Annotated in this window: 51 protein-coding genes and 2 tRNA genes (1 of these 53 running past the window's edge); 29 read left to right on the top strand and 24 right to left on the bottom strand. The window is 60.3% G+C overall.

The genetic code is table 11. From position 1 onward, the window contains the following. Positions 1-663 carry the 5' portion of a diguanylate cyclase gene (locus tag F1002_RS17015; protein WP_150430243.1) on the bottom strand. The gene continues 279 nt to the left of window position 1, outside the view, so only the first 663 of its 942 coding nucleotides appear in the window; the start codon lies at positions 661-663; its stop codon lies beyond the left edge, outside the window. Between the two features lie 29 nt (positions 664-692). Beyond that, positions 693-1091 carry a hypothetical protein gene (locus F1002_RS17010; RefSeq protein WP_150430242.1) on the bottom strand — a complete coding sequence of 133 codons (399 nt, stop codon included), beginning with the start codon at positions 1089-1091 and terminating at the stop codon, positions 693-695. A gap of 257 nt (positions 1092-1348) precedes the next feature. Here F1002_RS17010 and F1002_RS17005 point away from each other — a divergent pair, with 257 nt between their 5' ends. From F1002_RS17005 to F1002_RS16990, 4 genes are read left to right on the top strand one after another with little or no spacing between them, the layout of a single operon-like run. Further along, on the top strand, positions 1349-4534 hold the full coding sequence (locus F1002_RS17005) for a DUF748 domain-containing protein (RefSeq protein WP_191090453.1): 3186 nt from the start codon (positions 1349-1351) through the stop codon (positions 4532-4534). Between the two features lie 7 nt (positions 4535-4541). Continuing rightward, positions 4542-5867 carry a DNA recombination protein RmuC gene (gene rmuC, locus F1002_RS17000; protein WP_191090452.1) on the top strand — a complete coding sequence of 442 codons (1326 nt, stop codon included), beginning with the start codon at positions 4542-4544 and terminating at the stop codon, positions 5865-5867. Further along, the gene (locus F1002_RS16995) at positions 5851-6282 is read left to right on the top strand and encodes a DUF3293 domain-containing protein (protein ID WP_150430240.1); all 432 of its coding nucleotides are present in this window, start codon (positions 5851-5853) and stop codon (positions 6280-6282) included. The genes rmuC and F1002_RS16995 overlap by 17 nt, the downstream gene beginning before the upstream one ends. Next, positions 6279-8657 carry a serine/threonine protein kinase gene (locus F1002_RS16990; RefSeq protein ID WP_150430239.1) on the top strand — a complete coding sequence of 793 codons (2379 nt, stop codon included), beginning with the start codon at positions 6279-6281 and terminating at the stop codon, positions 8655-8657. Before F1002_RS16995 ends, F1002_RS16990 begins: the two co-directional genes overlap by 4 nt. 173 nt (positions 8658-8830) lie before the next feature. Here the strand turns inward: F1002_RS16990 and F1002_RS16985 are convergent, their stop codons facing one another. After that, a complete protein-coding gene (locus F1002_RS16985; RefSeq protein ID WP_150430238.1) occupies positions 8831-9652 on the bottom strand; it encodes an outer membrane protein assembly factor BamD in 822 nt (273 codons plus the stop codon). 2 nt (positions 9653-9654) lie between these two features. Here F1002_RS16985 and rluD point away from each other — a divergent pair, with 2 nt between their 5' ends. The 3 genes from rluD to F1002_RS16970 are packed head-to-tail and all read left to right on the top strand — an operon-like array spanning position 9655 to position 12140. After that, positions 9655-10611 carry a 23S rRNA pseudouridine(1911/1915/1917) synthase RluD gene (rluD, locus tag F1002_RS16980; protein WP_150430237.1) on the top strand — a complete coding sequence of 319 codons (957 nt, stop codon included), beginning with the start codon at positions 9655-9657 and terminating at the stop codon, positions 10609-10611. Between the two features lie 43 nt (positions 10612-10654). Continuing rightward, positions 10655-11344, top strand: coding sequence for a peptidoglycan editing factor PgeF (gene pgeF, locus F1002_RS16975; protein WP_370452171.1), 690 nt, complete (start codon positions 10655-10657; stop codon positions 11342-11344). A 28-nt stretch (positions 11345-11372) separates the two neighbouring features. Next, positions 11373-12140: a ZIP family metal transporter gene (locus F1002_RS16970; RefSeq protein ID WP_150430235.1), complete on the top strand. Its 768-nt coding sequence runs from the start codon at positions 11373-11375 to the stop codon at positions 12138-12140. 27 nt (positions 12141-12167) lie between these two features. Here the strand turns inward: F1002_RS16970 and F1002_RS16965 are convergent, their stop codons facing one another. After that, the gene (locus F1002_RS16965) at positions 12168-12386 is read right to left on the bottom strand and encodes a hypothetical protein (RefSeq protein WP_150430234.1); all 219 of its coding nucleotides are present in this window, start codon (positions 12384-12386) and stop codon (positions 12168-12170) included. Positions 12387-12564: 178 nt separating this feature from the next. Here F1002_RS16965 and phaC point away from each other — a divergent pair, with 178 nt between their 5' ends. The 4 genes from phaC to phaR all read left to right on the top strand — a co-directional run bounded on the left by phaC (position 12565) and on the right by phaR (position 16522). Further along, positions 12565-14295: a class I poly(R)-hydroxyalkanoic acid synthase gene (phaC, locus tag F1002_RS16960; RefSeq protein ID WP_150430233.1), complete on the top strand. Its 1731-nt coding sequence runs from the start codon at positions 12565-12567 to the stop codon at positions 14293-14295. Between the two features lie 20 nt (positions 14296-14315). After that, on the top strand, positions 14316-15056 hold the full coding sequence (phbB, locus tag F1002_RS16955) for an acetoacetyl-CoA reductase (RefSeq protein WP_150430232.1): 741 nt from the start codon (positions 14316-14318) through the stop codon (positions 15054-15056). A gap of 47 nt (positions 15057-15103) precedes the next feature. After that, positions 15104-15847, top strand: a complete 744-nt coding sequence (gene phbB, locus F1002_RS16950) for an acetoacetyl-CoA reductase (protein ID WP_150430231.1) — start codon at positions 15104-15106, stop codon at positions 15845-15847. Positions 15848-15976: 129 nt separating this feature from the next. Then, complete coding sequence (gene phaR, locus F1002_RS16945) at positions 15977-16522, top strand: polyhydroxyalkanoate synthesis repressor PhaR (protein ID WP_150430230.1); 546 nt, start codon at positions 15977-15979, stop codon at positions 16520-16522. Positions 16523-16632: 110 nt separating this feature from the next. Here the strand turns inward: phaR and F1002_RS16940 are convergent, their stop codons facing one another. From F1002_RS16940 to F1002_RS16930, 3 genes are read right to left on the bottom strand one after another with little or no spacing between them, the layout of a single operon-like run. Continuing rightward, positions 16633-18060 (bottom strand): efflux transporter outer membrane subunit, encoded by a 1428-nt coding sequence (locus F1002_RS16940; protein WP_150430229.1) that lies wholly within the window; start codon positions 18058-18060, stop codon positions 16633-16635. After that, positions 18057-21179 (bottom strand): efflux RND transporter permease subunit, encoded by a 3123-nt coding sequence (locus F1002_RS16935; RefSeq protein WP_150430228.1) that lies wholly within the window; start codon positions 21177-21179, stop codon positions 18057-18059. The genes F1002_RS16940 and F1002_RS16935 overlap by 4 nt, the downstream gene beginning before the upstream one ends. Positions 21180-21188: 9 nt before the next feature. Beyond that, positions 21189-22331, bottom strand: coding sequence for an efflux RND transporter periplasmic adaptor subunit (locus tag F1002_RS16930; RefSeq protein ID WP_223879651.1), 1143 nt, complete (start codon positions 22329-22331; stop codon positions 21189-21191). Between the two features lie 124 nt (positions 22332-22455). Here F1002_RS16930 and F1002_RS21285 point away from each other — a divergent pair, with 124 nt between their 5' ends. Beyond that, complete coding sequence (locus tag F1002_RS21285; protein ID WP_150430227.1) at positions 22456-23082, top strand: TetR family transcriptional regulator; 627 nt, start codon at positions 22456-22458, stop codon at positions 23080-23082. A gap of 2 nt (positions 23083-23084) precedes the next feature. Here F1002_RS21285 and F1002_RS16920 read toward each other — a convergent pair whose 3' ends face one another. From F1002_RS16920 to F1002_RS16910, 3 genes are all read right to left on the bottom strand, one after another. Next, positions 23085-24074 (bottom strand): o-succinylbenzoate synthase, encoded by a 990-nt coding sequence (locus tag F1002_RS16920; protein WP_150430226.1) that lies wholly within the window; start codon positions 24072-24074, stop codon positions 23085-23087. Beyond that, entirely contained in the window at positions 24071-24895 is an 825-nt protein-coding gene (menB, locus tag F1002_RS16915) for a 1,4-dihydroxy-2-naphthoyl-CoA synthase (protein WP_150430225.1), read from the bottom strand. Before menB ends, F1002_RS16920 begins: the two co-directional genes overlap by 4 nt. Before the next feature lie 131 nt (positions 24896-25026). Then, positions 25027-25509: a bacteriohemerythrin gene (locus F1002_RS16910; RefSeq protein WP_150430224.1), complete on the bottom strand. Its 483-nt coding sequence runs from the start codon at positions 25507-25509 to the stop codon at positions 25027-25029. Between the two features lie 340 nt (positions 25510-25849). Here F1002_RS16910 and F1002_RS16905 point away from each other — a divergent pair, with 340 nt between their 5' ends. Continuing rightward, positions 25850-26197 (top strand): PilZ domain-containing protein, encoded by a 348-nt coding sequence (locus F1002_RS16905; protein ID WP_191090449.1) that lies wholly within the window; start codon positions 25850-25852, stop codon positions 26195-26197. A gap of 8 nt (positions 26198-26205) precedes the next feature. Here F1002_RS16905 and ilvN read toward each other — a convergent pair whose 3' ends face one another. From ilvN to F1002_RS16890, 3 genes are all read right to left on the bottom strand, one after another. Further along, a complete protein-coding gene (ilvN, locus tag F1002_RS16900; RefSeq protein ID WP_150430222.1) occupies positions 26206-26517 on the bottom strand; it encodes an acetolactate synthase small subunit in 312 nt (103 codons plus the stop codon). A gap of 2 nt (positions 26518-26519) precedes the next feature. Further along, the gene (ilvB, locus tag F1002_RS16895; protein ID WP_150430221.1) at positions 26520-28190 is read right to left on the bottom strand and encodes an acetolactate synthase large subunit; all 1671 of its coding nucleotides are present in this window, start codon (positions 28188-28190) and stop codon (positions 26520-26522) included. Positions 28191-28517: 327 nt separating this feature from the next. Beyond that, the gene (locus tag F1002_RS16890; RefSeq protein ID WP_150430220.1) at positions 28518-28778 is read right to left on the bottom strand and encodes a hypothetical protein; all 261 of its coding nucleotides are present in this window, start codon (positions 28776-28778) and stop codon (positions 28518-28520) included. A 279-nt stretch (positions 28779-29057) separates the two neighbouring features. On the opposite strand from F1002_RS16890, the gene F1002_RS16885 reads away from it, so the two are divergent. Then, entirely contained in the window at positions 29058-30338 is a 1281-nt protein-coding gene (locus F1002_RS16885; RefSeq protein ID WP_191090448.1) for a diguanylate cyclase, read from the top strand. Between the two features lie 52 nt (positions 30339-30390). On the opposite strand, the gene F1002_RS16880 is transcribed toward F1002_RS16885, so the two are convergent. The 3 genes from F1002_RS16880 to F1002_RS16870 form a co-directional block, all read right to left on the bottom strand. After that, entirely contained in the window at positions 30391-31167 is a 777-nt protein-coding gene (locus F1002_RS16880; protein WP_150430218.1) for a hypothetical protein, read from the bottom strand. An 85-nt stretch (positions 31168-31252) separates the two neighbouring features. After that, positions 31253-32785: a fumarate hydratase gene (locus F1002_RS16875; RefSeq protein ID WP_150430217.1), complete on the bottom strand. Its 1533-nt coding sequence runs from the start codon at positions 32783-32785 to the stop codon at positions 31253-31255. A 13-nt stretch (positions 32786-32798) separates the two neighbouring features. Further along, positions 32799-33338, bottom strand: coding sequence for a TIGR00645 family protein (locus F1002_RS16870; RefSeq protein ID WP_223879650.1), 540 nt, complete (start codon positions 33336-33338; stop codon positions 32799-32801). A gap of 271 nt (positions 33339-33609) precedes the next feature. Here F1002_RS16870 and acs point away from each other — a divergent pair, with 271 nt between their 5' ends. The 12 genes from acs to F1002_RS16810 all read left to right on the top strand — a co-directional run bounded on the left by acs (position 33610) and on the right by F1002_RS16810 (position 47749). Beyond that, positions 33610-35571, top strand: coding sequence for an acetate--CoA ligase (gene acs / locus F1002_RS16865; RefSeq protein ID WP_150430216.1), 1962 nt, complete (start codon positions 33610-33612; stop codon positions 35569-35571). Between the two features lie 240 nt (positions 35572-35811). Continuing rightward, positions 35812-36006 carry a hypothetical protein gene (locus tag F1002_RS16860; RefSeq protein WP_150430215.1) on the top strand — a complete coding sequence of 65 codons (195 nt, stop codon included), beginning with the start codon at positions 35812-35814 and terminating at the stop codon, positions 36004-36006. 3 nt (positions 36007-36009) lie between these two features. Then, complete coding sequence (locus tag F1002_RS16855) at positions 36010-38721, top strand: sensor histidine kinase (protein WP_150430316.1); 2712 nt, start codon at positions 36010-36012, stop codon at positions 38719-38721. Between the two features lie 18 nt (positions 38722-38739). Beyond that, positions 38740-39111 (top strand): response regulator transcription factor, encoded by a 372-nt coding sequence (locus tag F1002_RS16850; protein ID WP_150430214.1) that lies wholly within the window; start codon positions 38740-38742, stop codon positions 39109-39111. 67 nt (positions 39112-39178) lie between these two features. After that, complete coding sequence (locus F1002_RS16845; RefSeq protein WP_150430213.1) at positions 39179-41338, top strand: exonuclease domain-containing protein; 2160 nt, start codon at positions 39179-39181, stop codon at positions 41336-41338. Positions 41339-41343: 5 nt separating this feature from the next. Further along, positions 41344-42399 (top strand): DUF294 nucleotidyltransferase-like domain-containing protein, encoded by a 1056-nt coding sequence (locus tag F1002_RS16840; RefSeq protein WP_150430212.1) that lies wholly within the window; start codon positions 41344-41346, stop codon positions 42397-42399. A 49-nt stretch (positions 42400-42448) separates the two neighbouring features. Further along, positions 42449-44389 (top strand): DUF294 nucleotidyltransferase-like domain-containing protein, encoded by a 1941-nt coding sequence (locus tag F1002_RS16835; protein ID WP_370452174.1) that lies wholly within the window; start codon positions 42449-42451, stop codon positions 44387-44389. Positions 44390-44391: 2 nt separating this feature from the next. After that, positions 44392-45057, top strand: a complete 666-nt coding sequence (locus F1002_RS16830; RefSeq protein ID WP_150430211.1) for a hypothetical protein — start codon at positions 44392-44394, stop codon at positions 45055-45057. Between the two features lie 8 nt (positions 45058-45065). Further along, positions 45066-47102, top strand: coding sequence for a sodium:solute symporter family protein (locus F1002_RS16825; protein WP_150430210.1), 2037 nt, complete (start codon positions 45066-45068; stop codon positions 47100-47102). Then, positions 47099-47350 carry a DUF4212 domain-containing protein gene (locus F1002_RS16820; RefSeq protein ID WP_150430209.1) on the top strand — a complete coding sequence of 84 codons (252 nt, stop codon included), beginning with the start codon at positions 47099-47101 and terminating at the stop codon, positions 47348-47350. Before F1002_RS16825 ends, F1002_RS16820 begins: the two co-directional genes overlap by 4 nt. Before the next feature lie 5 nt (positions 47351-47355). Then, complete coding sequence (locus F1002_RS16815; protein ID WP_150430208.1) at positions 47356-47622, top strand: hypothetical protein; 267 nt, start codon at positions 47356-47358, stop codon at positions 47620-47622. Between the two features lie 36 nt (positions 47623-47658). Then, positions 47659-47749: transfer RNA gene (locus F1002_RS16810), tRNA-Ser, on the top strand. A gap of 603 nt (positions 47750-48352) precedes the next feature. Here F1002_RS16810 and F1002_RS16805 read toward each other — a convergent pair. The 3 genes from F1002_RS16805 to F1002_RS16795 form a co-directional block, all read right to left on the bottom strand. After that, the gene (locus F1002_RS16805) at positions 48353-48682 is read right to left on the bottom strand and encodes a hypothetical protein (protein WP_150430207.1); all 330 of its coding nucleotides are present in this window, start codon (positions 48680-48682) and stop codon (positions 48353-48355) included. Further along, positions 48669-49598: a hypothetical protein gene (locus F1002_RS16800; protein ID WP_150430206.1), complete on the bottom strand. Its 930-nt coding sequence runs from the start codon at positions 49596-49598 to the stop codon at positions 48669-48671. The genes F1002_RS16805 and F1002_RS16800 overlap by 14 nt, the downstream gene beginning before the upstream one ends. Positions 49599-49749: 151 nt before the next feature. Then, the gene (locus tag F1002_RS16795; RefSeq protein ID WP_150430205.1) at positions 49750-51144 is read right to left on the bottom strand and encodes a tyrosine-type recombinase/integrase; all 1395 of its coding nucleotides are present in this window, start codon (positions 51142-51144) and stop codon (positions 49750-49752) included. A gap of 217 nt (positions 51145-51361) precedes the next feature. On the opposite strand from F1002_RS16795, the gene F1002_RS16790 reads away from it, so the two are divergent. After that, complete coding sequence (locus tag F1002_RS16790; RefSeq protein WP_150430204.1) at positions 51362-51592, top strand: hypothetical protein; 231 nt, start codon at positions 51362-51364, stop codon at positions 51590-51592. A 671-nt stretch (positions 51593-52263) separates the two neighbouring features. On the opposite strand, the gene F1002_RS16785 is transcribed toward F1002_RS16790, so the two are convergent. Continuing rightward, positions 52264-53067 carry an inositol monophosphatase family protein gene (locus F1002_RS16785; RefSeq protein ID WP_150430203.1) on the bottom strand — a complete coding sequence of 268 codons (804 nt, stop codon included), beginning with the start codon at positions 53065-53067 and terminating at the stop codon, positions 52264-52266. Positions 53068-53132: 65 nt separating this feature from the next. Here F1002_RS16785 and F1002_RS16780 point away from each other — a divergent pair, with 65 nt between their 5' ends. Continuing rightward, a complete protein-coding gene (locus F1002_RS16780; RefSeq protein WP_150430202.1) occupies positions 53133-53894 on the top strand; it encodes an RNA methyltransferase in 762 nt (253 codons plus the stop codon). 6 nt (positions 53895-53900) lie between these two features. Here the strand turns inward: F1002_RS16780 and F1002_RS16775 are convergent, their stop codons facing one another. The 4 genes from F1002_RS16775 to F1002_RS16760 form a co-directional block, all read right to left on the bottom strand. After that, positions 53901-54779 carry an HDOD domain-containing protein gene (locus tag F1002_RS16775; RefSeq protein ID WP_150430201.1) on the bottom strand — a complete coding sequence of 293 codons (879 nt, stop codon included), beginning with the start codon at positions 54777-54779 and terminating at the stop codon, positions 53901-53903. Positions 54780-54985: 206 nt separating this feature from the next. Next, positions 54986-55834 (bottom strand): NADPH-dependent 7-cyano-7-deazaguanine reductase QueF, encoded by an 849-nt coding sequence (queF, locus tag F1002_RS16770; protein WP_150430200.1) that lies wholly within the window; start codon positions 55832-55834, stop codon positions 54986-54988. 33 nt (positions 55835-55867) lie between these two features. Next, positions 55868-57106: a 2-succinyl-5-enolpyruvyl-6-hydroxy-3-cyclohexene-1-carboxylate synthase gene (gene menD, locus F1002_RS16765; RefSeq protein ID WP_255584492.1), complete on the bottom strand. Its 1239-nt coding sequence runs from the start codon at positions 57104-57106 to the stop codon at positions 55868-55870. 22 nt (positions 57107-57128) lie between these two features. Further along, a complete protein-coding gene (locus tag F1002_RS16760; RefSeq protein WP_191090447.1) occupies positions 57129-57482 on the bottom strand; it encodes a thiamine pyrophosphate-binding protein in 354 nt (117 codons plus the stop codon). Positions 57483-57596: 114 nt separating this feature from the next. On the opposite strand from F1002_RS16760, the gene F1002_RS16755 reads away from it, so the two are divergent. Continuing rightward, positions 57597-57670 (top strand) — tRNA-Asp (locus F1002_RS16755). Position 57671 lies beyond the last annotated feature (1 nt).

Raw genomic sequence — 57671 nt, 5'->3', positions numbered from 1 at the left:
GGTATCGGAAGGACGCTCCGAGTGCCGGCTGATGATTGCCGCGAGCTTGCGCAGGCAGGCATCACCGGCCGTGCGGCCGTAGGTGTCGTTGTAGAGCTTGAGATAGTCGACGTCGCATATCAGCAGGGCCACCGGGTTGGAGTGGCGACGGGCGCGCCGCCATTCAACCGACAGGGCTTCCTCGAAATAGCGCCGGTTGGCAATGCCGGTCAGGCTGTCGCTGGATGAGATGCGGATCAGTTCCTGATTCGCGGCATCGAGCTTGCGCGTCAGCGAAAGGAGTGAGGTGCGCATCAGGACCAGGCGTTGCATGGCGCGAATCTTCGCGCCCAGGGCAATCTCGCTGATCGGACTCAGCAGGTAGTCATCGCCGCCGGCGGCAATGCCTTTCTCGATGTTGTCGTCCTGTTCGGCTGGCGACAGGAAAATGATGGGTGTCCAGTCGCCCGGTTTTTCCGTGGCCCGTATCTGACGCGTCAGCGCAAGGCCTTCGATGGAGGGCGAGGCAATGTCGAGCAGGATGAGATCGGGTGCCTCGCTTGCGAATGATTCAAGCGCGGCTTCGCTGCTTTCGGCGCCGATGGCAAGCGCGCCACAACGTTCGACGTACTGCTTGAGCAGGGATGGGGTGGATCGGCTGTCTTCGACAATGAGTATTTTCATGGAGAGGCCGCGAACACGATTGTCTCAGTCTAACGGCAATACTGGCTGAAGAAAACCAGTGCGCCTATTGCAATACTCACCGCGACCGCGCCCCACGCGATCCCCCAAATCAGGGACTGCCGGGTTTGATGATGGGCGGAACGCTGTTTGTATTGAAGATAGCGCTGAACTTCACCGAGAGTCAGGATGGCCGAAAAGGCAAAAAAGATCATGCCGACGAACATGGCGATAATGCTGCCGTTGGTCATTTCCTGGCAGGAAGCGCCCGTGCGGCGCATGAAGACAAGAATGGCGTCGGTTTTGAAGGCAAAGGTCGCCACCAGGTAGGCAAGCCCGGCAAACGTGCCAATCAATCCGATGCCCAGCCAGGTTTGCCAGCGCTTGAGTTGGCTCAATGCGCCACCGATTTCGTCAATCAACCACTTCATATGTTTGTGCTTATACGGGTGTGTGTTACTGGTATGCTAGATTCAGTGATCCAGAGCAATAGAGGCAGAATATCATGGTGGAGCGGGGGGCGAATCATTCAGTAGCATTGTTACGACTTTCTGCTGCGCTCAAATCCCGGCGTAGCCTGAATGTCGGGAAATGGCTGCTTATATTTCTGCTTGTTTTCGGCGCTTTTGGTTATTTTGCCGCGCCACCGCTTGTAAAGAGCATTTTACTCAAGCAACTCTCGCAGCAGTTGCACCGCGAAGTCAGTATCGAACGGATCGCCATCCATCCTTACGCGCTTTCCGCCCGGGTGAACGGGCTGTCGATCAAGGCCGAGGGCGGCCGGGAGGTGGCCGGTTTCGACGAGCTTTTCGTCAACCTGTCCTCGGCATCGCTGTTCAAGCTGGCTGCCGTCGTCGATGAGATCCGTCTTGAAGGTTTGCGCGTTGCCGTAACCCGAGTGGCCGATGGCCGTTACGACATTTCGGATCTGCTCGACGAGTGGATGAAGCCCAAGGACGAGCCGGATACCGGCACGCCGCGTTTTTCCCTGAACAACATCCAGTTGATCAACGGCAAGATCGTGTTCGACGACCAGCCGAAAGGCAAGGTGCATACGATCAGCGACATCAATCTGTCGCTGCCCTTCGTGTCGAGCCTGCCGTACCAGGCCGAGGTGCTGCTCAATCCGTCGTTTTTCGCCAGCATCAACGGCGCGCCGCTGGCACTGACCGGAAGCAGCAAGCCGTTTTCGGCGACGCATGAAAGCCACCTGAATCTCGACCTGGATCGCTTCGATTTGGCCGTCCTGCAGCCCTATCTGCCCGAGTCGCTGCCGTTCAGGCTGGCGGCCGGAACGCTCGACACGGAAATGAAGGCCATGTTCAAGGAGGTTTCCGACAAGGTTTATTCCGTTTCGATTGTCGGGGCCGCCCATGTTTCGGGGCTGAATCTGACCGAGACCAATGCGGCACCGTTGCTTGCCTGGAAGCGGCTCGATGTCGAACTCGACAATGTCGATCCGATCAATCGCATTGCGGCAGTCAAGCGCATCGGACTCGACGGCCCGGTGTTCAGCCTGGCGGTGACCAAGCAGGGCGAATTCAACGTTTTCCGGGTACTGGAAAAAATGGCTGCCAAGGCGCCGGAAAAAGCGGAACCGCCGGCTGCACCTGGAAAGCCGTTCGCCTGGACGCTGGGTGAGTTCGCGCTGACCAACGGCCTGTTGCGCTGGCAGGATGAGTCGAACGCTGTGCCGGTGGCGGGTGAAGTACGAAATCTCCACGTAGCGGTCGGCAAGGTCGACCACAAACTGGTCGAACCGATAGAGATTGCCGAGGTGGCTTATCAGGTCGATCTCGGCGAGCGTTTCCGTGTTGAGAAAATGTCGGTCAAAGGCATCAAGATCGATTTGCCCGGGCATCGTATCGATATCGCCGAGGTAATCAATGCGGGGGCGCGTGCCCGCATGTTGCGCAACAAGTCGGGCAAGATCGAATGGGTCAGTTCGCCGGTGTTGAAGACCATCCGTGCCAGCGATGCCAAGCTAGAGGCCAAAGCCAAGGAAGAAAAGCCGTGGATCGGCAAGGTCGGCAAGCTCGCCATAGAGGGTCTGGGCTTCAGGTTCGAGGATCAGACGACCCAACCGGTTGCCGTTCAGGAAATCGACGGGTTCAACCTGCACGGCGAGGGGCTGACCAACGAACCGAACCAGAAGGGCAGGATTGCCCTGAAGACCACGATCAACAAGAAGGGCAGCCTGAACGTCGATGGCAGTCTGCAGGTCTATCCGCTGGATGTGGCGGTCAAGGTCGAGACGCTGGCTGTTCCGCTGCTGCCGCTCGAACCGTATCTCGGCCAGTTCCTGAATGTCTCGGTGAATCGTGGGCAGGTTTCGAACAAGGGTGAGGCCACGGCCAAGCTCGACACCGCAGGCCTGAAGGCGGGTTACAAGGGCAATTTCACACTGGGGGATTTCGTCGCTGTCGACAAGGCGAACAGTGCCGATTTCCTCAAATGGAAGTCGCTTTACTTCGGTGGCATCGACTTCAGGCTGGAGCCGATGGCCATCAATATCGGCGAGATCGCGCTGACCGATTTTTACTCGCGCCTGATCCTGAACAAGGACGGCAAGCTGAACGTGGCCGATATCGTCAGGAAACCGGATACAGACGCCGCCGCGAAGCCGGAGAGCAAACCGGATGCGACCAAGATGGCTGACAAGGCCCCCGCCAAGGCCCCCGCCAAGGCCCCGGTGCCGATCAAGATCGCCAAGATCACGCTGCAGAACGGTACGGTGAATTTCTCGGACTTTTTTGTCAAACCGAACTACACGGTGAATCTGACCAAACTGGGCGGTCGGGTCAGCGGCCTGTCGTCGGCGGCCGATACCGTCGCTGACATGGAGGTGCGCGGCAAGTACGCCAATTCGGCACCGGTACAGATACTGGCCAAGCTGAACCCGCTGGCCGCCAAGTCCTATCTGGATTTGAAAGCCGATATCACGGGTATCGATCTGACCGGGTTCTCACCCTATTCAGGCAAGTACGCCGGCTACGCCATCGAGAAGGGCAAGCTGTCTCTCAATGTTGCCTACAAGCTGGAAAACAACCAGCTGGCTGCAGAGAATCGCCTGTTCATCGATCAGTTCACCTTTGGCGACAAGGTCGAAAGTCCGGATGCCACGAAGCTGCCGGTCAATCTGGCCATTTCGCTGCTCAAGAACAATCGCGGCGAAATCGACCTCAATCTGCCGATATCCGGTTCGCTGGATGATCCGCAGTTTTCCGTCGGTGGCCTGATCGTCAAGGTGATCGTGAACCTGATCGTCAAGGCTGCAACCTCGCCATTTGCCTTGCTGGGTTCGATGTTCGGTGGTGGCGAAGAGCTTTCCAACGTCGAGTTTGCCGCCGGCCGGGCGGGGTTCGATGCTGCCGCGACAAAGAAGCTGGAGACTCTGGCCAAGGCGTTGGTCGAGCGCAATTCACTGAAACTGGAGATTGCCGGCCGTGCCGATCCGGAAAGCGACAAGGAGGGGGTCAAGCGGGTTGCCATCGAGCGCGCCATGAAGGCCGAGAAGCTGAAGGATCTTAAGAAGGCGGGTGAAGGCAAGTCGCTGGACGATATCGAGATTGCCCCCGAGGAATACAAGACCTACCTGACCCGTGCCTACAAGGAAGCAAAATTCCCGAAGCCGCGTAACGTTGTCGGGTTGCAGAAGGACCTGCCGGTCGAGGAAATGGAAAAGCTAATGCTGACCAACCTGCCGGCCAGCGACGACGACATCAGGACCCTGGCTGACCGTCGGGCCGAGGCCGTGCAGAGTTGGCTGGTCGAGCAGGGCAAGGTGCCGCCCGAACGGGTTTTCCTGTTGCCGCCGAAGGTCGAGCATGACGACAAGGGCAAGGGTAGCCGCGCCGATTTTTCCTTGAGATAAGCAGTCGATGAGTGAAACGATGGGGCTGGCTGTCATGGCCGGCATGATGGTGGTCATCCTGTTGCAGGTGGCGGTGTTGTTGCGGGGCAACCGCAGGCAGGACGACGAGCAGCGTTTCCGCGTCCTGCAGGAGACGCAGGAAAAAGGCTTGATGCGCCTGGAGCGGGAGTTGCGCGAGGAGTTGGCGCGCGGTCGCCGCGAAGATGCGGAAGAAGCGTTTCGTGATCGCGAGGAGCGCGCCCAGTCCTCCACCTTGCTCAGTCAGGCGGTGACCACGCAGGTCGGTCAGTTCGGGGCGCTGCAGGCCGAGCGCCTGGAAGCCTTCGCCCGCGAACTGAACCGCTTTTCGCTGGGGCTCGACGAACGTTTCGAGCGCCTGAAGCTGACCGTCGAGGGCCGCCTGACGGCGATGCAGGCCGACAATGCCAACAAGCTCGAGGAGATGCGCCGAACCGTCGATGAAAAGCTGCACGCCACGCTGGAGCAGCGCCTGGGCGAATCGTTCAAGCTGGTCAGCGACCGTCTGGAGCAGGTGCATCGCGGTCTCGGTGAAATGCAGACCCTGGCTGCCGGGGTGGGCGACCTCAAGCGCGTGCTGACCAACGTCAAGACGCGTGGTACCTGGGGCGAGGTACAACTCTCGGCCTTGCTCGAACAATTGCTCACCGCCGATCAATTCGCCGCCAATGTGGCGACCAAGCCGGGGAGCGGCGAGCGTGTCGATTTCGCCATCCGCCTGCCGGGTAAGGAAGACGGGGCCGAGGTCTGGTTGCCGCTCGATGCCAAATTCCCCATCGAGGATTACCAGCGCCTGATCGATGCGCAGGAGCCGGCCGCCATCGAGGAGGCGGCCAAGGCCATCGAGGTGCGCCTGAAGAACGAGGCGAAGAGCATCCGCGAAAAATACGTCGCGCCGCCGCATACCACGGACTTTGCCATCCTTTACCTGCCTATCGAGGGGCTGTATGCCGAGGCGCTGCGCCGCCCCGGCTTGGCCGAGGTGCTGCAGCGCAACTATCGTGTCAGCCTAGCTGGCCCGACCACGCTGGCAGCGATGTTGAACAGCCTGCAAATGGGCTTCCGCACGCTGGCCATCGAGCAACGCTCGGCCGAGGTGTGGGCCGTGCTGGGGGCGGTGAAGACCGAGTTTGGCAAGTTCGGTGAAGCGCTGGCGCACACGCGGAAGAAGCTCGACGAAGCGAGCAACAGCATCGCCAAGGCCGAGACGCGGACGCGACAGCTGTCGCGCAAGCTGAAGGAAGTCGAGGCCTTGCCGGTGGCGGATTCGGAACAACTGATCGGGGGGGCGGATTTCGATGGCGAAGACGAGTGAGCTTGATGCGGCCTACAGGGCAACGACCTACCGGGTATTCCTGCCCGGCGGCCTGTGCGACCTGAGGGTCGGCCAAGCCAGCGAGGCATTGCGGTGTTGGCTGGAGACCGCCGGTTGTACCCGGTTTGCGGTGATAACCGCTTACAACCCGGGCTCCGTCGCGACTGACGAGTCGGTCAATGCCGAGCGGCAGGCTGCGCTTGAGTGCGATCTGCTGGAGGGGAACTACGAGCCTTATGCGGCCCAGAACCTGCCGGATGCGCCTGATGCACCGCAGGAAGAAAGCTGTTTCGTTCCCGATCTGGCCGAGGAGGATGCCTGTGCATTGGCCGGGGATTACGGGCAGAATGCGCTTATCAGCGGGGGGGCCGACGGCGTGCCGCATCTGGTCTGGATTGAAGAAATCGAAAAATGAGCCGAAAGATTGGGCGTTTCGAAGTCAAAAGAGAGTTGGGGCGGGGGGCGCAGAGCGTCGTCTATCTGGGATTCGATCCCCAGTTGCAACGCGAAATTGCCATCAAGACCCTGCATTTCGCGCGTCCCGATCCGCTTCATAACCAGAGTCTGCTAGCCGAAGCGCGGGCTGTCGGGCGCATGCGCCATCCCGGTATCGTGCCGATTTTCGAGGCAGGCGAGGAGGGAGGGGATCTCTACCTCGTGTTCGAATACGTGCCAGGCAAGAACCTCGCGGAATTCCTGGCGCAGAGTGGGGCCTTGCCACCGGTCAAGGCCGTCAGCATCATGCGCCCCATTCTCGATGCGGTGTCCCACGCCCATGCCCAGGGAATCATCCACCGCGACCTGAAGCCATCGAACATTCTGCTCGACGACGACGGTACGCCACGGGTCATGGATTTCGGCATTGCTGCGCGCCTCGATGCGACGGGTGACGAGGCTGAGCAGATTATCGGGACGCCGGCGTACATGGCGCCCGAGTACATCCTGAATCGCGAGATCAGCGAACGTTCCGATGTTTTCTCGGCGGGCGCGATATTGTTCGAAATGCTTGTCGGCCAGCGTGCCTTTGTCGGCGACAGTCTACAGGCGGTGCTCAAGCGCATTACGAGTGTCGATCTGACGCTGCCCGAGGGAACGGGGGTCGATGATCGCCTGCGCCCCATCCTGTTGAAAGCGGTCGCGCGGGACCCGGCGCTGCGCTTCCAGACGGCGGCCCAGTTTGCCGAGGCGCTCGACAACTACCTTGAGCCGGAGGACGACCTGCCGGCGACGGGGAGCCGGCAATCGACCATCGACTTCCTGCTCCGCCGGATGCGTCACAAGAGCGATTTTCCCGCGCTCTCCGAATCGGTCACCGCCATCAACCGGATCGCCAATAGCGAAACCGAGAGTATCGACAAGCTATCGAACACCATCCTCAAGGATTTCGCGCTGACCAACAAACTGCTGCGCCTGGTGAACTCGGCCTACTTCAGGCCGGCTGGCGGCGGGAGCGTCAGTACGGTGTCGCGGGCAGTGGTGGTTCTCGGTTTCGAAGCGGTCCGCAACATCGCGATTACCGTATTGCTGTTCGAGCACCTCCAGAACAAGGGGAATGCCAACCAGCTGAAGGAAGATTTCCTGCGCGCGAACCTGGCTGGCGTACTGTCCAAGGATATCGGGGCCGCTGCGCAGATGCGCGACCTCGAGCAGTCGTTCATCTGCTCGCTTTTCCACAGCCTGGGGCGCTTGCTGTCGCAATACTATTTTCCCGAGGAGTCCGACGAAATTCGCCGGATCATCGCGCAAAAGACATGTTCCGAGGAACTCGCCGCCCGCCAGGTTCTGGGCATTTCGTTCGAGGAACTGGGTGTCGCCATCGCACGCCAGTGGGGCTTCCCGCCGCTGATCGTCAGTACCATACGGAGCTTGCCGGCCGGTCCGGTCCGCACTCCGGTGCAGCAGGAAGATCGTCTGCGCGTCCTTGCCGGATTCTCCAACGAATTGTGCGACGTCATCGCCCAGGCCACACCCGAGGCGCGTGACCGTGAGTTGAAGCGGACCATGGCGCGCTATGCCGAGGCCGTCGCCCTGGACCAGACGGACATACTCCGAACGGTTCAGCGTGCCGTCGAGGAGGTGGCCGATTTTGCCCGCGTCGTTCATCTCAACCTGCAGCAGACGACGTTCGGCAAACAGATGCGTCTTTTTGCCAAGGGAGCGGCAGTCGATTCGCCCGCCGGAGCGGAGGGGCATGATACGAACTATGCAGACAGCACCGTGTTGCTGGAGCCCGACCCGCTGGCCGGCGGCGGAGGCGGCAATGGCGAACCGCAGGTCGATGCCCAGGCGGTTCTGACGGCCGGAATTCAGGATATCAGCAATACGCTGATCGACGGTTTTCAGCTCAACGACATCTTGCGCATCATTCTCGAAACCATGTATCGGGCCATGGGGTTTCGACGCGTCGTGCTGTGCATTCGCGATGCCAAGGCCGGGGTCATGCAGGGACGTTTCGGTTTCGGCCCGGATGCCAATGAGGTGGCACGTGCCTTTCGTTTCACGCTGAGTTTCACTCCGGACATTTTTCACGCGGCCACGTCGAAGGGAGTCGATATCCTGATCAGCGACATCGACGATCCGAAGATCGCCAGCCGGATTCCGGACTGGTATCGCAAGGCGGTGCCCGCGCATTCCTTCGTTCTGTTTCCGCTCAACATCAAGAACAATCCGGTGGCGCTGATCTATGCCGATCGCGACGAGCCGGGCGGTATCGCGATTCCTGAAAAGGAACTGCAATTGCTGCGTACCTTGCGCAATCAGGCGATTTTGGCGATCAAGCAGGGGAGTTGACGTCCTCGGCCGGACTGCAGGTCGTTGTGGCCCGGGGCGTGCCGGCGTGATAAAGCGGGGTTGCTTGCCGGTCCGTTTGCGGGCCGGTCGTCAGGTAGAGCTTGCGCAAGGCAATGCCCCACAAAAAAATGCCCGCGTTGTGCGGGCATTTTTCTTTGATCAGCTTCGTTGGCTTACCAGAGCTTCCACCAGGCGGTCTTGCGTTCCAGGCCATCCTTGTAGAAACGGCTGTTCGGGAAGTTCTTCTTCATCACGCGGTCCGCGTCGTCACGCAAATCGGTCATGCCCAGTTTGTCGTAGGCGGTGAGCATGATGAACATCGCTTCTTCGATGGCCGGTGCCTGCGGATAGGTCTTGATTGCGTACTGGGCGCGGTTGGCCGCGGCAATGTATGCACCCCGCTTCACGTAGTAGCGCGCAACGTGGACTTCAAGCGATGCCATGGCGTTGACCAGGTAGTTCATGCGCAGCGTCGCATCCGGCGTGTATTTGCTGTTCGGGAAGCGGGTTACCAGTTCCTTGAAGGCTTCGAACGATTCACGGGCGGCTTTCGGGTCACGCTCGGTGGGATCCTGCGAACTGACGTATGCCGTCAGGCCGAGATCTTCGTTGAAGTTGATCAGGCCCTTCAGGTAATAGACGTAGTCGACCGCCGGATGGCTGGGGTGCAGCTTGATGAAGCGGTCGCAGGCAGCGAGGGCGGAACCGGACTCGTTCGCCTTCCAGTACACGTAGCCCAGTTCGAGCTGCGCCTGCTGGGCGTAGCGGCCGTAAGGAAAACGGGCCTCCAGCTTTTCCAGATACTTGGCCGATTTGTCCCATGCGCCTTCGCCCTGGGCATCCTTTGCCTCGGAGTAAAGTTTGCTGGCAGACCAGCCGCTGGTCTCGTCGTATTTTTCCGAGGTGCCGCAGCCCGCAATGAGGGTCGCCACAAATAGTGCCAGCAATGTGCGGATGAGGGCAGGGAAAGACGGGAATGCGGGTAAACTTCGCATCTATGAATGATCCTATTGAAGATTCCGGCGATTATAGCCGAACTGAACCGCTCCGCCTGACCGTTCCCGAGGCATCCACCGGCCGTCGGCTCGATCAGGTGCTGGCCGACCTGTTGCCCCAGCATTCGCGCAATCGTTTGCAGGGCTGGGTCAAGGATGGCTGCGTGCTGGTCGATGACAAGTTGGAAACCGAGACCAAGCGGAAACTGCTGGGCGGCCAGGTGCTGCTGATTGAAGAGCCGGAAGAGGCCCGCAATCAGGTTGACCAGCCTGAAGACATTCCGCTCGACGTCGTTTACGAGGATGAGACGCTGCTGGTGATCAACAAGCCTGCCGGCCTGGTCGTCCATCCCGGCAGCGGCAACTGGAGCGGAACGCTGATGAACGCCCTGCTGCACCATGTGCCGGGCATCGACCTGATTCCTCGAGCCGGTATCGTCCACCGGCTGGACAAGGACACCAGCGGATTGATGGTGGTCGCCAAGACCCTGGAGGCGCAGACCGATCTGGTTCGCCAGTTGCAGGCGCGGACCGTCAAGCGTATTTACCTGGCCTTTGCGGCGGGCGTGATCAAGAAGGACGGCGGAGTCGATTCGCCTATCGGCCGGCACCCGACGCAGCGCATCAAGATGGCGGTCGTTCCGGAGAACCGTGGCGGAAAGCCGGCCTTGACCTGGTATCGCGTTCTCGATTCCTTCCCCTACTGCACCTTCGTCGAGTGTTCGCTGGAAACCGGGCGAACCCACCAGATTCGTGTCCATCTCGCTTCGATCAACCATCCCCTGGTCGGCGATCCGGTATATGGCAAGAACAACCCCAAGCTGCCGGCGTTCCCGCGTCAGGCGCTGCATGCCACGCGGCTCGGCCTCGTTCATCCGCTGACCGGCCTCAAGATGCAATGGGAGGTGCCGATGCCCGAGGATATGCGGAACCTGCTCGATACCCTGCGCTATGGATGAGTGGGTGCTTCCCGATTGGCCGGCTCCGGCCACGGTGCGCGCCATGCAAACGACGCGCCGTGGTGGCTGCAGTGCTGCGCCGTGGGATAGTCTGAATCTCGGCGATCACGTCGGCGATGATCCGGCCTGCGTCCTGGTAAATCGTGCACGCTTGCGCAGCCGCTTGCCGGGTGAGCCGGCCTGGCTCAAACAGGTGCATGGTACGCAGGTGGTTGAGGCGATGCCGGACGTTTCCCCGGTCATCGAGGCGGATGCCGCTTTTGCCCGCCAATCAGGGGCAGTCTGTGTGGTCATGACGGCCGATTGCCTGCCGGTGCTATTCTGCAACCGTGCCGGGACGGTCGTGGCAGCGGCCCATGCCGGCTGGCGCGGCCTTCAGGCAGGCGTGCTGGAGGCGACCATCGCCGCCATGGCCGTAGCGCCGGGCGAGTTGCTGACCTGGCTGGGGCCGGCGATCGGGCCGGCCCGCTTCGAGGTGGGTGACGAGGTTCGGGCAGCATTCATTGGTAGCAATCCTGGCGCTGCGGAGGCATTTGTACCCTCGTCTCCGGGCAAGTGGCTGGCCGATATCTATCTGCTGGCGAAGCACCGCCTGCGTGCAGCCGGTCTGACATCGATTCACGGCGGGGGGCTGTGTACGGTCAGCGACGGCGAACGATATTTCTCCTACCGTCGCGACGGCGTGACCGGTCGCATGGCGACGCTGATCTGGCTGGCTGCCGACGGCGTATAATCCGGCGCTTTGCATCAGGCCGACATTCGTGAGCACATTATCCTGGATCATTGCCGTATCTCTGGCCGGCGGCGCGCTGAGCGTTGCTGCCGCGGCGGCACTGAGCCTCTCGGTCGGGGTCCATCGGGTCAATATCCTGATCTCGTACGCTATCGGTGCCTTGCTTGGCGCGGCATTCCTGGAAATTCTGCCGCATGCGCTCGAGCATGGCGATCCGCACAAGATGGCGGCCACCGTGCTCTTCGGGATCATGGTCTTTTTCGTTCTTGAAAAACTGGTGCTCTGGCGGCATTGCCACCACGATCACTGCGAGGCGCACGAAGCCCATGCCCCGGCTCACGACCATGGGCGCTCGGGTCTCCTGATCCTTGTCGGCGATACATTCCACAACTTCGTAGACGGCATCCTCATCGCCGCGGCTTTTCTGGAAAACACCGAACTCGGGATTGTTACGGCGCTCGCCATCATTGCCCACGAAATTCCGCAGGAAGTCGGCGATTACCTGATTCTCCTGCATTCCGGCTACAGCAAGCTCAAGGCGCTGGCCTTCAACCTGTTGTCCAGCCTGGCGACACTGGCCGGTGCAATGCTGGCCTATTTCGCCCTGTCGGAACTGACCGAATGGATTCCGACCCTGCTCGGCCTGGCTGCGGCCAGCATGATCTACGTCGCGGTTGCCGACCTGATACCGGGGCTGCACAAACGCACGGAACTGAAGGCGACACTGCAGCAGGTTCTGCTCATCGGGTCTGGCATCGCTTCCATCGTCCTGGTCAGGGCATTGGTCGGCGAATAGGCACGACCCGGGGGCAGCGAGACTGTCCTAAGGGTTCGTATCCTGGCGGTTCTTCTCCGCCATTATTTCCTTGAAGCGCTGGCGTTCCCTGCGTACCCGCGATCCCGCGAAGTAGAGCAGGAGGCCGCAGGGCAGGGCGCCATAGAACAAAAAGGAAATGATCCCGGATATGACGGTCGGCTCGTTGGCGGCGACCAGAACGGTGACGTAAAGCCACCCGATGACGATGATCAGTACAAGCGACATGGCATGGCGTCGCAGCGAGGCGAGTAAATCATTTCAAGAGCCTGGTTGATTGCAACAATGTACGGAGCGAGGGTGTCCCCGGCGCCAGAATTATGCATGCAAATGCATTGACAGCGTGAAAGCGGGTATGCAGAATCCAAAAGCTCAAGCCCCCGAAACTACAGATACGAGATTTCCCATGGCGCAGGGATCGAACAACAACGACGCTTTCATGGGTTCTGCCGCGCAGTTCATGCAGGCAGGGCAAAACATGATGCAGCAGTTCATGGATTATCTCGGCAAGTCGGGCGGTCAGTCCGCTGCCATGCCGCCGCCGGTTGCCGACCCGCAGGCCCTGAGTGCGCTGCAGAAACAGTTCATGGATCAGCAAATGTCGCTGTGGCAGTCAGTCCTTGCCAAGCAGCAGGGCCAGGAACCTGCTTTCAAGGTAGCGCCGGAGCCGGGTGACCGACGTTTTTCCGCGCCGGAGTGGAAGGAAAGCCCGATCTACGATTACCTGCATCAGGCTTACCTGCTCAATACCCAGTATCTGAAGCAGATGGTCGAGGTGATTCCGGCCCAGGATGACAAGGCCAGGGAGCGCATGCGTTTCCTGGCGCGCCAGATGGCCGATGCCATGGCGCCATCGAATTTTGCCGCGACCAATCCCGAGTTCATCAAACTGGCCATCGAGACCAAGGGGCAGAGCATCACCGACGGCATCAACAATCTGATCAAGGACTTCGAAAAAGGCCGTATTTCGATGACCGACGAGTCGGTGTTTGAGGTGGGCAGGAATATCGCCACCACGGCCGGCGCGGTGGTCTTTGAAAACGACGTGATGCAACTGATCCAGTATGCGCCGCTGACTCCCAAGGTGGGGACGCGTCCGCTGCTCATGGTGCCGCCGTGCATCAACAAGTTCTACATCATGGACCTGCAACCGGACAATTCGCTGATCCGCTACGCCGTTGAGCAGGGCAACACGGTTTTTCTCATTTCCTGGCGTAACCCGACGGAAGCGCAGGGCCATCTCGGCTGGGACGATTATCTCGAAAACGGCCCGATCGCCGCATTGCAGGTAGTTCGTGAGATCACCAAGGTCAAGCAGGTCAACGCGCTGGGCTTCTGCGTTGGCGGCACCATCCTGACCTCTGCGCTGGCGGTACTCAAGGCGCGTGGCGAAAGCCTGGTGGCCTCGCTGACCTTGCTGACCACGCTGCTCGACTTTTCCGATACCGGCGAAATCGGCCTGTTCATCGACGAACAAGGCGTGGCAACCCGCGAGTCGACGATCGGCCAGGGCGGCCTGCTGCCTGCCCGCGACCTGCAGAACACCTTCTCCTTCCTGCGCGCCAACGATCTGGTCTGGAACTACGTCACCGGCAATTACCTGAAGGGGCAGAAGCCGCAGGCTTTCGACCTGCTGTACTGGAACTCGGATTCGACCAATCTGCCGGGGCCGTTCGCCGCCTGGTACATGCGCAACATGTATCTGGAAAACAACCTGCGCGTACCGGGCAAGCTGACCATGTGCGGTGAGCAGGTCGATCTGGGCAAGCTCGACATGCCGGTCTATCTGCTGGCCACCCGCGAGGATCACATCGTGCCGTGGCAGTCGGCCTACCAGAGCACCCGCTTGCTGGGCGGCCAAGTTCGCTTCGTGCTGGGCGCTTCCGGCCATATCGCCGGCGTGATCAACCCGGTCAGCAAGAACAAGCGCAGCTATTGGATCAACGATGATGTGAAAACCGATGCCGACGGCTGGCTGGTGGCGGCAGAGGAAAGGAAGGGCAGCTGGTGGGCTGATTGGGCCGCTTGGCTGAAACCGTTGTCAGGAGAACAGCGGGCACCGCGCAAACCGGGAAATACCAAGTACAAGGCCATCGAGCCGGCACCCGGGAGATACGTCAAGGAACGCGCGGTATAAAACTTCCCGAGGAGATCACAATGTCCCGAGTTGCATTGATTACCGGCGGTATGGGGGGGCTTGGCGAGGCTATCTGCATCAAGATGGCAGCGCTGGGCTACAAGGTGGTGACGACCTATTCGCCAGGCAATACCAAGGTGGATGGCTGGCTGAAGAGCATGAACAACATGGGCTACGGCTTCAAGGCCTATCCCTGCGACGTGACCGATTTCGATTCGGCCAAGGCCTGTGTCGATACCGTGACCCGGGAAGTCGGACCGGTCGATGTACTGGTCAATAATGCCGGTATCACGCGCGACATGACCTTCAAGAAGATGACCAAGGCCGATTGGGATGCGGTCATGAATACCAATCTCGATTCGGTCTTCAACATGACCAAGCAGGTCATGGACGGCATGATCGAGCGCAAGTGGGGGCGCGTGGTCAACGTCTCCTCCGTCAACGGCCAGAAGGGCGCCTTCGGCCAGACCAACTATTCCGCGGCCAAGGCCGGCATGCATGGTTTCACCAAGGCGCTGGCCCTGGAAGTGGCCAAGCAGGGCGTAACCGTCAACACCATTTCGCCCGGGTATATCGGGACCAAGATGGTGACGGCCATTCCGCAGGAAATTCTTGATTCCAAAATTCTGCCGCAGATCCCGGTCAATCGCCTGGGCAAACCGGAAGAAATCGCCGGCCTGGTGGCTTATCTCGCTTCCGACGAAGCGGCGTTCGTGACCGGTGCCAACATTTCCATCAACGGTGGTCAACACATGTTCTGACCGACGTACTTTTTACCCCGCTCTATTTAATCAAGGAAGGAAAAATTATGACGCAACGCGTTGCTCTCGTTACCGGTGCCATGGGTGGTCTCGGAACCGCAATCTGCCAGGAACTGGCCAAGGCCGGCCACAAGGTTGTCGCCTCCTATCACCCGCAGTTCGACAACAAGGATGCCTGGCTGGCCGATATGGCTGCTGCCGGCTTCAAGGATTTCGTCTGCGTTGCCGGTGACGTTTCCGTTCTGGAAGATTGCCAGAAGATGGTTGCCGAAGCCGAAGCCGCCTGCGGCCAGGTCGACATCCTGATCAACAATGCCGGTATCACCCGTGACCGCATGTTCGCCAAGATGGAAAAGGATGGTTGGGATGCCGTCATCGCCACCAACCTGACCTCGCTGTTCAACATGACCAAGCAAGTCTCCGCCAAGATGGCCGAGCGTGGCTGGGGTCGTATCGTGAACATCTCCTCGGTCAATGGCGTCAAGGGTCAGGCTGGCCAGACCAACTACTCCGCTGCCAAGGCCGGCGTCATCGGCTTCACCAAGGCACTGGCCGCCGAACTGGCTGCCAAGGGCGTGACCGTCAATGCCATCGCCCCGGGCTACGTGGCCACCAAGATGGTCATGGCGATCAAGCCGGAAGTTCTGCAAACCATCGTTGATTCCGTTCCGATGAAGCGCCTGGCCAAGCCGGAAGAAATCGGCTACGCCTGTGCCTACCTGTCGAACGACCTGTCCGGTTTCACCACCGGCGCCACCATCAACATCAACGGCGGCCTGTACTACCAGTAATCCGATGTGGATTTCAGCATGAAACATTGCTGAAATTTTGCATTGCAACAGCAAATGGGCGCCTTCGGGCGCCCATTTTTTTCGTATAATGTTGCGCTGCACACAAACAATCGTTTTGAGGATCGCAGCATGTCGGAACCGGTACGCCTGATCAAGAAATACCCCAACCGTCGTCTTTACGATACCAAGACGAGCGCGTACATCACCCTTGGTGACGTCAAGGACCTGGTGCTCAAATTTGAGGTCTTCAAGGTGGTCGATGCCAAGACCGGCGACGACCTGACGCGCAGCATCCTGCTCCAGATCATCCTCGAAGAGGAAACCGGTGGCGTGCCGATGTTCTCCAGCGAACTGCTGTCCGGCTTCATCCGCTTCTACGGCAGCACCATGCAGGGCATGCTCGGCAAGTACCTGGAAAACAACATGAAGACCTTCGTCGATTTCCAGCAGAAGCTGCAGGATCAGTCGCGCACCATTTATGGTGCGGGCGACAGCACCCATCTGCAGACGGATTTCTGGAACCAGTTCCTGAACTTCCAGCAGCCGGCCATGCAGAGCATGATGACGGCCTACATGGATCAATCCAAGAAGATGTTCCAGTCGATGCAGGATCAGTTGCAGAGCCAGACGCGCAATATGTTTACCGGCTTCCAGGCGGACAAGCCCGAAAAGTAGGATTCCGCGCCGGCGCGTCCGTCGCCGATGAGTCAATAAAAATGGCCGTTTCGACGGCCATTTTTTTATTGCCGGGCTGCTGGAAGTCGCAGGCCGTATTGTCCGGTGACTCAGCTCTGGCCGTCGGCCTTCCAGCCACCTCCCAGAGCCTTGAACAGATCGACCGAGGTACTCAGGCGAGCCTGTCGTGCGTTGATCGCGGATAGCTGCGCCTCGTTCAACGTACGCTGGGCATCGAGCACTTCCAGGTAGCCGGCATGGCCGGCTTCGTAGCGCAGGCGCGAGATGCCCATCGCCTTTTCGGCGCGGTCCACCCGTATGCCTTGCGATTTTTCCTCTTCACCGTACTCGCGCAGGCTGACCAGCGCATCGCGGACTTCCTTGTAGGCGGTCTGCAGGCTGTTCTGCCAGGCAACCAGCGATTGCTGGTTGATGGCCTTGGCCTGATCGACGCGGGCCGAGGTGCGGCCGAAATCGAGAACGGGCATCAGCGCGGCCAGGCCAAGCGACCAGGTATTGGAGCCGGCACTGAACAGGTCGGACAGCGTCTTGCTTTCGCTGCCCAGGCTCCCGGTGAGCGTGAATTTCGGGAAATAACCGGCCTTGGCGACGCCGATGTTGGCATTGGCGGCAATCAGTTCCTGCTCGGCCTGACGTACATCCGGGCGGCCTTCGATCAAGTCGGAGGGCAGGCCGGCCGGCGGTTCTGGGAGGAGTGGCAGCTGCTTGAGATCGCCCGCGGCAATCTTCAATCCCGGATTGCCGGTGAGCAGGGCAAGTTGGTGCTCGGCCAGGCTGCGCTGACGACGTTGCTCGGCCAGCTGGGCCTGAGCAGCTGCCAGGGAGCCTTCTGCCTGGTAGCTGTCGAGTGGTGAGGCCAGACCGGCGTCGACGCGCGTCTTCACCAGCTTGAGTCCTTCCTCGCGCGTTTTCACCGTTTCGGTGGTGACGGCGAGTTGGGCGTCATAGGCGCGCAAGGCCAGATAGGTATCGGCAACCAGGCCGGCAACGCTCAGGCGAATGGAGTCGCGGGAGTACTGGGTGGCCAGAATGCTGGCGCGGGCAGCCTCGTTGGTACGCCGGATGCGGCCCCAGACATCGAGCTCGAACGACGTGCTCAGCCCGGCGCTGCGCGCCCGGCGTATCTGGGGTTGCGTGGCGATATAGGTGGCCGTTTTGGTGCTGGCCTTGGTGTTGCTGATACCGGCCGATCCGTCGATTTGCGGGAAGAAGGAGGCGCCTGCTTCGCGGGCGACGGCATCGGCCTGCTCGACACGGGCGATGGCCTGGCGCAGGCTGGCGTTGCCGGTCAGCGCCTGATCGACCAGGTCGTTCAATATCGCATCGTTGAACAGTGTCCACCACGCCGGGTTGATGGCCGGATTGTTCGCAACGGCAACATTTTCGGCCGGCTTGGCTTCACTGAAGACGGCCGGCAGCAGGGATGCGGGGCGCAGGTAATCCGGGCCGATGGCGCAGCCGCTCAGGGCAAACGCCAGTGCGAGCGGGGTCAGACGGATGAGTGTTTGGGAATTCATGCCTTTTCCTCCTCGTTGTACTCGAGGTGTGAAGGGTCGATCTGCTTGCCGCGCTCCAGCCACTTGAAGAAGAGCGGGATGAATAGCGTGGCGATGAAGGTAGCGGCGAGCATGCCGCCGAAGACGCCGGTGCCCATCGACTGGCGGGCTGCCGCCCCGGCGCCGGTGGCCTTGACCAGCGGGAAGACGCCGAGCACGAAGGCGAGCGAGGTCATGATGATCGGCCGCAGACGCAGGCGGGCCGCTTCGACGGCTGCCTGGGCCGCACTCATGCCCTCAGCGTACTTCTGGGCGGCGAACTCGACGATCAGGATCGCGTTTTTCGACGCCAGTCCGATGAGCACGACGAGGCCGATCTGGAAGTAGATGTCGTTCGGCATGCCGCGCAGCCAGATGGCGGTCAGCGCACCCATCAGCGCGAACGGCACGGCCATCACGACGGCGACCGGCAAGGACCATTTCTCGTACTGGGCCGCGAGGATCAGGAAGACCATGATGATGGCGAAGCCGAATGCCTGCAGCGACGAGCCGGAGCTGCGCTTCTCCTGGAAGGCCTGGCCGGTCCACGCGATGCCGTAGCCATCGGGCAGGGTGGCAGCGGCCACCTGCTCGACGATCTTGATCGCGTCGCCCGAGCTGATGCCAGGCTTCGAGTCGCCCATCACCTTGGCGGCAATGAAGCCGTTGAAACGTTCGACCTGTTCGGGGCCCACGACATTCCTGACCTTGCTGACCGCCGATAGCGGGATCATGGCGTTGCTCGTCGCGCTGCGCACATAGACCTTGCCGATGTCGTCAGCCTTCATGCGGTAGTTGGCCTCGGCCTGCAATTGCACGCGATAGACGCGGCCGGCCTTGTTGAAGTCGTTGACGTAAAGGGCACCCATCGTGCTTTGCAGCGTCGAGTAGATGTCGGCGACGGGAATACCCAGGGCGAGCGCCTTCTGTTCGTCGACTTCAACATACAACTGGGGCACGGTCGGACGGAAGAAGGTCGAGACGCGGGTGAATTCCGGATGCTTCTGCAACTCGGCCATGAATGCCTGCGTGACTTCGTTGAGCTTGCGCGCATCGCCATCGACGCGGTTCTGCACGTAGACCTCGAAGCCGCCGGCGGTTCCCAGACCCATGATGGGGGGCGGGTTGAAGACGAGGCCCATGCCGTCCGGCTGCATCATGCCGAAGCCCATGAACTTGCCAGCCAGGTCCTGCGCCTTGCCTTGCCGCTCGGACCAGTCTTTGAGCGGAATGAACATGGTGCCGGCATTCGGCTTGTTGCCGCCACCGATCAGGTCGAAGCCGGAAACGATGAAGGTGTGCTTCACCGCCTCGTCTTTGGCGATCATCTGGCGCACGCCTTCACCGGTCTTCTCCGTGCGCTTCAGCGTGGCGCCGTCCGGCAGTATCAGTGCCGAGATCAGGTAGCCCTGGTCCTCGGCCGGCACGAAACTGCCCGGAATGACGCGGAAGAACAGGGCGGTTCCGCCGATGATCAGCGCGAAGACCAATGCCCCGACGATGCCATGCTTGAGCGTGAAACTGACCGTCCGGGTGTAGGCGCCGGTCAGGCGCTCGAAGGCGCGGTTGAACGGTGCGAACAGCTTGTTTTCGGTGTGCTGGGCCTTGAGCAGCAGGGCGCAAAGGGCCGGTGTCAGCGTCAGTGCGACGACGCCGGAGAGCACCACGGCAACAGCCACGGTAACGGCAAACTGCTTGTACAACTGGCCGGCAATGCCGCCCAGGAAGGCAACCGGCACGAATACCGCGCACAGCACCAGCACGATGGCGATCAGCGCGCCGGTGACCTGGTGCATGGCCTTGATCGCGGCCTGCTTGGGCGGCAGTTTTTCCTCGGCCATCAGGCGCTCGACGTTTTCCAGCACGACGATGGCGTCATCCACGACGATACCGATGGCCAGAACCATGGCGAACAGGGTCAGCGTGTTGATCGAGAAGCCGAACAGCCACAGGCCGGCAAAGGTGCCAATCAGCGAGATCGGCACGGCGACCATCGGGATCAGCGTGGCGCGCCAGCTCTGCAGGAAAATGAAGACTACCGCCAACACCAGGATCATGGCTTCGATCAGGGTTTTTATCACCTCGTTGATTGATGCCGATACGAAAAGCGTGGTGTCGAACGGAATGACGTAATCCATTGCCTCCGGGAACTTGCCCTTCAATTCGACCATCTTGGTCTTGACCAGCTCGGCGACCTCCAGTGCGTTGGCGCCGGTCTGCAGGAAAATACCCATGGCGATGGTCGGCTGGCCGTCCAGCGTCACACGCTGGTCATAGCTGTAGGCGCCGAGCTCGATGCGGGCGATGTCCTTCAGGCGCAACAGGCCACCCGGGCCGCTGGCACGGATGACGATGTTGCCGAATTCCTCCTCGCTCAGCAGGCGCCCCTTGGCAGTCACCGTGTAGATCAGTTGCTGATCGTTCGGTGCCGGCTCCTGGCCGATTTTGCCAGCCGCATTCTGAGCGTTCTGGGCTGCGATGGCGCTCGCCACCTCGCTGGTTGTCAGTCCCAGCTGGGCCATGCGGTCCGGCTTCAGCCAGACGCGCATCGAATAATCCTGCGCACCGAAAATGGTCACGTCGCCGACGCCCCGGACCCGCTTGAGTTCATCGACGATGTTCAGGCTGGCATAGTTCGAGAGATAGAGCGTGTTGTACTTTCCGCCCTCCGACTTGAGCGCGATGACCTGCAGGATGTCGTTGGAACGCTTCTGGACGATCACGCCATTGCGCCGTACGGCTTCCGGCAGGCGCGGTTCGGCCGCCTTGACGCGGTTATTGACGTTCACCGCAGCCATGTCGACGTTGGTGCCGACCTCGAAGGTTGCGGTAATGGTGACCGCCCCGTTGGCACTGGCCGACGAGGTGAAATACACCATATTCTCGACGCCGTTGAGCTGCTCCTCGATCGGCGCGGCGACTGTCTTGGCCAGGGTTTCGGCCGAAGCACCCGGGTAGGTGGCGGTGATCAGCACGGTCGGCGGAGCGATCTGCGGGTATTGCGCAATGGGCAAAACCCGCGAGGCGACCAGCCCGGCAATGACGATGATGATCGAGATGACCGACGCGAAGATCGGCCGGTTGATGAAGAATTTGGCCATGGCGGTTCCTTACTGCTTGGCCGGGGCGCTGCCCGCCATACCCGCCATTCCTGCCGGTGCCTCGTTAGCTCCCTTGGGGGCGACCGGTGCGCCGGGCCGCAGCTTGATCAGGTTATCCACGATCACCTTGTCGCCGGCATTGAGACCGCCCAGGATGACCCAATCCTTGCCGTACCACTCGCCGGCCTTGACCGGGCGCGGCGCGACCTTGTTTTCAGGGCCAGCGGTCATGAGCAGCGTGCCCTGTTCAGTCTGCAGAACAGCCGATTGCGGGACCAGGAAGACGCCATCGCGCTCGCCGGTCAGGATGCGGACGCGGACGAACTGACCGGGCAGCAACTGGCCGCCGGCATTGTCGAATTCGGCGCGCAACTGCTGCGTGCCCAGCGTAGTGTCAATGTTGGTGGCGAGGAAATTCAGCTTGCCGCGCTTTTCGTAGACCTGTCCGTTCGGCATGACCAGTTCGACGCCCTTGATGTCCTTTTGCGTCATGCGCCCGTTAGGGAACTTGGCGAGGTCGCTTTCGCCCAGGCTGAAGCGTACCCAGATCGGGTTGGTCTGGTAGATCGAGGTGAGCAGGCTGTCGGCAGTCGAAATCAGGTTACCGTCCGACTTGACGGCGCGACCGGTGGTGCCGGCCACCGGGGCGGTGACGGTGGTCCACGACAGGTTCAGTTCGGCCTGGCGCAGCGCGGCCTGAGCCATCGCATTGGCCGAAACGGCGTCGTCGTAATCCTTCTGGGCAATGGCCTTCGCTTCGGCCAGCCCCTTCAGACGACCCGCCTCGCGTGCCGTTTGCTCGGCCTTGGCCTTGGCTTCGGCCAGGGCGATCTCATAGGGCGCACGGTCAATCTGGAACAGCGGCTGGCCGGCTTTCACGGTATCGCCTTCCTGATACAGTCGCTTGACCAGGATGCCTCCGACCCGGGCGCGTACCTCGGTTTCGCGAGCCCCTTCGGTTTGCGCCATGATTTCGATGCTGGTCGGTACTTTCTGTGGCTGCATTTCGATGACGGTGACCGGCATCGGTCCTTGCGGTGGCGGGCCCCCCGCCTGCTTGTCGCCGGAGCAGCCGGCTGCGCCAAGGGCGCCAATCAACGCCGTAATGACAAAAGGCAGCGCCTTGCGCTGAAAAATGGCGGTCGGGGTCACGCGGATTCTCCTTGATTATTTTCGCTGCGATGATTATAAACATTCATGAATGTATGTAAATAAATTTGTGTAAAATCGAATGGTCAGATGTGGCTGACGGTAAATGGTTCGCCGGAGGAAGAGCGTGGTCAGAAAAACAAAGGAAGAAGCGGAGCAGACGCGCAAGGAGATCATCCACGCCGCACGCCGCGTATTCCATGAGTGCGGTGTCAGTCGTTCGACGCTGGAAAAGATAGCCAAGGCGGCAGGGGTGACGCGTGGCGCGGTGTATTGGCATTTTCAGGATAAGGCGGAGTTGTTCTTCGCCATGCGCGAGGACGTTTTTGCTCCGATGGTCGAGCGTACCGATGCCTATTTGTTGTCGGAGCGCTTCGACAATCCGCTGGACGCCATCGAAGCTTCAATAACCGAGTTTTTCCGGGTGCTTGAGGACAGTGCGGTGGTACGCGAAGTCTTCGAGATCATGATTTCACGTTGCGAATACGTTGGCGAATTCACTTCAGTGGAAGAGGAGATCGGCCGTCCGGCATACGATTTCCTGGCCAAGATCGAGCGGGTCTACCGGCAGGCGGCGGACAAGGGTATGTTGCGTCCGGGCATCGATCCCATGGATGCAGCACGCGATACCTGGGCCTTCACCAGCGGTTTGCTGCATTTGCTGTTGAGTTGCCAGCGCGGTTCCGATCTTTCACAGAAGGTATCGGCCATGATCAGCGTCCATATGGCGATGCGGCGCATCCCCTCTGCCTGACGTCAGCGTCGTTTCTCGTTGCCGGGTGGCGTGACAGCGAATATGTCATGCGGCGTAAACCCGATGCCGTTGCTGGCAGGGAGTTGCATCCGGGCTTTGAGAATGGGGTTGGACATTCCGGTGTCGGCGGCAAGCCAGTCGGCAGTCATCAGCCCGTGTACGCTTTCAGGGGCGATGGCTGCGGCCAGTTGGGCGCAGGCTGCGAGGCCGCAGGCGCTTTCCAGCCCGGAGGTGACGACCGTTTCGATACCGGCAGCCCGGGCCCGCAGCGCCAGTTCGACGCTGCCGAGCAGGCCGTGCCGTGCGGGTTTGATGACAAGGCGCCGGACGAACGGATGCCGAAAAAAAGCATCGTCGACCAGTTGTGTCGACTCGTCGAGGGCGATTGGCCAGGGCGCCAGCGATTGCAGGCGACCCAACGCCGTGCGATCGGGATTGGCCAGCGGCTCCTCAAGTCCTTCGATGGGAAGATCGACGCAGCCTGATATGAAAGCCTGCGCATCGGCGAGATTCCAGGCGCAGTTGGCGTCGAGTCGCCATGAGACTTCAGGAGCGGACGACGAGGCCAATTGATGCAGTCGGGCGATTTCCTCACGCACCGGGTTGATGCCGACTTTGATCTTGACGACCGAAAAGCCTTGCGCCGCCGCCGGTGCGAGCATGGCCGGCGTGCTGTCCGACAAGGTGCCGAGATTGCCATTGACCGCCAGATCGGCAACCGGCGCATCGCCGGACAACCATTGACACAGAGGCTGGCTAGCCTGTCTGGCGACAAGATCGAGATGGGCGCTTTCTTCGGCGAAGGCGTTGGCCGCCGACTCGGAAATCCCGAACTCGGGAAGCGGGGCCGAATCCCCCCAGCCGTACCGACCGTCGCTGGTTCGCAGCCGTAGCAGGCGGCCCTGGCGCTCGGTGATTTTGCCCTTGCTGGTGAGCCAGGGGCGTTTCAGGGGGAGCGTGTAGGGCAACCAGTCGGCGGCAGCGATGTTCACGGGCGTTTGCGATATTTCCCGAAGTCGGGGGGGCGGCGTTCGAGCCACGCGTTGCGGCCCTCCTGGCCTTCGTCGGTCATGTAGAACAGGCCTGTGGCGTTGCCGGCCAGTTCCTGGATGCCTGCCAGGCCGTCGGTGTCGGCATTGAAACCGGCCTTGATCATGCGCAGCGCCATCGGCGACAGTTTCAGCATGTCGCGACACCAGTTCACCGTTTCCTCTTCCAGCTTGTCGACCGGTACGACCGTATTGACCAACCCCCAATCGAGTGCCGTGGCGGCATCATACTGGCGGCAGAGCAGCCAGATCTCCTTGGCGCGTTTCATGCCGATGGTGCGCGCCATGAGTCCGGCGCCCAAGCCGGCGTCGAAGCTGCCGACGCGCGGTCCGGTTTGCCCGAAGCGGGCGTTGTCGGCTGCAATGGAGAGGTCGCAGACCAGGTGCAAGACATGGCCGCCGCCGATGGCAAAGCCCGCAACCATCGCAATGACGGGTTTGGGCAAGCGACGAATCTGCATCTGCAGGTCGAGCACGTTGAGGTGAGGTGTTCCGCCTTCGTCGATGTAACCTTCATCGCCCCGCACCTTCTGGTCACCACCCGAACAGAACGCTTCGGTTCCGGCACCGGTCAGGATAATGGCGCCGATGGCATTGTCGTGGTGGGCGCGATGGAAGGCATCGATCAACTGCTTGACGGTTTCCGGGCGAAAGGCGTTGCGTCGCTCGGGCCGGTTGATGGATATCTTGGCGATACCCTCGGCAGTTTCGTAAAGAATGTCGGAGTAAGTGTGGGCGCTTTGCCAGCGGATGCTTGTCGTCATGATTCGGCTGTTGGTTGCAATGAGCCGAAGTATAGCGTCGGCAGGCTGTTGCCGACTTGATGTGCCGCGTGGGTATCCGTGCGGGAGAGCGTGCCTGCCGAAGGCCTGGCATGCTTTCCCGTTGTTTGCGCTTAGCGGAAGAAGCGGCCCAGCAAACCCGAAATGAAGCCGGAACGCGCTTCTGCCTTGGCGGTGACGACGTCATGATGGGCCGCTGCGGGGCCGACCATTTGCTTCACCGAGTCGGCGTAGTCGCGGTCTTCGTTGGCAATGTGGTTCAGCAGCCACTTGGCCAGCATGGAATGCAGTTCGTCGACGATATCTTCGCCCTTGGCGGCGCGCATCGTGAATTCGGTGACCCGCTTGATGAACAGTTCATGGACTTTCTTGTGCGGCTTGATGAACTTGTAGCCGGCCTCTTCCATCATCGACTCTTCGAAACCGAAGTGGGATTGCGTGTAGTCGATCAATTGTTCGATGACGTCGGTGACCATCGCCTTGTCACCCTTCATCTTGGCAATTTCGAGGTCATTGATGTAGTCGACGATACGCCGGTGCTGGGAATCGATGACGTCGATTCCAGTGTCCAGCTTGCTTTCCCAAATGATAGGCATGTCCGTTCTCCCGTAGTCGCAATTCTGGTGCCCTTGGTGCCTTGCGAAAGGCTGTTTTCAGGTGAGCCAACAGTGAAGCGACGGCCAAGTGAGCGGTGCTTTGAAACGATGTTGGCAAAATTGTGGCAACACTTTCTGCTATTTTCGGGGGGGTATTATTGACGTGGATCAATTTGTAGCGAGTTCGCAGATACATCCGAAGGATGTTATATGCCTTTGAAATATTTGGGAATTTGATTGTTCGACCGGAGTGTCCGCATTGTCGTGGCATGGCATGCCTGTACGTCGCGGTGCTGCTCGTGTGAGAATGCATCTTCATCTATTAGATTGGAATGCCTCCGTGAAAGAACGTCGCCGCTCTCCCCGTGTTCGCCTCCAGGGAGAAATTCACCTCAGCCTGGGTGGGCAAAACCTTCAGTTGCCGGCCTCCGATATTTCGGTATCCGGCGTGGGGGTGCTGATCGAGGAGCGCGTTCTGGGGGCTAAGCCCAGCGGTGAGGTGGGGGTATGCCGCATCGAGTCGCCGGATTTGGGCGGCGTCATCGAGGCGTATGTCAGCGTGATGCGGATACGCCGCGTCGGGGGCCTTCGATTAGTGGGCTTGCGCTTTGAGTCGATCAGCGATGAGGAGCTCGAGCTGATCAGCGAATACAAGCGGAAGTGCCGGCTTGAGCCGGCAACTTCCTGACTCTTTTCTCAGCCCCGGAAAAAATTCTCCAGGTTCTGGAAGACGGCATGGTCGGCGTTATGACGCCGAATTCCGATGACGTCTTCGAGCTTGCCCACCTGTTTCATCATTTGCGGCAGGCGTTGGTCTTCGTTGACCAATAGCCAGATCCGGCTGCGGCTGCCGTCATCCAGCGGCAGGCAGAGAATGCCTTCGACGTTGTAGGCCCGGCGGGAGAACAGGCCGACGACGTGGGACATGACGCCAGGGTGGTTGTTGACGTCGATTTCCAGCACGGCACGGGACAGCGCATTTTGTTCGTGGCGGTTGATGGCATTCATGTTCAGGCTCCGATCATGTCGCGGTTGGCAGCGCCCGGTGGCACCATGGGATAGACTTTTTGCTCGGCATCGATGCTGGCATGAATGAGGCATGGGCCGGGGCGGTTGATGGCTTCCATCAGTGCGGCGCACGGGTTGGCGGCCTGATCGAGATCGACGGCTGCAATGCCGAAGCCTTGGGCTACCTTGACGAAGTCGGGTGTGGACTTGAATTGCGAGGCGAACAGGCGCTCCCCGTAGAACAATGTCTGCTGCTGATGCACCAGACCGAGGGTTGCGTTGTTCATCAGCACGATCTTGACGTTCGCACCTTCTTCGGCGGCCGTGACCAGTTCCTGGATATTCATCAGGATCGAACCGTCGCCGGTGAAGCACACCACGGTCCTCTCCGGTTCGGCCAGCGCTGCCCCGATCGCAGCGGGAACGCCAAAGCCCATGGTGCCCAGACCGCCGGAGGTCAGCCACTGCCGGGGACGGCGCAGGGGGTAGGCCTGGGCAACCCACATCTGGTGCTGGCCGACATCGGTGGCGATGGTGGCTTCGTCGTCAAGGCAGGCCGCGACGGTGCGAATCAGGCCGAAGTGCGACAGCGGGTTGTCCTGCTCGGGCATCACCAGGGGATACTCGGATTTGAGATCGGCGATACGCTGCAGCCACTGGGTGCGCCTGTTTTCTGCCACCGCCGGTGTCAGTCGAAGCAGTGCCGCGTCGACATCGGCGGTGATCCCGATGTGGGCTGTCTTGATCTTGTCCAGTTCCGCCGGGTCAATGTCGATGTGAATGATTTTCGCCTGCGGGCAGAAGGCGGCAACCTTGCCCGTGGCGCGATCGTCAAAACGGGCACCGACGGCGATCAGCAGGTCGCACTCGTCCAGCGCCAGATTCGTGTAGCGGGCGGCATGCATGCCGAGCATGCCCAGCGACAAGGCATGATCGACCGGCATGGCGCCCAGTCCCATCAAGGTCATCACGGTCGGCAAACCGGCCTTCTCGGCCAGCCGGACAGCCTGTCCGGACGCACCCGAGTGCACGACACCACCGCCCAGGTAGAGAATCGGGCGCTTGGCGGCGTTGATCATGGCCGCCGCTTCGGACAGTGCCCAGCCATCGGGTTCCGGCGGCGGCTGGCGCCGGCCGGGTGCCGGCCACTCGCCAATGTCGATCACTTGCATCTGCACATCCTTCGGAATGTCGACCAACACGGGACCGGGGCGACCCGAGGCGGCAAGCTCGAAGGCGCGAGGGATCACTTCCAGCAGTTCCTCGGCCGAAGACACAAGGAAATTGTGCTTGGTGATCGGGATCGATAAACCGTAGGTGTCGACTTCCTGGAAAGCGTCAGTGCCGATCATGGCCTTGGGCACCTGACCGGTGATCGCGACCAGCGGGATCGAGTCGAGCTTGGCATCGGCGATGGCGGTCAGCAGGTTGGTCGCACCGGGGCCGGAGGAGGCCAGGCAGACGGCTGTCTGGCCGCTGGCGCGGGCCATGCCCTGAGCCATGAAGCCGGCGCCCTGTTCGTGCCGGGCCAGCACGTGATGAATGATGGATGACTGCCCGAGGGCATCGTAGATCGGCAGGATGGCACCGCCGGGAATGCCGGCGACGGTGCGGATGCCTTGGCGTTCAAGCAGCCGTATGGTGATCTGGGCGCCGTTCAGTGTGTCTGTCATGGAGGTTCCTTTGGGGTTGTCGGCTCAACCGGCAGGCTCCAAAACAAAACCCCCGCCGGTTTGTGCCGGCGGGGGTTGGTGAATTCCGGATGTTTCGGTTTACCTGACCCGCGACGGCACGCGCGTTACGACGCCTACCTTGATTACGCGTACGACGACCGGCGACACTGCTTGGGCAGCGGCAGAGCGGAAGGATCGGGTAGCGTTCATCGGGGGCGGTTCAGGTAAATTCGTGATGGCTTCGAACTATCGCCGAGTCATTCGGGAAAATCAAGCGCGCTGTCAGTAGGGGTATTGCGCTGCGCTTGATCGGTTGTCGTTTGTCGCTCAGGCCGCGACGGCGAGTCCTTTGACCTGGTGCCGTTCCAGGCGCCGCATCTCGGCACGGAAGGCAACCTGTTGCCCGGCGGTGATCATCCGTTGGCCCGAACTGCCATTCCATTCGAACTGTACATCGTTGAGGTGAACCCCGGCGTGAATCAGCGCATTGGCCAATTCGCGCAATTCAGGTTTTTGTATGCGGCAACCATCGCTCAAGGTGGCTATGAATTCGTTCTTGAACAGGATAATGCTGGCAGCTGTCGTCATGTCGTTTTCCTCCTGAAGCTAAGGTAGCGCGATGCCAGGTGAGTAGTGTGTGGTGTATTCCACACTTTGCTGGAAATACTGTGGGTGCCGTTCGCGGATGGGGCCACGGAAATTCGGCGGAGTGTTGCCCGATCAAGCACTTGCATTTATCGACCAACAAGGATTTACATCTTCGAACCTTGACGGGGGCCACCGTGTCTCGCTTACACTCTCATTTTCAAGAAGCAAAGCGGCCAAGCGCCAAAAAAAACGGCCCGGGATGCTGACATAGAGATGACATTGAAGCGAAAAGTTCTGGTTGCTGATGCCTCGAAGGTAGTTCGCGCATCGCTGTCCAAACAGCTGGCTGAGCATTTCGAGGTTCGCGAGGAGGCAAGCGGCGAGTCTGCCTGGCAAACACTGGTTCTCGACAGCGCCATTGTCGGCGTTGTTTCCGGCGTCAGCCTGACGAAGCTCGATGGCCTTGATCTGCTGGAACGGATTCGCGAAAGCAAATTGTCGCGCCTCAAATCGCTCCCCTTCTTTCTCGTTGTTTCAAATTCCTTTGGCGATTCGGAGCGGATGCATGCTCGCGCCCGCGGCGTAACCGATTTCGTTGCCAAGGATTCCAGCAATACTTCGCTGGAGAGCGTGACCTCCATACTGCTGGGCCTTTCGCACGACGTGCAGGATGGCTTCGATGAGGTGGCTCTGGAAGCGCTTCCCGTCGCCGTCGTGTCAGCCGATATCCATCCGGAAGATCTGGCGATGCGCACCGATGTCGGTGTCAGCGACGTTCTCGGAACGCTGGGAGGCATGGCGGGGCTTGAACCCTCCAGTTTCGATGTGGCCGGGCAGGCCGAGGAGAATCTGGGTCACGAAAGTCCGGTCTATGCGCAAGACAGTCTGGATGCGGCGTTGGCAAAGATGCTTCCCGGTGCTGTTGACGGGCGTGGGGTCAGCGTTCTGGCCTTCGGGCTTGATAACTACCAGGAGCTTATTGACCGGTATGGCGAGGAACTCGTCGCACGAACGGTCGAAAAATTCTCCTTCATGGTTGCCAGGAAAATCAGGCCTGAGGATGTGATCAGCCGGCTGCCGGGCGGCCGAATCGTGATCATTGCCCCTGCGACGACCAGCGCAATCTGTGCGGGGTTCGCGAATCGCATCTGCAAGGCCATGGCAACGGCGCAAATCGCGGTTCGTGGTCAGCGTATTGACCTGACTGTCAGTGCAGGTGTTGCCGTGATTCCCGAGGATGGCGCTTCACTTTCCGGGCAGGAGTTGCTGAATCTGGCCGATACCCGTCTCGACGATGCTCAGCGCGCGGGGGGCAATCGGGTTGTTACGAAAGCCAATACCAAGGGGAACGCCTTGGGGAGTTGCGAGGCGTTTGTGCCTCAGCTCAAGGAATTGCTCGCATCGGTCGATCCGGCCGTCTTGCGCCCTTGTCTCGGGACCGTTGGCTTGCAATTGATCCCGCTGCTCAAGGAGATCGAGAGCAGCTTCCGCCTCGGCTTGCCGATCGATGAGTTGAAGCGGCGCCTGTGGGACAAGGCGCGGGCTGAACGCATGCTTTGAGCGGTGTCTTCAGGCAAGGTTTTGGGCCGAGCCCTGGAAACAAAAGCCGTTCTCAGCGCGCGGTCTTCAGCAGACCAATTTCCCTTGCCGTATCCGGGCCGATGACCGTCTCTCCGAGATTGGCTGGTATGTCGGAACGGCTTTCGTCGATCGGGGTGCGCCCGCCCATGATCTCGGCGAGCACTTGCGGCAATCGTGGAGAGCGTTGCGGTTCTGCATAGCCCTGAGGATGAACGGGCTGCAGCGTGGCCGGATCGTATTTGTCGGTGGCGCCGAAGGTATGCAGCAGTTCGTGGGCAATGACCACATTGTTCTGCTGTCGTTGCTGGCGGCTGGCGTAAGCGTGGATGAGCCCGATCTGGCCCTTGGTGAGGCCTGTGGAGTGCGGAATCCTGTCGTTCAATTCCGGATCGTGGAACATCACGAACAGGCGAACCTGTGGCTTGGGTCCATCCGTTGCATCGTGCTGGAAGGCCCACCAGCGTAGTTTCAGGCTCCACAGGACAGCCTCCAGAGCGCTTGGCCGACTTGGCGGAAGAGGGGGTCTGTCGGTCAAGGGCGGCGCCAGTTGCAACACGACGGGTTGCAGGACCGAACGCCCGTGGCGATTGCTCTCGGCTTGCAGCCATTGCGCGACGTCTTCAAAACTGTCGGCACTCAGGTTGTTCAGGTAGTTGCGCGTGGCCGACGAGTCATCGGCGGCAATCGGGTAGACCGCCACGTGGACGGAGTGCTCCCATGCGGTTAGCCTGGCGTTGGCACGCCACGCCCCGAGGCCGACGGTGGCCAGAACGAAGATGAGAATCGCGATGCGAAATTTTCGGAACATGCGCTGAATCGGAATCTGCTGCTATTGATGACAATGCCGGATGCAAAAAACCCGGCCTGAACCGGGTTTTCATGCATGCTGGCGATCAGGCTTTCAGCGGAATCTTGCCGATTTTGACCTGCCACGTTTTCGGGCCGGTTTCATGCACGCTGGTGCCAGTCGAATCGACGGCCACGGTGACCGGCATATTCTCGACATCGAATTCGTAGATGGCTTCCATGCCGAGGTCGGCGAAGCCGACGACCTTGGCCGACTTGATCGCCTTGGCGACCAGGTAGGCGGCGCCGCCGACGGCCATCAGGTAAGCCGACTTGTTGTCCTTGATCGCCTGAATCGCGGTCGGGCCACGCTCGGATTTGCCGACCATGGAGATCAATCCGGTCTGTTCCAGCATCATGCGGGTGAACTTGTCCATGCGGGTGGCGGTAGTCGGGCCGGCCGGACCGACCACTTCGTCACGCACCGGGTCGACCGGGCCGACGTAGTAGATGACGCGGTTGGTGAAGTCCACCGGCAGCTTTTCGCCCTTGGCCAGCATGTCGGCGATGCGCTTGTGGGCGGCATCGCGGCCGGTCAGCATCTTGCCGTTCAGGAGCAGTTTCTGGCCGGGTTTCCAGGAGGCGACTTCGTCCTTGGTCAGCGTGTTGAGGTTGACCTGGGTGGCCGACTGGAGATCGGGCGTCCAGGTCACGGCCGGCCAATCTTCCAGTTTCGGCGGCTCGATCCTGGCCGGGCCGGAGCCATCCAGATGGAAGTGGCAGTGGCGGGTTGCGGCGCAGTTTGGCACCAGGGCGACCGGCAGGTTGGCAGCGTGGCAGGGGTAGTCGAGCACCTTGACGTCGAGCACGGTGGTCAGGCCACCGAGGCCCTGGGCGCCCACGCCCAGCGCGTTGATCTTTTCCATCAGTTCGAGACGCAGTTCTTCCGGGCGGCTCAGCTTGGCGCCGGTAGCGGCCTTGGCCTTCAGTTCATGGATGTCGACGGGAGCCATGATGGACTCCTTGGCGAGCAGCATGGCCTTTTCCGGCGTGCCGCCGATACCGATGCCGATGATGCCCGGCGGACACCAGCCAGCGCCCATTTCCGGAATCTTCTTGAGCACCCAGTCGACCAGATCGTCGGACGGGTTGAGCATGGCGAACTTGGACTTGGCTTCCGAGCCGCCGCCCTTGGCGGCGCAGATGACTTCGACGTGATGGCCTTCGACGATCTCGAAGTGCACCACGGCCGGGGTGTTGTCCTTGGTGTTCTTGCGGGTGCCGGCCGGGTCGGCCAGCACGGAGGCGCGCAGCGGATTGTCCGGGTTGGCGTAGGCGCGGCGGACGCCCTCGTTGATCATTTCCTGGATGCTCATCGTGGCATCCGGCCAGCTGACCTGCATGCCGACTTTGATGAAGACCATCCCGATGCCTGTGTCCTGGCAGATCGGGCGATGGCCTTCGGCCGCCATACGGGAGTTGGTCAGGATCTGGGCGATGGCGTCCTTGGCGGCGGGGTTTTCCTCGCGCTCGTAGGCTTCACCCAAGGCCTTGATGTAATCCAGCGGGTGATAGTAGCTGATGTACTGGAAGGCATCGGCGACGGACTGGATCAGGTCTTCCTGTTTGATGGCGGTCATGCACAACTCCGGGTCAGTGATTTTTTTGATGTTGCAAGGCGAGGGTCTGGGTCATGGTCTTGTCGACAAGCGCCATGGCCAGGGCGGAGAAAAGGAATACGACGTGAATGATGACCTGCCACATCAGCGTGTGCTCCGTCAGGTTGGCGGCGTTGATGAAGCTCTTCAGCAGGTGGATGGATGAAATGCCGATGATGGCGGTCGACAGCTTGATCTTGAGGACGCCGGCATTGACGTGCGACAGCCATTCCGGTTGGTCAGGATGGTCGTCGAGGTCGAGGCGCGAAACGAAGGTTTCGTAGCCGCCGACAATGACCATGACCAGCAGGTTGGCGATCATCACCACGTCGATCAGGCCGAGGACGATCAGCATGACGTCGGTTTCGGTCATGTGGTGCGGGCCGAAGGCGCCGGCTACCAGATGGCTCAACTCGACCATGAACAGCCAGCAGTAAACCACCTGGGCAACGATCAGGCCGACGTAGAGCGGAGCCTGAATCCAGCGGCTGGCAAAGATGAACGATTCGAGGGATTTGACGGGCGAACTCATCATCGGGGGAGGGGGTGATTGGGGGTGACGAGTTTACCACGGGGTATGTGTCTACCGGGGGGCTTGTCCGCTGTCATGGAAGGTGCCTGAATTGTTGCGGCGCAGCGTGATTTCGTAAGTCCTTTGTAAGATTATCCCGGTCTAATGCCGCCTCAACGCTGGCGAGGGGAATGAGGTGTTCTCCAGCTTGCGCGGCTTTAAGCGTCCCGGGGGAAAACCCGAGATCCGATCGGTTGTTTCAACATAATTGCGAAGTACCGCAGAGGAGAAGAATATGTCGAATGAGTCCGTGCAGCTTATTTATCCGTCTGACGAAATCGTCAAGAACGCGGCGGTTTCCGGGATGGACGCCTACAAGGCGCTGTGCGCGGAAGCAGAAGCCGACTACGAAGGTTTCTGGGCCAAGCGTGCCCGCGAATTCATCAGCTGGAAAACCCCATTCACCCAGGTTCTCGATGAGTCCAATGCTCCGTTCTTCAAGTGGTTTGCCGACGGCAAGCTGAACGTTTCCTACAACTGTCTCGACCGCAATGTTGAAGCCGGCCTGGGCGACAAGGTCGCCATCATCTTCGAAGCCGACAACGGCGAAGTAACCAAGGTCACCTACAAGGAACTGCTGGCCAAGGTTTGCAAGATGGCCAACCTGCTGCGTTCCAAGGGTGTCAAGAAGGGTGACCGCGTCGTCATCTACCTGCCGATGACCGTCGAAGGCATCGTTGCCATGCAGGCCTGTGCCCGTATCGGCGCCCCGCACTCCATCGTTTTCGGCGGCTTCTCCGCCCAGTCGTTGCGCGATCGTATCAACGACGCCGGCGCTGTCATGCTGATCACCTCCGATGGCCAGTTCCGCGGCGGCAAGGCCATTCCGCTGAAGCCGATCGCCGACGAAGCCTTCTCCATGGGCGGTTGTGAATCCGTCAAGAGCGTCATCGTCTTCAAGCGCACCGGTGGCGATTGCAACATGGTTGCCGGCCGCGACGAGTGGCTGCACGACGGTCTGGCCAACCAGCCGGAAACCTGCGAGCCGGAATGGGTCGAAGCCGAACACCCGCTGTTCCTGCTCTACACCTCGGGTTCCACCGGCAAGCCGAAGGGTGTCCAGCACTCCACCGGCGGCTATCTGCTGCACGCCATCCTGACCATGAAGTGGACCTTCGACATCAAGCCGACGGATACCTTCTGGTGTACGGCCGACATCGGCTGGGTGACCGGCCACACCTACATCACCTATGGCCCGCTGGCCTGCGGCGCCACCGAAATCGTCTTCGAAGGCGTGCCGACCTACCCGGATGCCGGCCGTTTCTGGAAGATGATCCAGGACCACAAGGCGACCATCTTCTATACCGCGCCGACCGCGATCCGTTCGCTGATCAAGGCGGCCGATTCGAATGCCGCCGTGCATCCGAAGAGCTACAACCTGTCCTCCCTGCGCATCCTGGGTTCGGTCGGCGAGCCGATCAACCCGGCCGCCTGGCAGTGGTATTACGACAACGTCGGCGGCGGTCGCTGCCCGATTGTCGACACCTTCTGGCAGACCGAAACCGGCGGCCACATGATCACCCCGCTGCCGGGGGCCACCCCGCTGGTTCCGGGCTCCTGCACCCTGCCGTTCCCGGGTATCCAGTTCGCCGTGGTCGATGAGACCGGTGCCGACCTGCCGTGGGGCCAGGGCGGTATCCTGGTCTGCAAGAAGCCGTGGCCGTCGATGATCCGCACCATCTGGGGCGATCCGGAGCGTTTCGTGAAGTCCTACTACCCGGCCGACTTCCAGGGCAAGTACTACCTGGCGGGCGACGGTGCGATCCGCGATGCGGAAACCGGCTATTTCACGATTACCGGCCGTATCGACGACGTACTGAACGTTTCCGGTCACCGCATGGGCACCATGGAAATCGAATCCGCGCTGGTTGCCAACCCGCTGGTTGCCGAGGCTGCCGTCGTCGGCCGTCCGGACGACCTGACCGGTGAAGCCATCGTCGCCTTCGTGGTACTGAAGGGCGCTCGCCCGACCGGCGACGATGCCAAGCGCATCGTCAAGGAACTGTCCGACTGGGTTGGCAAGGAAATCGGTCCGATCGCCAAGCCGAAGGACATCCGTTTCGGCGACAACCTGCCGAAGACCCGTTCCGGCAAGATCATGCGCCGTCTGCTCCGTGGCCTGGCCAAGGGCGAGGAACTCACGCAGGACACCTCGACCCTGGAGAACCCGGCCATTCTGGAACAGCTGAAGGGCTAAGGCGAACGTGCCGGGTTTTGCCTACGGTGAAACCCGGTCGCCGGCGGACAATCCACGGATTGAACGCCTGACACGATCAACAGGGATGGCGCGCTTGCCACGTCATCCTGATAGAACAAGGGGCAAGGAGGAGACAATGGTCGCCCATAAGGTGGCCTCCCGTGTGGTCGCATCAGACTGCATTCCCGAACGGCTGGCACGCTTGGCGTGCCGGCCGTTTTTATTATTGCGGAATGGATCATGAAAAGGGCGAGCCCGACCCGCCAGCGGCTGGCAGCGCTCGGCCTGCTTGGCGTTCCTTTGCTGACTTATCCCTTGCTCAGCCTGCCCGGCGGCAGCCTGTGGGGAATTCCGGCCGGCTACCTCTATCTTTTCGGCGTGTGGGCCGGACTGATCGGTCTGGCGGCCTGGGTTGCCGAAAGACGGAGCAAGTAAGTGGTGCTTTCAGGCTGGTTCATCGCGCTGTTGTCGGTGGCCTATCTCGGGCTGCTGTTCGCTGTCGCCCGTTTCGGCGATGCGCGGGCGGATGCCGGCAAGTCGATCATCTCGGCCAACGTCTACGCGCTGTCGCTGGCAGTCTATTGCACCTCCTGGACCTTCTACGGCAGCGTCGGTCGCGCGACCTCGGGCGGCCTCTCCTTCCTGACCATCTATCTGGGGCCGACGCTGATGCTGCTGTTCGTCGGCGTGATCATCAAGATGATCCGCATCAGCAAGGCGCAGCGCATCACGTCGATTGCCGACTTCATCGCGTCACGTTACGGCAAGAGCCAATTGCTGGCGGGGATGGTGACGATCATCGCGGTGATCGGGGTGGTGCCCTACATTGCGCTGCAACTCAAGGCGATGGCGGCCAGCGTCGATGTTTTGCTCGAGCATTCGGGGCGTAGCGGCGTCTGGCTGGGGCTGGATTCGACTTTCCTGATCGCCGTCATCCTGGCGCTTTTTTCCATCCTGTTCGGAACGCGTCACCTCGATGCCACGGAGCGCCACGAGGGGATGGTGGCCGCCGTTGCCTTCGAATCGGTGGTCAAACTGATCGCTTTCATGGCAGTCGGACTCTTCGTCACCTACGGCATGTTCGGTGGTCTGGGCGATCTGTTCCAGCGAGCGGCGGCGACAGCCGATCTCGGACGTCTGCTGCAACTCGATTCGTCGCGCGCCGGAACCTGGACAGCCTTGATCGTTTTGTCCGGGCTGGCCATCGTTTTCCTGCCGCGCCAGTTCCAGATCGTCGTCGTCGAGAATGTGGATGAATCGCACGTCAAACGGGCGGTCTGGCTGTTTCCGCTCTATCTGCTGCTCATCAACATCTTCGTCTTGCCGCTGGCGCTCGGCGGTTTGCTGCATTTCGACGGTCAGGGGATGAATTCCGATACCTTCGTGCTGACCCTGCCTTTGGCTCGCGGTGCCGAATCGCTGGCGCTGCTGGCCTTCATCGGCGGGCTGTCGGCAGCCACCGGTATGGTCATCGTCGAGACCATCGCCCTCTCGACCATGGTCTGCAACGACTTGGTCATGCCCTGGCTGTTGCGTTCGGCCTGGCTGCAGGCACGGCATCATCAGGATCTGTCGGGGGTGCTCATCGGCATCCGGCGTGTCGCCATTGCCTTGATCGTGCTGCTCGGCTACATCTATTTCCGGGCGGCCGGCGAGGCTTACGCGCTGGTCGGCATCGGGCTGATCTCCTTTGCCGCCGTTGCCCAGTTTGCACCGGCCATGTTCGGCGGCATGTACTGGAAGCAGGGGACGCGCGCCGGCGCCGTGGCCGGGCTGTCGGCCGGGTTCGTCGTCTGGCTGTACACCTTGCTGTTGCCGTCGTTTGCCAAGTCGGGCTGGATTTCCAGCGGCTTCGTCGAGCAGGGGCTGTTCGGCATCCCGTGGCTCAAGGCACAAGTGCTGTTTGGGCTGGGTGGCATGGACGAGATTTCGCATTGCCTGTGGTGGAGCATGCTCGCCAATATCGGCTGCTACATCTTGGTCTCCCTGAGTTCCCGCCCTGATGCGGTCGAGGCCAGCCAGGCCGAGCGTTTCGTCGATGTCTTCCGCTTCGACCGCCGTAGTGCCGAGGCACGGCTATGGCGCGGCAAGGCCTCGCTGGGCGCCTTGGTCCGTTTGCTCGAGCGCTTTCTTGGCGCCGGTCGAGCCCAGCAACAGCTGGCCCTCTACGCTCGAAGCCGGGGTGTCGGTGACTGGCATCAACTGCCGGTCGATGCCGAGTTCGTTCACTTCGCCGAGGCCGAACTGGCGGGCGCCATCGGTTCGGCCAGCGCTCGGGTAATGGTCGCTTCGGTGGCCGAGGAGGAGGATCTCGGGCTGGACGAGGTCCTCGACATCCTCGACGAGGCCACCCAGGTCCGTGCCTACAGCCGGGAACTGGAGACCAAGCAGCAGGCGCTGGAAGCGGCGACCAGTGAATTGCGCGAAGCGAACGAGCGTCTGCGCGAAGTGGACCGCATGAAGGATGACTTCATATCCACGGTGACGCACGAATTGCGCACACCGCTTACCTCGATCCGGGCGCTGTCGGAAATGCTGCATGAAGACCCGCGCATCGACCTGACCAACCGGCGGCGCTTCCTCGGCATCATCGTCAATGAAACGGAGCGCCTGACGCGCCTGATCAACCAGATTCTCGACATGGCCAAGCTGGAGTCGGGGCAGGCCGAATGGACGACGGGCGACGTCGATATCGGTGCGATTGCCCGCGAGACGATGGGGTCGCTCGAGCAATTGTTCTGCGAGAAAGGCGTTGCGCTGGAGGGCGATATTCCGCCAACCGGTCCGGTGGTGCTGGCCGACAGCGACCGCCTGACCCAGGTCTTGATCAACCTGCTATCGAATGCCGTCAAGTTCGTGCCGGCGCAAACTGGCCGGGTGCATGTCCGGGTCGGCGTCGACGGCAACATGGTTCGCGTCGAGGTGAGTGACAACGGCCCGGGTCTGACCGCAGAGGAATGTGACCTCATTTTCGAGAAATTCCGCCAGGGGGGAAATACCCTGACCGACAAACCGCAGGGCACAGGCCTCGGCCTGCCGATCAGCCGGCAGATCATCGAATATTTCGGTGGTAAGCTTTGGGTTGAAAGCCACCCGGGAGAGGGTGCGAATTTCATTTTCACGGTGCCGCTGCCGGCATCGGAGGAATAACAAAGGGAGACTAAACGCATGACCAAAAAAATCCTCATCGTCGATGACGAACCCAACATCGTCATTTCTCTCGAATTCCTGATGAAGAAGGAAGGTTTCGAGGTCGCCGTCGCCGTCGATGGCGAAGAGGCGCTCGCCAAGGTGGACAGCTTCCGGCCCGATCTCGTCCTGCTCGACGTCATGATGCCGAAGAAATCAGGCTTCGAAGTCTGCGAAGCCTTGCGTGCCGACCCGGAAAAGGCCGGGCTGCTGGTCGTCATGCTCACTGCCAAGGGACGGGAGACCGAGGTGGCCAAGGGGCTGGCCATCGGTGCCGATGCCTACGTTACCAAGCCATTCTCGACCAAGGACCTGGTGGTCAAGGTCAAGGGCATGCTCGGTACGGCCTGATGCCGGAATCTTCCGGCCTGTCGCCGGAACGCCTGTAACGATAACCAACCATTCTGGGATGCCTGTCATGAAGGCAAAACATCGTTTCATCCTCGCCGTGGTCGTTCTCGGTCTGCTGATGACCGGGCCGTTCGTCGTCACATCGCTGCTTGTCTGGCTGGACATGAAGGACGCCGAGCGCGACATGCTGACTGCGCTGCTGGTTTCACGACTGCCGGTCGGTACCATAATGACGCTGTTCGGTTTCGTGATCGGCGTATTGGTGTTGCACAGGCTGTTCAAGCAATACGTCGAAGGCTTGCTGCGCATGGCGGAGACGCTGCGCCTGATGCTCGGGGCCAACCGCAATTTCCGCGTCGCGCCGGAAGGTCCGCCCGAGGTGCAGCAACTGGCGCAGGCCGCCAACGACCTGGCGCAGCAGCGCGACGCACTGATGGATGACGTCGATTCCCAGATCGCCCGCGCCAAGGCCTCGGTCGAGGAGGAAAAGAACCGCTTGGCCGCGCTGATGTCGGAGTTGGCCCAGGCGGTAGTCGTCTGCAACCTCGACGGACGCATCCTGCTCTACAACAACCGCGCCCGGCTGCAGTTCAAGGCGCTGTCCCAGGGGCCGACCTCGGTGGCCGGCGGGGCGCTGATCGGGCTGGGGCGTTCGATCTTCTCGATCCTGGAAAAAAGCCAGGTCGAGCATGCCCGCGAGGTGATTCACCTGCGTCTGGCCAACGGCAAGACGGCGATCGCCAATTTCATCACCACCACGCGCGGCGGCCAGTTGCTGCGCATCCAGATGGTGCCGGTGCTGGGCGGGACGGGCGAGTCGCGCGAGGCATCGATGTCGGGCTACGTGCTGACTGTCGAGAACATCACGCGCAGCATCGAGGAAGAGGAGCGTCGCGACCAGGCCTTGCACACGCTGACCCAGGGTAGCCGGTCGGCGATCGGCAATATCCGGGCTGCGGTCGCCAATTTGATCGATTATCCGGACATGGAGCCGGAATTGCGCCAACGCTTCCTGCATGTCATCGATGACGAAGTGGCCAAGCGCAGCCAGGTGATCGACCAGACCATGAATCAGTTTTCCGATGCCATCAAGACGCGCTGGCCGCTCGAGGATGTGCTCGGTATCGATATCGTCGCCGCCGCCCAGCGCCGCATCGACGACAAGCTCAAGCTGCCGACCAAGACCGAGGAAATGGACGACAACCTGTGGATCAAGGCCGATAGCTTCTCGCTGGTCTTCGCGCTGGTTTCGCTCGCCTCGAAATTGCAGGATCACTACGAGCCGCGCGAGTTGCGCTTCCGGCTGACTTCCAACGGCAAGCTGGCTTACCTTGATCTGATCTGGGCCGGCCCGGCCATGTCGTCGGAAACCTTCTACACGTGGGAAATGGAGTCGATGCAGATCGGCAGCGAGAGTTCGCCGCTCACCCTGCGCGACGTCATCGATCGCCATGGCGGCGAAATCTGGTACGAACGCGAAAAGGCGGCGCACCGGGCCTTCTTCCGGTTCGTCCTGCCGGTGGCCACTCCGGAAGCGGAGCAAGTGGTTGAGGAGCGCCATGTCACCGGCCGCCCGGAGTATTACGACTTCGACCTGTTCAAGTTCGAAGACAAGTCCATCGACCTGGATCGCAAGCTGTCCGAGTTGACCTACACGGTGTTCGATACCGAGACGACCGGTCTCGAGCCATCCAATGGCGACGAGATCATTCAGGTTGGTGCGGCGCGTATCGTCAATAATCGCTTGCTGCGCCAGGAAACCTTCAACCAGATCGTCGATCCGGAAATTCCGCTCAAGCCGGAATCCATCCCCATCCACGGCATCACCGAGGACATGGTGCGCGGCCAGCCGAACATCGATGTCGTTTTGCCCGCCTTCCACGAATTCTGTGAAGACACGGTGCTGATTGCCCACAATGCTGCCTTCGACATGCGCTTCCTGCAGCTCAAGGAAGAGCGCACGGGCATCCGCTTCACGCAGCCGGTGCTCGATACGCTCCTGCTGTCCGCCGTGGTGCATCCCAACCAGGAATCGCACAAGCTGGATGTGATCCTCGAACGCCTCGGCATCGCTATCGGTACCCGGCACAATGCATTGGAGGATGCGCTGGCGACCGGTGAGGTATTCCTGAAACTGGTCAAGTTGCTCGAGGACAAGGGGATCGTCACGGTGCGCCAGGCGCTGGAAGCCGCCGAGAAAACCTATTTCGCCCGGGTAAAGTACTGATCGCCGTGAGCACCGCGCCTTTGCTGCTTTGTCAGCAGCGCATCGACCTGTTTGCCGCGATCGATGCGTTGCGCGCGCTGGACGAAGCGCCGGTCCTGGCCGATGCCGTCCGTACGCACCTGCAGGGAGCACTGGCCGGCGGCATGGATGGCGTGGCGGCCACCCGCCTGATTTCGCTGTTCAACGATCGCCTGACGGCACGGGTCATCGACCTGACGGCGTATCGCCATCGCCTGCCGCAAGTGGCGTGGTGCTGGCTCGCCCTCGGATCCGAGGGGCGGCACGAACAGACCTTCGTGACCGACCAGGACAACGGACTGCTCTTTCATGCCAGCAGCGAGCAGGAGGCCGGCGCCTTGCGCGAACTCTTCCTGCCTTTTGCCCAGGAAGCGAATCAGCGCCTGGCCGACTGCGGCTTCGCCCTGTGCCTGGGCAAGATCATGGCCGGCAATCCGGCCTGGTGTCTGTCGCTTGACGAATGGCGGGAGCAGTTCATCGAATGGGTGCGTCGTCCCGAGCCCGAGGCACTGCTCAATGCCAGCATCTTCTTTGACCTGCGTCCGCTGCATGGAAATCTTGCCCTGGGCGAGCAGCTGCGCACCCTGTTGTTGTCGCTGACGACCGGTACGCCCGCTTTCCAGCACCTGATGGCAGCGAATGCGCTGCACGCCGAGGCCCCCTTGAGTTTTCGCGGCGAGGTCGCCGTCAACGGTGAGGGGGAAGTGGACCTCAAGAAATTCGGCAGCCGGCTGTTCGTCGATGCAGCCCGCATCTTCGCGCTGACCGCCGGTGCGCCGAGCGTCAATACCTCGGAGCGTCTGCACCAGGCGGGCAAGGCGGTCGGTTTGCCGGATATCGAAATCGCCAGCCTCGACGCAGCTTTTTCCCACATCCTCCGGCTGCGCCTGACACAGCAAATTGCCGCCGCGGCCATTGGTATGACGGCGGGTTCCGGTCTGAAACCCGCCGAATTGAATGACATGGATCAGGCCATACTGCGCGAGGCGCTCAAGCAGGCCAAACGCTTGCAACAGCGTCTCAAGTTAAACTATGCACTCTAAAGAAAAAAATGAGGTTGTCGTGAATACGCAACAGCAAACAGGGCAGGAAATGGTCGTTGGTCAGGTGGAGATGACGCTGCGCGAAAAGGGGCGTAGCCGCATGGCCGGTAACACCATCGCATTTCTTCGCAATCATGCGCCGTTCAATAAAATGCAGCCGGATGCACTGCAGCGTTTCGCCGAAAAGGCGCAGATTGCGTTTTATCCGGCCGGCAGCGAGATCATCGGTCCCGACGCCGGTAACGTCCGTTACTTCTACCTGATTGAATCCGGCAAGGTCCAGGCGCGGCAGGCGGGCGAAGTGACGGTGACCGAGTATTCCATCCTCAGCCTAGGGGCCGGGGAGGGCTTCCCGATCGGTGCGGTCACCGCCGGGCGGCCATCCACCAACGTTTATCTGGCGGTCGAAGACAGCTTCTGCTACCAGTTGCCGGCTGAGGATTTCCTGGCGCTGGTCGCCTCCAGTCCGGAATTCAACCTGTTCTGCACACAGTACATCGCCAGCCTGCTCGACCAGTCGCGCCGGCAACTGCAGCTTCAGTTCGCGCAGCGTGCCAGTGAGCAGCAGACTCTCAACTCTCCCCTGGCAGGCATCGGATCGCGTTCGCCGATTACCGTCGCGCCGGATACGCCGCTTCGGGCCGCGCTGGAAACCATGTCGGAGGCAGGTGTCGGTTCGCTGGTCGTCGCCGGCGAGGATCGCAAGGCAGTCGGCGTGTTCACGCGTACCGATCTGCTCGACCGCGTGGTGCTGGCCGAATTGCCGTTGAGCACCCCGGTGGGCGAGGCGATGACACCCAGCCCGTTCATGCTCGAAGAGCACGCTACGGCGTACGATGCCATGTTTGCCATGGCCACGCACGGCATCCGCCACGTCCTGGTGACGGATGCGGAAGGCCGTCTGACCGGTGTGGTGTCGGAGCGCGACCTGTTCTCGTTGCAGCGCGTCGGCTTGCGTCAGATCCGACAGGCCATCGACGGGGCGCACAATGTCGAAGCCTTGCAACAGGCTGCCGCCGATGTGCGCCAACTGGCCTTCAACATGCTGGCCCAGGGCGTGGGATCGGAGCAGCTTACCCAGTTCATTTCGGCGCTCAACGACGCCTTGACCCGCCGTGTCATCCAACTCAATCTGGAAAAACATGCATTCGACGGCATCGACTGGGCCTGGCTGGCTTTCGGTTCGGAGGGGCGTGACGAGCAGACCTTCAGTACGGACCAGGACAACGGCATTGTTTTCCAGCCGCCCGAAGGGGCGTCGATCGATGCGCTGAAGCAGCGCTTCCTGGCTTATGCCCTGGATGTGAACAAGGATCTCGATCGCTGCGGCTTCCCGTTGTGCAAGGGAAATATCATGGCCAGCAATCCCCAGTGGTGCCTGACGCTCGACGAATGGAAGGAGCAGTTCGGCAGCTGGATTCGCCAGCCGCATCCCGATGCCTTGCTCAATGCCACGATTTTCTTCGATTTCCGGCCCTTGTTCGGCAAGGCCGAGCTGGCCGAGGCCATGCGCCGCCATTTGCTGGCCCTGACGGCTTCCAATCCCATGTTCCTGCGCGCCATGGCCAAGAACGCGCTCGATGTCGAACCGCCGCTCGGCAAGATTCGCGATTTCCTGACCGATCTCGAGCCCGACCATCCGGGCAAGATCGATCTGAAGAAATACGGTTCGCGCATTTTCGTCGATGTGGCACGCATCTATGCCATGGCCAGCGGTGTGCACAATACCAATTCCATCCAGCGCCTGCGTTTGGCTGCGCAGCGTCTGAACATACGTGCCGATGAAATCAACGCGGTGCTCGAAGGGCTCAATTTCATCCAGTTGTTGCGCCTGCAGCACCAGTATCTGGAAGGTGAGCCGGGCAAGCAGGGGGACAATTTGATCGATCCGGAAACCCTGAACGAGCTGGATCGCCGCATCCTCAAGGAATCCTTCCGTCAGGCGCGCAAGATACAGACACGTCTCAAACTCGATTACCAGGTGAACTGACCATGCTCGGCCTCAAGAAATTCCTGTTTCGCGGTGGCGCACCGAGCGGATTGTCGGAAGACGTCAAGGCGTCGCTGGATGCCTGGCGTAGCAGTCATGCACCGGCGCTCGAGGAGCTTCATTTTCATACCCGCTATCTGGTCGTCGATATCGTGAGCAGTGGTCTCGATCCCGAAAAGGACCAGTTGCTGGCCATTGCAGCCAGCAGTATCTGGCAGGGAGCCATCCAGCCGGACGATACCTTCTATATTGATTTTTCGACACTGGATGGCGAAGGGGCGGCAGTTGACCGTCAATTGATGGCCTTTCTGCTCTTTGCTGCCAAGGCGCCGATGGTGACCTATCACGTTCCCTATGTGGGCGGCTTTCTCCAGCGTGCCTACAAGGAGCGTCTGGGCCTCGATTTTCAGCCGCAATGGGTCGATATGGCCTGGCTCATGCCATCGATGTTTGAGGATAAGGGGCATACCGTGATGCCGCTCGATCAATGGCTCGAAATATTCGGGATGGGGGGCGGGGAAGGGCGACGCGATGCGATGGCCAATACGCTCCTCCTCGGCCGTCTTTTCCAGATGCTGCTGGTGCGGGCGGTCGGCAAGCAGATCGATACCGCTGCCCGGCTGGTCGACGAGTCGCGTGCCAGCAGCTTCCTGCGGCGCACTCACTAGTTCTCCCGATGCTGAGGTCGCTGACCCGTCTGCAGCGCTACTACCTGTATTACACGGGCGGCTTTCTCGCGTTTATCGGGGTGCTGGCCGTACTCGAGCAGCATGGCATGCCGCCGCGATGGATCGGCTACGCCTTCCTGATGTTCACCATCGCGATGTATGCGCTGATCGGTATCATTAGCCGCACTTCCGACGTGTCGGAATACTACGTGGCCGGTCGGCGCGTGCCTGCCTTCTTCAACGGCATGGCAACCGGTGCCGACTGGATGAGTGCCGCCTCGTTCATCGGTATGGCGGGAACGCTCTATCTGTCGGGGTTTCAGGGTTTGGCCTACGTCATCGGCTGGACCGGCGGTTTTGTCCTGGTTGCGCTGCTGTTGGCACCGTATTTGCGGCGTTGCGAGCAATACACCATTCCCGATTTTCTCGGGGCCCGGTACGGTGGCAATTCGATACGCCTCGTTGCCGTCGGGGCGGCCATCCTCGCCTCCTTCGTCTATGTGGTGGCGCAGATTTATGGTGTAGGCGTCATTACCAGCCGCTTCGTCAGCCTGCAGTTTGAAATCGGCGTGTTCGTCGGTCTGGCGGGGATTCTTGTCTGCTCATTCCTGGGCGGGATGCGGGCGGTCACCTGGACGCAGGTGGCACAGTACCTGATCCTGATTGTCGCCTATATCACGCCTGTCGCCATCCTGTCGTACAACGTCACGGGTAACCCGATCCCGCAACTGGTTTATGGCGAAGTGCTGCAAAAAGTCACGCATCTGGAGACCCGGCTGTTCGACTCGCCGGCAGAGGTCGAGGTGCGTCAGCTGTTCCACGAGCGTGCTGACGTCTACGCCCAGAAAATCATGCAACTCCCTCAGTCGCTGAACAACGAGCGCGAGCAGCTATCCACCCAGATCAATCAACTCAAGGCCAGTGACGCACAAATGCGCGACATTGTGGCCCTCGAGCGCCAGCGCAGGGAGTTGCCGCACGACCCGGAGCAGGCCAAGGCACGCTGGGAGGCAGCGATGTTTTCCGCGCTCGAGCGGAGTCGCAAACCGATTCATCATGCGGAGGCCTTTCCCGGCGAGACCGAGGCGGAGAAAAATATCCAGCGGATCAATTTTCTGGCCCTGATTTTCTGTCTGACCGTGGGTACCGCTGCGCTGCCGCATGTGCTGGTTCGTTATTACACAACCCCTACCGTACATGAAGCACGGGAATCGGTCTTCTGGTCGCTGCTCTTCATCCTGTTGCTTTACATTACGGCCCCTGCCTATGCCGTCTTCGCCAAGCATGAGGTTTTGTCTCACCTGGCGGAAATCCCCATCGCCAAGCTACCCGGCTGGGTGACCGCCTGGGCCAAGATCGGCCTGGTCAGCATCGAGGACATCAACCTCGATGGCGTTCTGCAGTTGGCCGAGCTTTCTCTCAATCCGGACGTCATCGTTCTGGCTACGCCGGAAATCGCCGGCATGCCCTATGTCATCTCCGGACTGGTGGCGGCGGGCGGATTGGCGGCAGCGCTCTCCACCGCCGACGGCTTGCTGCTCACCATTACCAGTGCCCTGTCTCACGATGTTTACTACCGGATTATCCGGCCGGATGCCTCGACACAGTTCCGGCTGGTCATTTCGAAATCCATGTTGTTGGTGGTTGCCGTGCTTGCCGCAACCGTGGCAGCCGAAAAGCCCGGCACCATCCTGTCCATGGTCGCCTGGGCCTTTTCGATTGCCGGATCAGCCTTCTTCCCGGCTCTGGTGCTTGGTATTTTCTGGGAGCGAGCGACCAGAAAGGGGGCGCTTGCCGGGATGGTTGTCGGCGTATCACTGTCGCTTTATTACATCCTGCGAGTCGAGTTCGACAGCATTCCCTGGCTTGGCATAAGCGGCTTCGGGATGGATCCCTGGTTCCACGTCCAGCCCACGGCGGCAGGGTTGTTCGGTGTCATTGCCGGTTTTGCCACCATCGTCGTGGTGTCGTTAATGACGCAACCTGAACCGGGGGCGGAAGAGTTCCTCACCAAGATTCGTTTGTCGAACGGCAGGGACGCGTGAAAGGGAAACGCCATCTCTATTGGAGGAAGACCAGGCGTCTGACCTTTGCCTTGCTTCTCCTATGGTTTTGCGTGACCTTTGGTACGACCTGGTTTGCGCGGGACATCAACCAGATCGTCATCTTCGGCTTCCCGCTGGGCTTTTACATGGCGGCACAGGGCGGATTGGTGCTCTTTCTGGTGATCATCTGGTGGTACAACCGGCAGATGAAGAAAATCGATATCGAATTCGGTCTGGAAGACGAATAACCCGGATGACGCTGTTTCTGATCAGTGCGGCTCGTGCCGTCATCGAGATGCTGGGCCTTTGCTTGATCGGCCAAGGGGTGCTGCATATCCTGGCCGGGTGCAGGAGAGAAAGCAACAGGATCTATCAACTTTTCGACCTGGTTACCCGCGCTCCGAGGCAACTCGTCGCTGTGATCCTGCCAGGGTTCTCGGGCAAGGCCGTAGGTGTCGTTTGCTTCGTAATCCTGCTCCTGATCTGGATCGGACTCGCTTTTCTCCGAAAGATTATTTGACCATTGCAGCGATTCTGCTAGAATGCACGGCTTCCCGGAGAGGTGGATGAGCGGTTTAAGTCGCACGCCTGGAAAGCGTGTGTGGGTTAATAGCCCACCGCGGGTTCGAATCCCGCCCTCTCCGCCAGGACACTGCATGGCCCGATTTCTTAATCTAATCAATAGGTTACGAAGTCGGGCTTTTTGCATTTAACCCAAGAATTAACCCAAGTTCTAACCCAAAGGGAACAGACCAGAGAACTCAATAATTCTTGGTCTTAGATCATGTCTGGGTAGGTGGTCACATTGCCAGGGAATCAGCTAATCAACTGAAGACCTCTACCGGGCCACTACAGAGCCTCAATCACAGGACAGCCTGTAGGCATCCGGTAGGACATCTTCAGATGTCTATAGAGATACTCCTACTTACTAGTCTTACTGTGTCATCTAACCTTGAAGTCTTAAGAGGCATCTATAGGAGCATCTCTAGGTAATCTAAAGAGGCATCTATAGGTGTATCTATAGATATGTAACCGGGGGGTCTGGGATGGGCTCTCCTCTATAGGTGGGTTTTACCTAGGCAAAAGTGAATAACGTATTGAATATAAACAATAAAACATGATTTTTCAGGATGTCTTGTTTATGCGTATGTTCTTGTCTGGAAACGCGAAAAAATAGCCCCGGAAGGCCATCTTGCGGGATGCCCTTCGGCTTCCTCGTTTGACGGCTTCCAGGGCTCTTAACGTGCGTCCTAGCGGCTGTTTTGCTTCATTCTCTGGCCCATGTACTGGTTGGTAATTTCCCGTACATTCTGGAGGCCCGAGGGGCATGGGCTGACCACGAACCGGGCTACAACCTCGCGTAGCTGCTGCCGCCACCAATCATCAGGCCGGGACACCTGAACGCCTCCAGGGAGTGCTATAGGCGCCTCTAGGCCACCCATAACGGCTGCCAAGTAGCCCTCCAGGACAACGAATATGGCCTCCTGGGTAACCGCGCTGGGGGCGTCGTAGAAGCGCTGCACGGTGTTGAAGACGCCCGACAGCCAGTAGGGGAGGGAGAGGCTATCAGATGAAGCCATGGAAGTCCTCCTGGGCTTCCTCGAACTTGGCCCGGAGGACTTCCACCAGACGGCGCTCCCCGGCCTTCATCCAGATTTCCCGCTCAGTATCTTTCGGGTCCGGTGGGCGGGCCGGATAAAGGCTCTCCAGGGTGTCCAGAAGCTCCCCAGAGAGGAGCACGCCGAGGCGCATAGGGTGGTCAGTTGGCACCGCTAGACTCCATTCCTGGGGTCTTCTACGGGCGTCATGCGAGGCAGCTTGCGCTTCTTGCGACGACGGCCACTGCTCATGAACTTCAATGCTTCTGAGCGTGCTTCCCTTTCCTCTACCGCACACATGCCGACCCGCTGGGCTTCCTGTTGGATGACCTGGAGAGTCTGGGCCTGTTGCTCTGCTGGGAGGGCTTCCTGGCCGTTGATGTAGCCACCGTGCTGACGAATAGAGGGGATGACTGTGGCAGTTACGCTCCTCAGCCTTGTCTATCTGATCCTTCCACTTCGGGTCGTAGTACATCCCTGGAGAGCCATCCGGGCGGTCCCTCTTGAGGACATCGTAGGCGTCGTAGTGGCCTTCATCGCCCACCCGCTTGACGGTCTCAAACAGAAGTTCTCCGAATCGTTGCTGGGAGACCCCCAGGTTGGCCCCTACGTGGGACTGGATGGCCTCCACGTAGCCTTGGGGGATTTCCTGCCCTTGGCTGACGTAGGCGCGTACTCCATTGTCGATGAGCTGCATGGCATTGGACTCCACGCGGGTCTCTACCGCCTTCTTCTGGTACTCCAGGTGGGCACCTCGGATAGCCTGGAAGGCCGGGGTGATGCCCTTCTGGTAGCCCTGAAGGTAGTGCTCGTCAGTGATCCCCTTGAGGGTCGTCTGGTAGGTGTCTCGCAGCCACCCCTCCAGGTCACCCTTGACTGCACCGGAAAAGCCCGGCACGGTGCATCGGCCAGGAATTGGCTAATTGCTATAGGTGGGTTGTACCCCTGCGATTCCGCAGAAGCCCCGCGCTGTATGGCTTGGCAGGGAACCGGAAGCGACAATGAAAAAGGCCCCTTGTCGGGGCCTCTGGTGGGATTCTGGGCAGAAGTTAGATTAGTGCTGCTTTGGCTTCGTATTCAGTTGTCTTGAAGCATTCCTCAAGGGTTTCAAAAAGGTCTATGCCAAGGGCACGAGCCAGGACTGACCCGCTAACATGAGCGCACATCGCCTCTTCATCCTCGTCTTCGGGGGTGTCGTAGTAGTAGGGGACCTTCTCCAGAGCGGCCTTCTTGGTTGCCATATCGGCACCCCCTGAGTACAGCCCGTAAGTCATCGTAGGCTTCTCATGGCCGATGATGTCAGCGGCTACGCCTTCCGGGACTCCTGCATTCTCCAGGAGGGTGGCTACCGTGGAGCGGAATGAGTGGAAGGTGTGGGCAGAGGAGAATCCCAAGGCTGTCTTGAGTCTGCCAAACCGCTTGCCGATGGCGTTAGACCTGTCTCCGTACTTGTTGAACGTCAGGCCAGAGATAAGGTAGCCGTCCTTAGATGACTCCTTCAGTCTCTTAACCAAAGGGGCGATGGCGGAGTGGATCGGCACCTCGCGCCATCCTGAATCTGTCTTGGCGTCCTCTACCTTGAATGAGTGCGCGGTGACCTTGTTTGTCTTGACGGCGCATAACTCCTCGATCCGCGCCCCAGAATAGGCCCCTAGCATGATTAGCTCGGCGAGTTGCACATCCCTTGCGGCCTCTTTCGCTTTCCCCATGGGGCGCTCCGTGGCGGCTGTCCAGAGCTGGACAACATCACTAGCGGCGTAGGGTAGGTTGGTGGTCCTGCGCTTCTTCTTGGGAGCAGCCTCGAAGACGCCATCGAAGGGGGCAGACTCCTTATCTACAGCGTCATAGCGCTTTACATACTTCCAGTAGTTGCGGCAGAAGGAAAGGATGCGGCGAATTGATGCGTCGCCTTTGCCATCCTCTAGGAGCTTATCTACCCAGTGTCTTACGGTGGCCTTGTTGATCGCCTGAAGAGTCGAGAATTCGGCAGTCAGGAGACCAACATCCTTGACCATCTGATCCTTGGTCTTTGCAACCAGCTTTATCTGGTCCTTCCAGGTCTCAAAGTATTGATTGCTGGGTGTAGCTCTACCTGTGGCTAGGTCGCTGAATTCCTGGGCAGCTTCATAGCCCTTGGTCTCAGCTACCGCCTCCACCCTGTCCGCTAGGACATGCTCCCAGGTTTCCGCCGTGTCCTCATCAGGGGCTTGCATGAGGGCCTGCTTCCAGCGTAGAGCCTCATTGGCTACGGCATTGGTAGAGCCCCTGGCTTGCTTTATCTGGGCTTTCCAGTGCGATACGATAGGGGCGGCAAGGTGAATGGCTTCTCGTCTGTTGGCGGTTCCAAGGCTTTGCTTGAAGCGGACCCTGCCTAGCGCCTCTCGGACATCTTTAGGGACAAGCAAGGATGCGTACCAGACACGACCAATTAGCTCGATATTCATGGTGGTTTATCGTGGGTTCGAATTGTATTAACCCATATATTAACCCAACAATTAACCCAAATTCAATGCCTTGTAAGTACCGTGTTTCAAAGATTTCATGGGGTTATGGACGGTTTGGCGGAATGTCCCGCCCTCTCCGCCAGGATTCAAAAAAAGCGCCCTCCGGGGCGCTTTTTTATTGGTATCGTTCCTGGAAAATACTTTGTCAGGAAATCTTGTGAAAACCATTGGCTTGATGACGTTATTGGCCTTGGCAGGATGTTCACTTCTCCAACCTGCCTGGCATTGGTCAAGGCCGGGGGCATCGGAGGCGGATTACGAGGCCGATATCCGGTTCTGCAAGTCCCAGACCGACCAGGCGATCGACGGAACGGTAACCAATGCCAGTGTCCGCCGTATCCATGGGTGCATGGAACGCCGTGGCTGGCGCAAGGTCGAAAACGAGTGATGGCAACGCGATAGCGGCGCTCTCTTTTGCGCTTGGCCGCATCCGTCAGCGTGGATGCCACTTGCAGTTGTCATGTCGTGGCGTTAAGGTTGCGTTGTGTCATGACGTGGGAATTTAGGATATGGACCGCAGAGCACGTGTTGATCGTCGGCTAAGAGATGTCGGACCGCCCAGTGGGTGTTGCGAGCGGCGTCGGCGTGTCGAGCGCCGTCTTGATTATGTCAAGGATGCCGCGCTTTCCGACGAGGAGTTTGCGAGCTACTTCGGCTCGGTTGTGCGGGAGCGTAGCAGCAGCCAATCGCATCAATTTGACGAAGCGTCCGAAATTTTGGCCAGGGCGCGCGACGGTTATTGAAGAGGGGCTTGGGAAGCGCGATGACCGATAGTCAGATTCGGGAGTTCATCAGGTCGGGATGGCCGTTTTTTGGGGTGACGTCGAAAGGCGATGTCATGGCCCGATATGTTCCCTACGGTCCCGTGTTCAAGTGGCAACGGAATCAGATGGTTCCCATGCCATTGCAGGCCGGTGATTTGTTGTGGTGGTTGCAGGCGTCGGAAGAGGATGGCGACGAAGGTTAGCCACTGCGTTGAGTGAATCGGCCTGGACGACTGAGGATGGGGGGCGAAAAAAAAGCGCCTTCAGGCGCTTTTTTGTTCTGCGTACGTTTTGTTCAGCCGCGAACGGTTTCGGGAAGGTGACCGTCGATCAGCTTCAGCAAGGGGGCGAATACCTTGGGTGTGCCGGCGATCAGGTTGCCGGTTTCGAGATAATTGGCATCGCCACGCAAGTCGCTGACCAGGCCGCCGGCTTCCGAGATCAGAAGGGCGCCTGCCGCCATGTCCCAAGGGGAGAGACCGAACTCCCAGAAACCGTCGTAACGGCCGCAGGCGACATAGGCGAGATCAAGCGAGGCGGCGCCCGGGCGGCGCTGGCCGGCGGTTTTTTCGGCCAATTCCTTGAAGATTGCCAGGTAGAGGTCGATCTTGTCGAACATACGATAGGGGAAGCCGGTGCCGATCAGGGCTTCACCGAGGCGGGTGCGGCGGGAAACGCGGATGCGCCGCTCGTTCAGGAAAGCGCCGGCGCCCTTGCTGGCCGTAAACAATTCGTTGCGATTCGGGTCGAAAACGACAGCCTGTTCGACGATGCCTGATTTGGCAAGGGCGATGGAAACCGCATACTGCGGCATGCCATGGATGAAGTTGGTGGTTCCGTCGAGCGGGTCGATGATCCATTGATACTCGGAGTCCTGTCCAGCGGAGAGGCCTGACTCCTCTGCTAGAATGCCGTACCCCGGATAGGCTTCCTGCAGCGTTTCGATGATCGCTTTTTCGGCGGCTTTGTCGACTTCGGTCACGAAGTCGTTCGGCTGCTTCGAGGAAACCTTGAGCAGCTCGATGTCGTTCGAGGCACGGTTGATGATCTGGCCGGCGCGGCGCGCCGCCTTGATGGCGATATTCAGGGCTGGATGCATGGTCTTAAAGAGCTAACGGGCAGCCGAAGCTACCCGAAATATTTTGAAAGAACGAATTTTACACCATGAACCCGGAAGTCCTGCTTTCCCGAATCAGAGTCGTACTTTGCCGTCCCAGTCACCCTGGAAATATTGGCGCTGCCGCCAGGGCCATGAAGACCATGGGCTTGTCGCGTCTCTATCTGGTTGAGCCGAAGCAGTTTCCCGATCCTGAGGCGGATACAAGGGCAACCGGTGCAATTGATGTGCTCGCGGCGGCGAACGTCGTTTCATCGCTGGGCGAAGCATTGGTCGGCGCTTCGTTTGCGGTCGCTCTTTCTGCGCGCCAGCGCGATATCGGTCCCGTTCTCGGGGCGCCTCGGGCGACCGTAGCCCGCCTGATGGCCGAGGCCGCCGAGGGGGAGGTGGCGCTGGTCTTTGGAAACGAGACGGTCGGGCTGTCCAACGATGAAATCCTGCATTGCCAGGCGGCCGTGACTATCCCGACCAATCCTGCCTTCAGTTCATTGAATCTCGGTTCGGCGGTGCAAGTGTTGTGTTACGAATGCCGTATGGCTGCATTCGGGGAAAAGCCGCCGGTAAGCGCGCAGGTCGCGACGCCGTTTGCTTCGCCCGCGGCGACCAACGACGAGATCGAAGGCCTGTACGCGCACCTTGAGCGCATCATGACCGATACGGGTTTCTATAACCCGGAGCAACCGGGCAGGCTGTTGCCCAAACTGCGCCGCTTGTTCGGGCGCGCCCGGTTGGAGCGGGACGAAATCAACATTCTGCGCGGCATTCTGGCGTCGACCCAGGTCAAGACCGGGCACGGGAAAAAGGGCTGAACGCGGTTATTTGAGGCTACCGCGCAACTCGGCCGTCAGGGCGTCGATGGCAGGTCTGAGCTGGCTGTACTGTTGCTCTAGCTGCGAGATGGCGTCGGTCATCCCGGGTTGGTCCTGCAGTATCCATTCGATATGGCCGCCGCTGAGCATGTTAGCTACGTAGATGACGTCCGAGAGCGTGCGGATGGTCGATGGTTGGCTACGCAGGTGGTCATGGTCTATCGTTGCCTCGACGATTTCTTCCGGCAAACCCAGAGCATTGAGTAGCGAAACGCCGATGCTTTCATGCCATTGCACGATCAGGTACTTGATCGTGTCGGGACGATGGCGCAGTTCGTCGTATTGCGATGCGCGGTAAAGCATGTAGAACGCGCCCAAGTCGTGAATCAGCCCGGCCAGCATGGCCTCGTCCTTGTTGATCCGGCTGTTTTCGCCGGCCAGTACATGGGCTGCTGCGGAAGTCTGTATCGAATGTTCCCACAGCGCATGGGTCGTGTCGGCGAATTCGGCCATGCCTTTGGCGCGCATCAGCTGGGCCATGACGATGGAGAGCGCGGCTGTATGGACGACGTTCATGCCGAGGCGGATGATGGCCGACTTGAGGTCGACGATATCTTTGCCTTCCGGGTTGTAGGCGGCCGAATTGGCAAGATGGAGCAGCTTGGCTGAAATCAGCGGTTCGGCCAATATGGCCTGTGCGATGTTGGCGATACTCTGGTTCGGGTCGTTCAATACCTTGCGCAGGCGCAGAACGGCATCGAAATAAGTCGGGAATACGACCTCGCCGGAAAGCTCCCTGGCGATATCCGCCAGCATCTGGAAGCGCTGGGCCTTGAGTTCGTTTCCGGTCTTGTCCGGGTCGTTGGGGGCGGCGAGAGTACTCATGCCAAGATTATTAAACAAAACCCCGCCGCTTGGGCGGGGTCACGGATTTTTCCGTAATGGAAACTGCTTCACGGGAACCATTCGTGATGCACGCTTCCGCGAAAGGATGCGGCGCTTAAAAGTGGGTATTCAGGGTCAGTCGAACCGTACGTGGAGCGCTCGGGGAGATGTTGTTGTCGCCGTCGGCCGTTGGGTAATAGGTCTTGCTATTGCCGAATTTCTCGTGTGTTATCGGGGGGCGGGTAGTCGCCGGTGCTGCGGAAGGGGTTGATGTCGAGGCCGCCGCGCCGGGTGTAGCGGGCATGAACCGCCAGGGCTTCGGGCTGGCAATGGGCCTGCAGGTCCGAAAAAATTCGCTCCACGCACTGCTCATGGAATTCGTTGTGATTGCGGAACGAGACGATGTAGCGCAGCAATCCGGCGCGGTCGATCGGTCGGCCGCGATAGCGGATGACGACCATGGCCCAATCGGGCTGGCCGGTCACTAGGCAATTGGATTTCAGCAGGTGCGAATACAGGGTTTCCTCGACCGTTTCGCCGGCGTGTGTCGTCAGCAGGTTGGGGGAGGGTTGGTAGCAGTCGCAGGCGATGTCAAGGTCGTCGAGCGGGATGCCGGCGGGAATGCCGATATTGGCAGTCGGCGCGCTCGCCAAGGCTTGCAGGGCGACATAGACGGGGCGGCCGGCGGCGGCCGACAGATCGCGTGTCATTGTTTGCGCGACCAACTCAATGCTGGCAAAGGTGCTCTGATTGAAGGAGTTGAGGTACAGCTTGAACGACTTCGACTCGATCAGATTCGGACTGTCGGCGGGCACGCGAAAGGTGCCAACCGCAACGACGGGTTTCCCCTTGGTATTCAGCCACGAAAGCTCGTAGGCGTTCCATAGGTCTTCTCCGACAAAAGGGAGGGCCGAGTCGGCGATGCCGATTTCGCTGCGCTTGAGCTGGCGTGGGATCGGAAAAAGCAGTTCCGGCGCGTAGTGGTTCTGGTATTCCGTCGCCTTGCCCAGTGGGGAAGCATGGCTGGGGTCGTCGTGAAGAGTGGTCGCGTTCATGGGGGCGGATTTTACTTGTTTGCCGTTTTCAGCTTAGGCCAGTTTCAGTTCGATCAGTTGCGGCCCGCCGTCCGCTAGTGCGCTGCCGAGTCTACGACTCAGGTTGTCTGGTGTATCGACGTGGTGGTAGGTCAGGCCAAATGTCTTGGCGGCATGTTCGAAATCGATATGCTGCGGCGTTCGCCAGCCGTCGAGGAATTCGGGAAGCGAATGCTGGGGGAGGTGGTCGAAAATGCCACCTCCACCGTTGTTGACCACGATGATGACGATGTCGAGGCCGCGGGTCAGAGCCAGGCCACCGATGTCGTGCTGGCAGGTCAGGTCGCCGATCAGGGCCACGGTAGCGCCTTGCGCACTGGCGATGCCGGCGGCGGTGGAGATGTTGCCATCGATTCCGCTGGCGCCGCGGTTGGCATGGATGGATAGTACTTTGTCTGAATGGCCGGACATCGAGTCCAGTTCCCGGATGGCGAGCGAGTTGCCGACGAACAGGGCAGTCCCGGGGGGCAGGGCATTGATGATGGCCTGGATGTGATTGGGAGCGTCCGGCTCCGCTACTTGTTGTTCCAGGGCGAGAAATTTCCCAAGCCAATTTTCGTTTGCCGGTTTCAGGCGCTCGCGTAGCATTGCGGTGCAGAACAATTCGGGGTCGGTGCGCAGCAAGTCAGTCAGTTTGCGTACAGGGTCTGCCCACTGTGTCCAGGGGGAGACCACGATTTGGGCCGCAGGGCTGCCCGAGAGGTAATTCTGCAGCTTGCGCGTGACCGGAAAGGCGCCGAAGCGGATGATCCATTCGGGCGGGGGGATGTCACGGGCATCGGGACTGTCCAGCCAACGGTTATAGCCGACACAAAGATGGGATCGGTCATGCGGACCGAAGCGCAGTCCGGACAGCGGTTCGGCCAGGATGGGGCAACCCAGGGCTCTGGCCAGCCCGACCAGGGCGTTGTTACGTTTTTCATCGAGAGGCATTTCTCCGCACACAACGATGCCGGGGCGGCCTGAGAGGCGGTTGGCCAGTTCGCTCAACGTTTGCTGGTCCGGTTCGTCTAGGGAATGGCTGAACCGAATGGGGGGAAGTCTGGCTGCAGGGAGAGGGTTCGCTGTCGGCACCAAAGGTTCGTGGAAGGGTTGGTTGATATGGACCGGGCCGGGGTAGGGCCAAGTGGCCTGCTCCACAATCTGGGCTGCCAGCCGATGCGCATATCCCGGATCGAAATCTGCACTGGGTAAACCAAGCGCGTGCGTTGCCCTGACGTAAGGCGCGAACATTGATGTTTGCGGAACGGTCTGGTTAGCTCCACAGCCATGCAATTCCGGGGGGGCGGTCGGCAGAAACGGCAATCAGCGGAACACCGGCCTGGCTGGCTTCGATGATGGCCGGGAGCCAGTTGGCGGGCGCCGTCCCAGAGGTGGCCAGCAGAATGACCGGACGTCGCTGTGCCTTGGCGATGCCCAGGCCGAAAAATGCCGCACTGCGCTCATCAACGGCAACATGGCTGCGCAATCCCGCCTGCCGTAGTAGCGCGAGTGCCAGCGGTGTCGAGCGCGATCCCGGAGAAATGACTGCGTCGGAAATACCGGCGGAGACGAACCCGGCAATCATGGCCTGTGACCATGCGAGGTTGAGTGATCCGATATCGGTCATCGGCATTGTCTGATGGCGAAAAATATCAATTGTAGTCGTTGTGATTCGCCCGCAAACACAGGACCATGCTATTATTCGCCCCGCTCGCCGCTGACCGGCGGACGGGCCCGACGCGGAGTGGTAGTTCAGTCGGTTAGAATACCGGCCTGTCACGCCGGGGGTCGCGGGTTCGAGTCCCGTCCACTCCGC

It is taken from the genome of Dechloromonas sp. CZR5 (genome assembly GCF_008711155.1).
In the GTDB taxonomy this organism is placed as follows: Bacteria; Pseudomonadota; Gammaproteobacteria; order Burkholderiales; family Rhodocyclaceae; genus Azonexus.
Note: the sequence above shows the minus strand (reverse complement) of the source record. Positions and strands in the feature narration are given on the sequence as shown.

Bases quoted from the DNA above. Each gene is read 5' to 3' on its own strand.
- F1002_RS17010 (WP_150430242.1), bottom strand. From the start codon at position 1,091: ATGAAGTGGTTGATTGACGAAATCGGTGGCGCATTGAGCCAACTCAAG.
- rmuC (WP_191090452.1), top strand. From the start codon at position 4,542: ATGAGTGAAACGATGGGGCTGGCTGTCATGGCCGGCATGATGGTGGTC.
- F1002_RS16995 (WP_150430240.1), top strand. From the start codon at position 5,851: ATGGCGAAGACGAGTGAGCTTGATGCGGCCTACAGGGCAACGACCTAC.
- F1002_RS16990 (WP_150430239.1), top strand. From the start codon at position 6,279: ATGAGCCGAAAGATTGGGCGTTTCGAAGTCAAAAGAGAGTTGGGGCGG.
- F1002_RS16985 (WP_150430238.1), bottom strand. From the start codon at position 9,652: ATGCGAAGTTTACCCGCATTCCCGTCTTTCCCTGCCCTCATCCGCACA.
- rluD (WP_150430237.1), top strand. From the start codon at position 9,655: ATGAATGATCCTATTGAAGATTCCGGCGATTATAGCCGAACTGAACCG.
- pgeF (WP_370452171.1), top strand. From the start codon at position 10,655: ATGCAAACGACGCGCCGTGGTGGCTGCAGTGCTGCGCCGTGGGATAGT.
- F1002_RS16965 (WP_150430234.1), bottom strand. From the start codon at position 12,386: ATGTCGCTTGTACTGATCATCGTCATCGGGTGGCTTTACGTCACCGTT.
- phaC (WP_150430233.1), top strand. From the start codon at position 12,565: ATGGCGCAGGGATCGAACAACAACGACGCTTTCATGGGTTCTGCCGCG.
- phbB (WP_150430232.1), top strand. From the start codon at position 14,316: ATGTCCCGAGTTGCATTGATTACCGGCGGTATGGGGGGGCTTGGCGAG.
- phbB (WP_150430231.1), top strand. From the start codon at position 15,104: ATGACGCAACGCGTTGCTCTCGTTACCGGTGCCATGGGTGGTCTCGGA.
- phaR (WP_150430230.1), top strand. From the start codon at position 15,977: ATGTCGGAACCGGTACGCCTGATCAAGAAATACCCCAACCGTCGTCTT.
- F1002_RS16940 (WP_150430229.1), bottom strand. From the start codon at position 18,060: ATGAATTCCCAAACACTCATCCGTCTGACCCCGCTCGCACTGGCGTTT.
- F1002_RS16935 (WP_150430228.1), bottom strand. From the start codon at position 21,179: ATGGCCAAATTCTTCATCAACCGGCCGATCTTCGCGTCGGTCATCTCG.
- menB (WP_150430225.1), bottom strand. From the start codon at position 24,895: ATGACGACAAGCATCCGCTGGCAAAGCGCCCACACTTACTCCGACATT.
- F1002_RS16910 (WP_150430224.1), bottom strand. From the start codon at position 25,509: ATGCCTATCATTTGGGAAAGCAAGCTGGACACTGGAATCGACGTCATC.
- ilvN (WP_150430222.1), bottom strand. From the start codon at position 26,517: ATGAATGCCATCAACCGCCACGAACAAAATGCGCTGTCCCGTGCCGTG.
- ilvB (WP_150430221.1), bottom strand. From the start codon at position 28,190: ATGACAGACACACTGAACGGCGCCCAGATCACCATACGGCTGCTTGAA.
- F1002_RS16890 (WP_150430220.1), bottom strand. From the start codon at position 28,778: ATGACGACAGCTGCCAGCATTATCCTGTTCAAGAACGAATTCATAGCC.
- F1002_RS16880 (WP_150430218.1), bottom strand. From the start codon at position 31,167: ATGTTCCGAAAATTTCGCATCGCGATTCTCATCTTCGTTCTGGCCACC.
- F1002_RS16875 (WP_150430217.1), bottom strand. From the start codon at position 32,785: ATGACCGCCATCAAACAGGAAGACCTGATCCAGTCCGTCGCCGATGCC.
- F1002_RS16870 (WP_223879650.1), bottom strand. From the start codon at position 33,338: ATGATGAGTTCGCCCGTCAAATCCCTCGAATCGTTCATCTTTGCCAGC.
- acs (WP_150430216.1), top strand. From the start codon at position 33,610: ATGTCGAATGAGTCCGTGCAGCTTATTTATCCGTCTGACGAAATCGTC.
- F1002_RS16860 (WP_150430215.1), top strand. From the start codon at position 35,812: ATGAAAAGGGCGAGCCCGACCCGCCAGCGGCTGGCAGCGCTCGGCCTG.
- F1002_RS16850 (WP_150430214.1), top strand. From the start codon at position 38,740: ATGACCAAAAAAATCCTCATCGTCGATGACGAACCCAACATCGTCATT.
- F1002_RS16845 (WP_150430213.1), top strand. From the start codon at position 39,179: ATGAAGGCAAAACATCGTTTCATCCTCGCCGTGGTCGTTCTCGGTCTG.
- F1002_RS16835 (WP_370452174.1), top strand. From the start codon at position 42,449: ATGGTCGTTGGTCAGGTGGAGATGACGCTGCGCGAAAAGGGGCGTAGC.
- F1002_RS16830 (WP_150430211.1), top strand. From the start codon at position 44,392: ATGCTCGGCCTCAAGAAATTCCTGTTTCGCGGTGGCGCACCGAGCGGA.
- F1002_RS16825 (WP_150430210.1), top strand. From the start codon at position 45,066: ATGCTGAGGTCGCTGACCCGTCTGCAGCGCTACTACCTGTATTACACG.
- F1002_RS16815 (WP_150430208.1), top strand. From the start codon at position 47,356: ATGACGCTGTTTCTGATCAGTGCGGCTCGTGCCGTCATCGAGATGCTG.
- F1002_RS16805 (WP_150430207.1), bottom strand. From the start codon at position 48,682: ATGGCTTCATCTGATAGCCTCTCCCTCCCCTACTGGCTGTCGGGCGTC.
- F1002_RS16795 (WP_150430205.1), bottom strand. From the start codon at position 51,144: ATGAATATCGAGCTAATTGGTCGTGTCTGGTACGCATCCTTGCTTGTC.
- F1002_RS16785 (WP_150430203.1), bottom strand. From the start codon at position 53,067: ATGCATCCAGCCCTGAATATCGCCATCAAGGCGGCGCGCCGCGCCGGC.
- F1002_RS16780 (WP_150430202.1), top strand. From the start codon at position 53,133: ATGAACCCGGAAGTCCTGCTTTCCCGAATCAGAGTCGTACTTTGCCGT.
- F1002_RS16775 (WP_150430201.1), bottom strand. From the start codon at position 54,779: ATGAGTACTCTCGCCGCCCCCAACGACCCGGACAAGACCGGAAACGAA.
- queF (WP_150430200.1), bottom strand. From the start codon at position 55,834: ATGAACGCGACCACTCTTCACGACGACCCCAGCCATGCTTCCCCACTG.
- menD (WP_255584492.1), bottom strand. From the start codon at position 57,106: ATGTTCGCGCCTTACGTCAGGGCAACGCACGCGCTTGGTTTACCCAGT.
- F1002_RS16760 (WP_191090447.1), bottom strand. From the start codon at position 57,482: ATGACCGATATCGGATCACTCAACCTCGCATGGTCACAGGCCATGATT.